The organism is Deinococcus peraridilitoris DSM 19664, assembly GCF_000317835.1.
Classification (GTDB): Bacteria; Deinococcota; Deinococci; order Deinococcales; family Deinococcaceae; genus Deinococcus_A; species Deinococcus_A peraridilitoris.
Genome location: NC_019793.1, coordinates 3179275 through 3236945, shown reverse-complemented (window position 1 = coordinate 3236945; position 57671 = coordinate 3179275). Strand labels below are relative to the sequence as shown.

Genomic DNA, 57671 nt, shown 5'->3' with positions numbered 1-57671 from the left:
TGAGCCTCACGTTCCCGTGGCACTGCGGGCGCTAGACAACGTGGTATTGGCGCCGCACGCGGGGACCCGGACGGTCGAGGCACGCCGGGAGATGGCGGAACTGGTGCTGGCTAACATTGAAGCGTTCCTGGCCGGTAAGGTGCTGGTCAGCCCGATCTCACCCTGAAGGACTGGGGCGCCGTGCGTGTTCCACGGGCAGCGGAAAGGCGCAGTCAGACTTTTCTAAAGGTCAGACTGCGCCCTCCATCCTCTCGAATCTTGACACTCAGGCCTTGCGTCTTTTGGTGCGCTTCGTCTGCCTGATGATTTTTGCTTCACATTTGCGTCAAGTGAAGTTGCTAACCTGCTCGGAATGAAGCTCGCGGCTTTACTTTCCCTCATGCTCCTCACGACAGCCGCCGCGCAGGGTTCGGGGCCCGGCGAACGCCGCATCGCCCACCCGCTGGGTGACGCCTACCTGCTGCAACCCGAGCGCTGCAATCCCAGCTGTCCGCTGCTGATCGTGTCACACTCACGTGGAATGAGCGCGAGCGAGAGCATGACCCGGCCCCACCTGCAGCGCATGTTCGAACGCTTTACCAGGGCGGGTTTTGCGGTTCTGGTCAGCAATGACGCGGGCGCGCGGTCGTGGGGACAGCCGGCGAGCCTGATGTACCTCTCACAGATTCGTGAGCGCGCCATTCGGAAGTTTCTCTTCAACGGCAACACTTACACCTTCGGTTACTCGATGGGCGGATTGCCGGCGACGCTCAGCGCGTTCAGAAGGGTCTTTCCGGTGATGGGCGTCGTGCTGCTCGACGCGCGTGTCAACCTGCTCGACGCCTGGCAGGGCAGCGACCCCGGCCGGCGGCACGAGATTGCCGAAGCCTACGGTGTCCCGGTGTCGGGCGCCCTGCCTTTCGGCGCGGATCCGTACCATGATTATCATGCGCCGGAATACCACGCCCTGCCGGTGTTCGTGGCCGGCAGTCCGGACGACCGCACCGTGGTCTTTGCCCAGAATGGCGAAGCGCTCTTCTTGCGCAGCAGTACGCCCGACAGTCAGTTGCTGCGTCTGAAAGGACCACACCTCGGTGGATCACATTTCGATGACGAGGTGACGAGCTCGATGGTCACTTTTCTGGAGCGTCTGGAGCAAAACGGGGCAAGAACCCAGCCACCGTTCGAGGCTGTACGTGCAGCTCCCAACGTTCGCCGCTGACGCTTCGCCAAATTCATGACCGCCTTCGGGCGGTTTTTTGTTGCAGCAATCTTATCCTTGCAGCGCCCGCAAGAAATTTGACATCATCTGACTCAAGTTAGTACACTTGTATCAGTGAAGGTCGAACGTCCCGAAGTCGAGTGACACCACACCAGAACGGACGTTTTCAGGAGCGATACCATGAACCCGGACCGTTTTACTGAAGCTGCACTCCAGGCGTTTACGGATGCCCAGGCCAGCGCACAGGGACGCGGGCACCAGCAACTGATGCCCGCCCACCTGCTGCTCGCTTCGCTGACCGTAAATTCTCCTGCCGCGCGTGCACTTGCCCTGGCAGGCGGTGAACTGGGCGCTGCCCGCTCGGCGCTCGAAGCGGAGCTTGCCAAACTTCCGCGCGTGCAGGGCTCCGACAACATGTATGTTGACGCCAGCGTTATGCGCGCCGTGAATGCTGCCGAGGAACTCGCCAGGCAGTTCGGCGACAGTTTCGTAGGGCTCGACACGCTGTTTCTGGCGATCCGGCAGGTCTACAAAGGCCCCGGTCTGCCAGATGAACGGGCCTTCAGACAGGCAATCGAGCAACAACGAGGAGGCAAGAAAGTGGACAGCAAGACCGCTGAACAATCTTTTGACGCCCTGCAGAAATTCGGGCTGGACCTGACCGAGCGCGCCCGCGAAGGCAAACTCGACCCGGTCATCGGTCGTGACGAGGAAATCCGCCGGACCATGCAGATTCTGCTGCGGCGCACCAAGAACAACCCGGTCCTGATCGGCGAGCCGGGCGTCGGCAAAACCGCCATCGCCGAAGGTCTGGCAGCCCGCATCGTCAAAGGGGATGTTCCTGAAGGCCTCAGGAACAAGCGCATCGTCACGCTGCAGATGGGCAGCCTGCTTGCCGGCGCAAAATATCGCGGTGAATTCGAGGAACGTCTCAAGGGCGTCATTCAGGAAGTCGTCGACAGCGCCGGCGAGGTGATTCTGTTCATCGACGAGATTCATACCATCGTCGGTGCCGGCAAGGCAGAAGGCGCCGTCGACGCCGGGAACATGCTCAAGCCCGCCCTGGCGCGCGGTGAGCTGCACCTGATCGGCGCAACCACCCTCGACGAGTACCGCGAAATTGAAAAGGACGCCGCACTGGAGCGCCGTTTTCAGCCCGTAATGGTCGAGGAGCCCTCCGTCGAGGACACCATCTCGATTCTGCGCGGCATCAAAGAGCGCTACCAGTTGCACCACAACGTCGAGATCACCGATCCCGCCTTGGTCGCCGCCGCGACGCTCAGCCAGCGTTATATCGCCGACCGTCAGCTTCCCGACAAGGCCATCGACCTGATCGACGAGGCCGCCGCGCGCCTGCGCATGGCGCTGGAATCGAGCCCCGAACAGATTGACGCGCTGGAGCGGCGCAAACTACAGCTGGAAATCGAACGGCAGGCCCTGTCCAAGGAAAAAGACGAAGATAGCCAGCAACGCCTGATCGACATCGAGGACAGCCTGCGGGCCGTGACCGACGAGCTGGGCAGTTTGCGCGGCAAGTGGGAAGCCGAACGTCATGAGTTGCACGATTTGCGAACCAAGCGCGAACAGCTTGACTCAGTGCGGACCCAGATCGAGCAGGCCGAACGCGACTACGACCTCAGCAAGGCTGCCGAACTGCGCTACGGGCAACTGCCACAGCTCGAGCGCGAAGTGCAGGACTTGGAAGCTCGGCTCAAGAACGCCGAATTCGCCCATCAGGAAGTCACCGATGAGGACATCGCCGCCATCGTGGCGCGCTGGACCGGCATTCCGGTCAGCCGCCTGATGGAAGGCGAGCGCGAGAAACTGCTGCGCCTGGAGCAGGAACTGCATCGCCGGGTCATCGGTCAGCACCGCGCCATCGTGTCGGTGGCGGACGCCATTCGCCGCTCACGCGCCGGCCTGAGCGATCCACGCCGCCCCATCGGGTCGTTCATGTTCCTGGGGCCCACCGGCGTCGGCAAGACCGAGTTGGCCAAGGCGCTCGCCGCGTTTCTGTTCGATACCGAGGACGCCATGGTGCGTCTTGACATGAGCGAGTACATGGAGAAACACACCGTCGCACGCCTGATCGGGGCACCTCCCGGATACGTCGGGTACGAGGAGGGCGGTCAGCTGACCGAAGCCGTGCGGCGCCGACCCTACAGCGTCATTCTGCTGGATGAGATCGAAAAGGCGCACCCTGACGTCTTCAACGTGCTGCTGCAGGTACTCGATGATGGACGCCTCACCGACGGCCAGGGTCGCACGGTGGATTTCCGCAACAGCCTGGTCATCATGACGAGCAACATCGGCTCACCTCTCATCCTAGAAGCGCAGGCGCGTGGTGACGACGCCGAGACAATTCGGAGCGCCGTGATGGGCGCCCTGTCACAGGCGTTCCGGCCCGAGTTTCTCAACCGGGTGGACGACATCATCGTCTTCGACGCCCTGACCAGCGCTGACCTGCACCAGATCGTCGACATCCAGCTGCGTGGGCTGCGTGAGCGCCTCGCCGAGCGCCGCGTGACGCTCCACCTGACGGACGCTGCGGTCAATCACCTGGCCGCCGTCGGTTACGATCCCAACTTTGGTGCCCGGCCCCTCAAGCGCGCCATCGGCCGCGAGATCGAAACGCCACTCGCGCGTGAGATCCTGAGCGGCAAGCTGCCCGACGGCAGCGCCCTCACGCTCGATTATCAGGGCGGTCACCTCGTGTTCGAGAGCGCGCTCGTCAACTGAGCTTTGTCACACTCCAGGCTTCTCATGCGGTGGCCGCCTAACGGGGCGGCCACCGCGTGTTGTTCTGAGCGCCCCGTCATAGCGTAAGCGTTGACGCCCAGTGATCTGCCAGAGGCCGGGCAGACTGCCGGTCGAACACACACCAGCGAACACATGACCCGCGAAGACGCTCCATCGCCAAAGTTGCCGGGTGCATCCATGTCAACTTGCCCTGGTCAATGCGGTACAGTGATCGGGTGATTTCTGCTGAGGCCCTGGCCGAAGCGATCAATGACGGCTTCGTCAACGTGGACGGCGAATGGCGCGTGACGTACCTGAGTCGTCGTGCGCGCCTGATGCTGCGACAACTGGAAAACGCTGCACCGCTGCAGTTGCAAGACCTGATTCCGAACGAGCCGACCAGCCCCGCCTGGCGGGAGTTGTGCCGTGCCATGCAGCAACGTGTCCAGGTCGAGTTTGATGTGTTCTACCCGGCCTTTTTTACCTGGCACGAGGTACGCGCCGTTCCCAGCGGTGATGGCCTCAGTCTGATCCTGCGCGATATTACCGACCGGCAATGGCTGCTACGCAAGGAAGCAGAGCGTGCGTACCTGCGCGATCTCTTCACGGCCGTTCCCGTGGCCCTGTCCATCACACGTGGACCTGAGCATCGATTCGAATTTGTCAATGAGTTCGCGCGAAGCCTGATTGGCGGAAGGGACGTTGAAGGCTTCGCGCTGCGCGAGGCCTTTCCGGATCTGCACGGCCAAGGTTTCTTTGAGATTTTCGATCACGTGTACAACACCGGAGAAGCCGTGCACTTCAGCGAAAGGCCGGCGTTGCTGACCGACCCGACCACGGGAGAAACACGTCAGCTGTACGTCAATGCCTCCTACCAGGCGCTGCGCGGTTTCGATGCGCAGGTGTCGGGCATTCTGAGCATGTCAGTGGACGTCACCGCCTATGTCGAGGCGCGCCAACGCAGCGATGAGTTGGCGCAGGAGCGCACGGCGGTGCTCGATCACCTGCAGGAGGGAGTCATCGTCGCTGACAGCGCCGGACGGATCATTTTCATCAACGAGGTCGCTGCCCGTCTGCACGGCCTCTCGCAGCTCGATGTGACTCCAGCGGAATACACACAGACGTACAATCGGCTGACGATTGATGGCGAGCCACACCCCATTGATCGGTTGCCGATGGTGCGTGCGGTGCAATACGACGAGGTTGTTCGGGGCGCACGCTGGCGCGTGAGACGGCCCGACGGCGACGTTGTGCTCCTCGAGGGCGACGCCAACCCGGTGTACGGCCCCGAGGGAACCAAGACCGGCGCCGTACTGACCATGCGGGAAGTGCGGCGCTGACGAGACCACGGCCAAGGCAGGCAGTTAACACCACGGACAACGAAGACAGCCTCAGCATTTGCTGAGGCTGTCGCACGATCAGCAGGTTACTGCTGGCTTTCGCGCCGCGCTTCTTGCAGGGACTCCTTGAGTTCCTGCAAGGCATTTTTCTCTTCACTGCCGGGCGCCTGTTCAAGGTGTTCGCTGCCCTGAGCGTCACCGCCTTGTTGCTGCACGCTCTCCCGTACGTTGGCAACGGTACCTTGCAGGCTGCCCAGCACAGGAGCCGCCGTATCCTGCAGGCGTTTGACGCTTTCGGATGTGGCTTGGGCGACCCGGTCCGTCACGCCGGACAAACCGATTTCATCCAGCTTCTGGCGGGCAACGTCGCGGTTGGCCGGTTTGCTGAGATAGTAAGCCAGCGCGCCAACGGCGGCCAGAATCCACAGCAGGCTTCCACCAGAACGGCGCCCGCTTCGAACTTCGATGTGTTTTACCCGACTTGATCTGGACATGCCTGACCTCCTCTGGGCGGCCAGCACGCCCAATGCCGCCGATCGAATGGCAAAAAGCGCGAGCAGGCCGCTGTTTGCCTACTTTAGGTCGCATGGGTCAGAAAGTCGTGAACAGGTCCTCACAAAACGTTGGGGGTCGGGTACCATGAGGACGGCAGCGGTCCGGAGGCCACCTCAGGCAGGAGTCGGCAACCCCAGGCGGCGGGCCAGATCCTCGGCCAGCACGTACTCGTCAGGACCGACGCGCAACAGCACACAGCCACGCGCTGCGTAAAAGGCTTTAATGCGCTCCCAGGCCTCGTCCTCGTCAGGGGCCTGAAGCTCGAGATCGTCGAGCGTACCCCAGACATCGCCGTCGATGCCCTCGCTGCGCAGCGCCTCGACATGTGCCGAGAACGTATACTCGTCCACCACTTCGTCAGAAACAGCGGTCATCCCAGCAGGCAGGATCGCGAGGCGCTCGTCACGTTCATAGAGTCCACCCAGAAACTGTGCGAATTCATCCGGGGTCAGGTCAATGGCGTTCATAGGCGCAGTCTACCGGGGCGAACGCATCGTTTTGCCTGCCCGGCGCGTATGAAAGGCATGACGGCTCACTCAAAGGACATTCGGCAGCCCCGGTCTACACTGATGAAAGCATGAATACAGCACGCACGACCCTGCTCACGCTCTTTCTTGCCCTGATCGGGTTCGCCATGACGCAGTCGGGTGGCGGTTTCGGAGGAGGCGCTCCGTCGTCCCCACCGTCAGGAGGAGGTGGCGACTTCGGTGGTGGATATGGTGGAGGGCTTGGCGGTGGGTATGGTGGCTTCGGATACGTGCCTTTCGGATACGGCGGAGCCGGCGGTGGCAGCCTGCTTGGCGTTCTGATTGTCTTTGGCGTAATGTTTTTCATCCTGCAGTACATGAGGCGTTCGCTCTCGGTCGGCAGCTCCCCAGCCGGAGGCACGCACGGCTCCCAGGGTCTCAAGGTGCAGCTGCTGCTGAGTGAAGGTGATGAAGTGAAGCGTGCCTTGCAGGACGTGGCCCGCCGTGGAGACCCCGACACCAACGAAGGCCTGGCGCGCATGCTCACTGAAGCGGCTCTGGTCGCGTTGCGCCACCCTGAGCGCTGGACTTACGGACATGTCGAGCGGACCAGCGGTGCCGGACCACGCGTGGACGCCCAGGTGGGCAGCTGGGCCACCGAAGCCCGCGCAGCGTTTACTGTGCAGACCACCAGTCACTATCAGAACCAGAGTTCCAGCAGTGCCTTCGAGCAACGCAGTGACTACCGCTATCAGCGCGGCGGCCTCTATCTCGCACTGACCATTGCTGTGGCCGCGTGGGAGCTGGCACCCACAGCTGACACCGGCAATAATGCCGGCGCGGTACGGGCGGCACTGCTGGCCCTTGCAGGTATACAGGCTCATCAGCTGATCCGTGCCGAAGTGGTCTGGAGCCCGGACGCCGAGGGGGAGTTTCTCAGCGAGGACGAGGCGATCATGAAGTACCCCAACCTCACCAAAATCTAGGGTTGCCCGGTTTGCACCGACAGCAAACTTGTTGCACGAGCGGAGCGCTGTCAGGCCTGTTCGAGAATCTCCGAGACTTGCGCTTCCGGAACGTCAGAGTGATCGTGACGCGACAGGTAATACGCCTCGTAGATGACCTTGACGATGATCAGGAGGGGAACAGTCAGAAAAGCGCCGATCAGCCCAAAGGCGGTACCGAGCAGCACGATACCGCTGATGATCGACACCGGGTGCAGTTGGATGGTACGGCTGAACAGGTACGGGGAAAAGAGCCCCTGGATGACCTGCACCCCGATCAGCCACAGGGCCACCCACAGGGCTTTCTGAGGATCGCCCGCGAAGGTGATCAGTACAGGCACCCCGTTGGCGATGAGCGGTCCCAGGTTGGGAATCAACTCACCCAGCGCTGACAGGAAAGCGAAGGCCAGCGCGTTCGGAACGCCCAGCAGCGTCAGACCGGTCCAGACGAGCACGCCCCCAGTCAGCATGATGAACAGCATGCTCGATCCCCACACCCGCAGCTGTGCCACGATTTCTTCGGTGATGTGTGCAACCCGTGCCCGCTGCCTGTCCGGAACAGCGCCCAGCAATCCCCGCAACAACGGTTCGGGGCGGCCCAGGGTATACAGCAACAACAGCAGCACCACGAAGGAATACCCGACCAGCGCGATGACATTGGCCGAGATCTGCATGAGTGCGCTGGTAAACGGTTTGGGAGCGCCCTGCAGACTTTTGCCTAATTCTTGCGGACTTTCGCTGTTCAGAAGACGCCCCACCCAGGTATTGTTGGACGCCAGGCCGCTCAGTTCCTGCGACAGGCGCCCACCTTGCGACAGGGTTTTCCAGGTCTCCTGCAGCTCGCTCACCAATGTCGGTACCAGCAGCACCACAAAGGCACCCAGCGCGACCAACGCCCCGATGACCGTAAGAAAGACCGCTACTGCGGAAGGCAGTCGCAGCCGCTCATGGAGAAAGCGAACGATGGGAAACAGGGCCGCTGACAGCACCATGCTGAGCACGATCAGCATGATTCCTACCTGAACGACCGCCAGAAAACGCCACAGGATCAACAGGCCCAACAGCAGCAAGGCTGTTGGTAGCAAATTAACGATCACTACTCGTGAGTTCATGAGATCGTTTCAATTGTTGCACCTCTGTTTCTCACACGCGGCTGTGTGAAGAAAGACTTATGAAGCGCCGCAATGTTCGTTCGGTGCTCTGCCTCACCCGGTGGTGCCCGCGCACAAAAACCCCCTGAGGGCACACTTCCTGGCGATCAGCTTCATCCGGACCCGTTTTTGCCTGCCTGTTGCCGCTTCAAAAGGACGGACCCTCCAGGAGCGGCCCCAGACTCTATTTGTCATGTTAAAAACCTAATCTTATTTATCTTTCACCTTCACGTGCCTTTTATAAGGACAAACAAATGTTCTATTGCACTTTATAAGAGTTATTGCAAAGGAAAATGATCAGACGAAAAATACTACTTAAATGTTGCGCTCAAGACAAATCAGGCAAAAAAAGCCACATTAACTGGAGCGAGTCAGGCGACACTGCACGCCTGAAGTTGGCGTTGTTCAAAATTTCGGTCTATATGTTTCATTGCAGTGATTGACGCAACTATTCTTGGAGGAAAACTATTATGACTTCACTTGGCATCCGTTCTGCCCGTGCAATGCTCACGGTTACCCTCGTGGTTGGTCTGGTGGCCTGTGGTGGCGCCAATTCCGGGCAGGGTGTCAGCCCTTCGCCCAATGCTCCCGGGTCAAGGCAACCGCCCATCAATAACAGCCCCAACACCCCGCCCCCGCCCAGCACCAAAACGCCTGACCCGACACCGCCGACCACCTCACCGCCGCCACCCGTCACGCCACCACCTCCCGGTGGGAACACCCAGCAGCCTCAGGTGACCAGTGTGACCTTCACCTCGGAGGAAAGTCGCGAGGTGTACAGGGCGAATGCCACGAACGTCGCCCGCGACGTTGCGGTGACGGCAAACGTGTACCTCCCCACAGCGGGAGTCGGCGTCGCCGAAAATTCGCTGAAGGGCAACGTCAGGCTGTACGAAGCTGCCGCGACCACGAGCCTCGTCGCCGGATCGGCCAGCACCGACGGTGCGGGAGGCAACATCACCTTCACCCCGACCGAAGTGCTGAAAAGCAACACCAAGTACACTTTTGAAGTGACCACCGGCGTCAAGGACGAAAGTGGTAAAGCATTTGCGGCTTTCAAGGCGTCATTTACGACCGGCACGCGCGAACCTCAGGGTCCGCTGGTAACCTTCGCGGAGCGCACCGTGTACAGCGGCTCGCCCATCGCCAGTGTGCGCGTCGGAAACGACGGTCGTCTGTACGCAGTCACCCTGGACGGCAAGATCCTGCGCTGGGCCATTGACAGCGACGGTGGCCTGAGCGCCCTGCAGACCCTGGCCATTCCCGAGCTGGCGGGCCGCGCCTTGATCGGCCTGGCGCACGATCCGCGCGATCCCAACGTGCTGTGGATTTCCAACAACGCGCCCATTCCTTACGCGCCGGGCCAGGTGCCACCTGACTTCTCCGGCAAGGTTTCCAAAGTGACCATCACGGACGCGGCGGCCTTCACGGGCACCGTGCAGGATTACGTCGTGGGTCTGCCCCGCTCGATCAAGGATCACCTGACCAACAGCCTGGTCTTCGGTCCTGACGGCGCGCTGTACGTCTCGCAGGGCAGCAACTCCTCGACGGGCGCGCCCGACGGCACCTGGGTACGCAGCGAACACCGCCTCACCGCGACAGTACTTCGCATCGACCCCACCTATGATGTCAGCGGCGGCCCGATTGACGTGCAGACCGAGAAATACGAGGGTAGCGCGAGCCTCGGCAACTACGATCCGAACGGCGAACGCGCCCCGGTGACCATTTTCGCCGACGGCGTTCGCAACGCCTATGACCTGGTCTGGCACACCGACGGCGCCCTGTATGTCCCCACCAACGGTGGCGCGGCCGGGGGGAACACGCCTGCCGGGGACGGCGCCCCTGCACTGAACAACGTGTCCAATCAGGATGATTACCTGTTCCGGGTGACCGGGTCGGGTGGTTACTATGGCCATCCGGTGGCGCTGCGTGGTCATTACGTGCTCAACGGTGGAAACCCGACGGCTGGCCGTGATCCCTTCGAGGTGGTGCCCGACGGTCAGGGGCGCGCGGGCTACCCGGAAGGCACCCGACCGGACGCGAATTACCGTCCTCCGGTGCATACCTTCGGTGCCAACCGTTCGCCCAACGGGGCCATCGAGTACAAGAGCAACAGCTTCGGCGGAGCGCTCAAGAACCGCCTGCTGGTCGTCGAGTACTCCAACGGCAAGGATGTCGTGGCCCTCAAACTGGAGGGTGGCAAGGTGACCGACGTGGGCCGGATCGGCACCACGGTGAACGGCAGGATCAAACGCTTCCAGAACCCGCTCGACCTGGCTGAAGACGGACGCAACGGTAACCTGTACGTCGTCGAGCTGGGATCTTCAGGAGGTCGCATTCAGCTGCTCACGCCGTCGCCCTGAGCGCAGCGGGACGCACAAGGCAACAAGACGAGGGGCTGTCGATGACAGCCCCTCGTCTTGTTGCCTTGTGCCGCCGTGATCTGCGCGGTTCTTGCAGCGCGACCACCGACGCTTGCTGACGAATCGCGCTTTATGGAACGTATCAGGCCTCAAACTGGCCCCACGAAACGGCGTCCTCACAGGACTCATGGTTTTCTGAAACAAAGCTCAAAAACAAATTGATCTTCGCACAAACGTAAATGAAGCCCTGTTGAACACCACTTGTCGCAGAAAAAGTCACACTGAAGCCAGAAACCCACGCAAGATCAGACGGGCCAGACACAACACTTCTACACCGTCCGACTCCATGATTCATGCCAACAGGTTCAGGTTGATCGGTTTACCCATTCTCTCGAATACGACCAATTTTCGTCTTTTGGAGTCATACATGCACACGCACGCCCCATTGAAACGGACATTATTGGGAATTTCGCTGGCGCTGACCCTGATGGGCTGTGGCGGCGGTCCACAGCAGGATTCCACCCAGAATCCTCCCCCAGGCAACTCCGGGCCGCCCCTCGTGATTGGCGGTCGGCCTCTTGTCACTGACATCGTAACCTCCAACGGGAAACTGACAAATGTTCCACGCAACACCGTCATCACGGCCAACATTTCCCTTCCTACGCCCGGCGTGGGCGTGGACGCCAACACGCTGACGGGTAACGTGAGGCTCTACCGCGCCGACAATCAGCAACTCGTGCCGGGCGTGGCCAACACCGATGGGGCGGGCGGAACCATCACTTTCACGCCCCAGCCGGCAGGCGACGGTCTGCTGGACGCGGAAACCGACTATGTTTTCGAAATCAGGGAAGGACTCAAAGACGAGAACGGGGCCGCCTTCGTGACGTTCACCGCCCGATTCCGGACCGGCACCGAACCGCAGGCAGTCGCTCCGCCGGTGTCCTTTACGGCACAGCAGGTCTATCCGCCCCGCAGCTACTCCAATGCCGACGCGCCAATTGCCAGCCTGAGCATGAGCCCTTACGGCACCCAACTGTACGGAGTAACCCTCGGCGGACAGGTAATGCGCTGGAAGGTCGACGCTGTCACCGGAACCCTCAGCGAGCGGCAGGTGCTCAACCTCGGAGACCTTCGCCCTGATCTGGCCGGTCGGGCCATTATCGGTCTGGCCTTTGAACCACCCAAAGAAAATCAGCCCCAAGTGCTGTGGATTTCCCATAACGACCCGGTGTACTCTCCCGACGGCTCGCTGCCACGTGACTTCTCGGGCGCCGTCTCTCGCCTGCTCATCCGCTCCGGCAGCGAGTTCGGGCCGGAGAACGTAACTTTCGAGGACTACGTCGTCGGACTGCCCCGCTCCATCAAGGACCATCTGACCAATAGCCTGGCATTCGGTCCCGACAAGAAACTCTACGTCAGCCAGAGCAGCAACACCTCGACTGGTGCGCCCGACACCACCTGGAATCCGGGAGGCATTCACCCTGAGCGCCTGCTGAACGCCGCCGTACTGCAGATTGACACGACGCGTGATGTGAGCGGCGGACCCATCGACGTACAGACCGAGCCGTACGACCAGAACCTGGCCAGTCCCGGCAATTACAATCCCTACGCGGCAGGCAGTCCGGTCAAGATCTTCGCCGACGGTGTGCGCAATGCCTACGACCTGGTGTGGCATTCCAACGGATCGCTGTACCTGCCCACCAACGGCGGAGCCTCGGGCGGTTCCACCCCTGGCAAAGCAGGCGTCCCGGCGCTCAGCAGCGCCCCGACCCAGAAAGACTTTCTGTTTCGCACGACGCTAGACGCGCAAGACCGCAACCTGTATTTCGGGCACCCGGTCGAGAAGCGCGGACACTTCGTCCTCAACGGCGGCAATCCCACAGCTGTCGAGGACCCTGCCGAGGTCGTCGACGACGCACATGGCCGCAAAGGCTACCCGGTCGGCACGCTGCCCGACCCCAACTACCGCCTTCCGGCCTACGAATTTGGCTACAACCGCTCACCCAACGGGGTTGTCGAGTACAAAAGCGATGTCTTCAACGGTCGACTGAAGGGCAAACTGCTGGTGGTGGAGTACTCGGGCGGGCAGGACATTGTGGTGCTGACAGTCGATGAACGGACCAAGAACATCCGCAAGGCCGAGCAGATCGGGATCGAACTGGAACACGAAGGCGACAGCAGGCTTACGAGGCCGCTTGATCTGGTCGAAGATCCCCGCAACGGCAACCTCTACGTGGCCGAACTGGTCGTGCAGCCCGGCCAGAACCAGGCACCCAAAGCGCGCATCCGTCTGCTCAGGCCCCTGAAATAAACACGCTGGTGATGCCCACGAGCAAGGGACGCGTGAATGCGTCCCTTGCTCCTTCAACGACCTGAAATTCAGTCGGCGGCGGCAAACTGCGCCGCTTCGGTGCTGCCCTTCATGGCCACCGTGCTGCTCCTGCCGCCTGAAACGGCCAGGCTGACCGCATCAAAATAGCCGGTGCCCACCTCGCGCTGGTGCTTGACGGCCGTGAAACCGCGTTCCTGAGCAGCGAACTCACGCTCCTGCAGCTCCACGAAGGCGCTCATCTGGCGCCGATGGTAGCCGTGCGCCAATTCGAACATCGACAGGTTGAGCGAATGAAAACCGGCCAGCGTGATGAACTGGAACTTGTACCCCATGGCGCCCAGTTCACGCTGGAATCGGGCAATGGTCTCGTCGTCGAGATTCTTTTTCCAGTTGAAACTCGGCGAGCAGTTGTAGGCCAGCAGCTTTCCGGGAAACTCGGCGTGAATGGCCTCGGCAAAACGTCGGGCTTCTTCCAGGGTCGGAGTGCTGGTTTCGCACCAGATCAGATCGGCATAGGGGGCGTAGGCCAGCCCGCGCGCGATGGCCTGGTCGATGCCGGGCCGGACGCGGAAAAAACCCTCCGGTGTGCGTTCACCCTGCACGATGAACTGGTGGTCGCGCTCGTCCACGTCGCTGGTCAGCAGGTCTGCTGCGTCGGCGTCGGTGCGGGCCACCAGCAGGGTCGGTACCCCCAGTACGTCCGCCGCGAGGCGTGCCGCGTTGAGGGTGCGGATGAAGTGCTGGGTGGGCACCAGCACCTTGCCGCCCAGGTGACCGCATTTCTTCTCGCTCGCCAACTGGTCCTCGAAGTGCACACCGGCCGCGCCGGCCTCGATCATCGACTTCATCAGCTCGAAGGCATTGAGCGGTCCACCAAAGCCGGCTTCGGCGTCGGCGACGATCGGCGCGAAGTAGTCGACGCTGGTGTCCCCTTCCAGGTGCGCAATCTGGTCGGCGCGCTGCAGGGTGCGGTTGATGCGGCGCACGACGTCGGGCACGCTGCTGGCCGGGTACAGGCTCTGGTCGGGGTACATCTGGCCGGCATTGTTGGCGTCAGCGGCGACCTGCCATCCTGACAGGTAGACGGCCTTGAGACCCGCCTTGACCTGCTGCATCGCCTGATTGCCCGTTAGGGCCCCGAGTGCGTTCACGAAAGGCTCATCGTGCAACAGTTTCCAGAGCTTCTCGGCGCCCACTTTGGCGAGGGTGTGTTCAATCAGCAGGCTGCCGCGCAGCTTCACGACGTCGGCACCGGTGTAGTCCCGTTGAATGCCTTGCCAGCGGGGATCGCCCTGCCAGGTTTTCTCGAGAATCTGGTCGTAGGTCATGGGGTTCGTCATGGTGTGCTCCTTTACAAAGAAGAGGGGGGCGAGAGAGGGTCAGTCGGCAGCGCTGCTGGCAGTGCTCTTGTGGTCGTGCAGGCGGTTGAGGCGTTCATAGGCGGCGAGCGTCAGGAACTCGGGAAACGCCTCGGCCTCGGTGAGTTCGCGCAGCAGTTCGGCCGCTTCTTGGTAGAACGCCGAGAAGTGTGGGTGCCGGACGGTCAGTCCCGCGCGTTCTTCGTCAATGAGGCGCTGCACGCGCGCGCCGGTCACGCGCTCGCGGTCGTCGGTACAGGCACGGTGACGCGCCCACTGCCACAGCTGTGCACGCGAAATCTCGGCGGTGGCGGCGTCTTCCATCAGGTTGTTGATGGGCACGGCACCCTGCCCGCCCAGCCACGCGGCGAGGTACTGCAGCGCCACCGAAACGTTGCTGTGCACCCCGCGCGCGGTGACGTACCCGTCGGGCACACGCAGCAGCTCGCCCGGCTGAATGCGGTAGTCACTGCAGCGGTCAATCTGGTTGGGGGTGGGCATCAGCCGGTCAAAGACCTCACGTGCCACGGGCACCAGGGCGGGGTGGGCAACCCAGGTGCCGTCGTGCCCGTCGCTCGCTTCGCGTTCCTTGTCGGCGCGCACCTGCGCGAAGGCACGGTCGTTGGCGGCCTCGTCGTTCTTGACCGGAATGAAGGCGCTCATGCCGCCCATCGCGTGGGCCCCTCGCCTGTGGCAGGTCTGGATGGCCAGACGTGAGTACGAGCGCATCATGCCGTCGGTCATGGTGACCTGGGAGCGGTCGGGCAGCACGAAGCGGGGGTCGGCGCGCAGCTTCTTGATGACGCTGAAGATGTAGTCCCAGCGACCGCAGTTGAGTCCGGCGGAATGCTCGCGCAGCTCGTAGAGAATTTCGTCCATCTCGAAGGCGGCCAGGATCGTTTCGATCAGCACGGTGGCGCGGATGGTGCCACGGGGAAGCTGCAGGGCGTCTTCGGCAAAATTGAAGATGTCATTCCACAAGCGCGCTTCCAGGTGGCTTTCGAGCTTGGGCAGGTAAAAGTAAGGCCCACTGCCACGCTCAAGCAGTTCCTGGGCGTTGTGAAAGAAGTACAGCCCGAAGTCGAACAGGCTGGCGGAAATACGCTGACCGCGCAACGTGGCGTGGGCCTCCTCCAGATGCCAGCCGCGCGGGCGCACGAACAGCGTGGCCGTCCTATCGTTCAGACGGTAACTCTTGCTGCCGGTCTCCAGGGTGAGGGTCCGGCGCACGGCGTCCATCAGGTTGGCCTGTCCGGCCATCACGTTCTCCCAGGTGGGGCTGGTGGCGTCCTCGAAATCGGCCATGAACACCTGTGCGCTGCTGTTGAGCGCGTTGATGATCATCTTGCGGTCCACGGGTCCAGTGATTTCCACCCGCCGGTCGAGCAGGTCTGTGGGCGGCGGGACGACGCGCCAGTTGCCTTCGCGCACGTGCCGGGTTTCCGCCAGGAAATTCGGGCGTTCACCCCGGTCAAGGCGGATCTGGCGATCCTGGCGGGCGCGCAGCAGCATCCGGCGCCGCTCACCGAACTGCTTTTCGAGTTCGGCCACGAAACGCAGGGCGGGCGGTGTCAGTACCTGCTGTGCACCGCAAACGCTTTGATCGCTGATGTCGAGTGTGGTCATGTCCTACCTCCTGGAGTGAGCACTCCGGTGAAGCCGAGCGAAAGGCTGGGCGCCCGATGTGCGCCCTGCGGGCCTGCTTCACGGACAGGAACGGGTGTTGGCCCTCGCTTGTGAGGTATGGTGCCAGCCTGACCGAGCGAAGTGGGTCGGTGTCAGCGGAACACCACACCATCAGCCGCCGTGTCAGCGAAACCAGGGGTGGTGTACCAAAATCACTCCTGGTACACCACGCAGCGCGAGAATGGACCATGCCGAACTCCGACCTGAATTGCCCGGCCGGCAGACACGGGCAGGCAGCGAACGCGCCTCTGGACGCCTGCGTGTACTTCTACGAATGTGAACCCTGCCAGGAGGTGCACAAGCCACTCACCGGCAACTGCTGTGTCTTTTGTTCTTACGGCTCGAGTACCCCGCCCTCCCGGGCAAGGCGCAGCCAGTACCACCCGTGAATGCTGGTGAGACAGTCAATCCTCAAAATACCTTCGAAGCGCTCTGGGCGCCGAAAATAGCGAGAAACGACAGTGCCTCACTGGCTTGGGCCTCTTTCAAAGGAAGGCGGGACAAGTCCTCGACCTGAACGCGTGGGATCGACGCCTACACCCTCGTTTCAGGAACCGAAGGAAAGCTGGCGCAGGGCGTCTGCGGGACGCAGATCATCCAGGTACCGGGGAAGTCCGACTTCGCGCAACAGTTCGCGCGAGGCGGCCAGTCCCAGCCCCTCCAGAGCCTCGCCCGCCTCGCGCAGGACCCCTTCCCGGAAGGGCGTCAAGAGCGGCTCACGCAGCGCTTCACGCAACCAGCGCAGGGTAGGGCCCGCGGGTGCGCCGTCGAGCAGGCTCGCGCGGGTCTCCAGGGCCAGCAGCGCAGCCCACAATCCCGGATCGGGCTCGGTGCCCAAAGCCACACGACGCAGCAGCGTGTGGGCGCGGTTGACCTCGCCCAGTGCGCGCTCGGCGTTTCCGGCGCGCAGCCACACCTCCGCCCGGGCGGCACGTACCTGCGCCTCGGCATACGGATGATCGACCAGTTCGAGTGCGCGGGTGATGTCGTCGGCGGCCTTGCCCGGATCACACTCGGCAAGCGCACGGCTGAGATAGGCGTCGAAGCGCAGTGTCCAGTCCCGGTCCGCACCCTCACCCAACACGGCCAGGGTGTTGTCGAGCAACTCACGGGCGCGCTGCAGATCTGCATTGTCCCACCGCGCACCGGGCAGGGGTGGCAGGTAGGGACGCCCCAAACCGCGCGTCAGGTAGGAGAGCGCAATGCGGTACCGGGCGCGCCGCGCCCGATATGCGGCTTCTGCGCTGCGTTCCGAAGGGCGCTCCAGCCACGCCAGCGCCGCCGTGGCGCCTCTCAGGCCGGCGTCGGGGCGGTTCAGGGCCAGATCGACTGGCACCGCCTCACTCAGCACCCGCGCGGTCACGACGGGCTCCAGGTCAGGCAGCAAGCCAGCCGCTTCGGACAAGTGCGCCCGCGCTTCCCCGACCCGCCCCAGCCGGCGAAGCGCAGTGCCAAGTCGTGCCTGCACGCGGGCACGTTCGTCTGCCGGGGCGCCTTCACGGGTCAGGGCCGCAAGCGCCTGCGAAAGGGCCGCCTCGGCCGTGACCGGCTGACCGAGCCGCAGGCGCAGATCACCTTCCTGGTAACGGGCCCGGGCGCGCAGCAACGGATCGCTGGTGTGGCCTGATCCCTCGCCCTGTGAGACCGCCGAGAGGTCTCTCAGCGCCTCGTTCCAGTCACCGCGGTCCTTGGCAATCAGACCTCGCCATAAGCGCACCCGGTCAAGCGACGCGGCAGGTGCAGCGGCGAGCGCTTCGTCGCAGGCGCCCGCCGCGCCGCTGACGTCGCCACGCCAGCGTGCAATGGCCGCCCGAACGAGGGCGGCGTCGGCACGCAGTTCGCTCGCGCCCGCCTCACTTCCACCACAGGACAGGGCGTCCTGAACATCAGACGTATCGAGTTGTGCACCTGCGGCATCGAATGCCCCACGGTCCACCGCGCTTTCGGCCAGCTTGAGCCGCGCCCAGGCGCGCACCAGGGCGTCAGGTGCCTCCAGCAGCACGCTGAGCGCGTCTCGCGCGTCAGGATGATCGTACCGGCCCAGCGAAGCGTAGTGCCGCACGGTGGTCTGCGCGAGCGTCAGACGGGCGTCTCCTCGCAGTTGTCGACGAACCCGGGGCCATACGCCCGCGATGAGGTCACCCCGGCTCCCGGCGCCAGTGGCCATGGCCACCACGTCATTCCAGGCGCCGGCCTCGGTCAGGTGCCACAGACGCCGCGCTTCCAGGACACGCCGCGCCCCCGCGTCATGGCGTGCCGCTTCTCCGTAGGCACGCGCCGCGCGTTCGTGTGCGGCGCGCAGGGCTGTTTCGTCCAGCCGGTCACGTACGGCGGGCACGAGCGCCCTGGAGACAGGCCTGGGCTCTTGCGCGTTGATTTCTTCCAGCAACGCGCGGGCATGCGGCGGAAGCCGCGTCAGCGGACGCCCCAGCGCAGCTTCCAGTACGTCTCGCCGGACGCTGGTTTCGCCGTCCGGCAAGCTGGCGCACAGGGCGACGATCAGGTCGAGAACGTCCGGATCGGCCAGAATGCGCTGCGCAAGTTGCTGATCGCGCGCGGCGTCCTCGGTCGCCGCGCGCTTGCCCGGGAGCGGCTTGAGACCGTGAACCGCAGCCAGCAGCGCCAGACGGTCCAGGTTGCGCCCCGCAGCGCGCAAGACCTCGTCGGCTTCCTGCGGCGCGAGGGCCGCGCGTGACAGCAGAAAACGCCGTGATTCCTCGGTGGTGGGTGGCTTGAGGACGATCACCTCCGCCGTGTGCTCACCGGAAAGATCATCTGCGTCCTGCAGGGCCAGCAGCGCCGCGACGCCGGGCGGCAGTTCTTGAAACAGGTAACGCAGAGCCCAGTCGGGCAGCGTGGTCTGGGTGCCGTCGGGCAGGCGAGGCGGCGTGCCCTTCAACACCCCGCTCACTACCCGCAACAGCAGCACGCCTTGCAGTTTCTGGCAGACTTCGCGCGCACCCTGGGCCTGCAGTTCGGCCTGCACGCTGTAGGGCAGCCCGGCGTGCAGGCCACGTAGGCTCTCGGCGCCATGCTCGATCAGGGCTGGGGCGGCCTCGTCACCGAGCAGCAGCCGCGTGACACCCGGCACCAGATCACCGCGCAGCAGTTCACGCTCCAAATGCTCGATCAGCAGGGTCTTGCCGGTTCCGGCGCGGCCCGTCACGATCAATCGGGGCGCGCGCCCGGCGCGCACTCCGGCCAGAAACTGCCGGTAGGCCCGGCGCTTTTCGCGTCCCAGCAGGGACAGTTCTGCCGGCGCCTGAGAATGCACGGCCTGTGGTGGGGCGAGCCCGATTTCCTGATGGAGTTCCCGCAGGATGGAAAACAGCGCCAGACGGTCACCCTCCGCGCCCACTCCCCGGTACACGAGGTTGCGCACCGCATGCGGGCTCGCCCCACGAGCCCGCATGGCCTGCTCCAGCGAACGCAGGCTCCCCTTTCCGCGGGCCCGCAAGGGGGCCAGCAGCGAAAGCCAGTCGGGCTGCGACACACTTCTTTATAGCGCGTTCACATTCAGGGTCACGCCAGGTCGTCTCGATTGATGGTGTTTCCGTGCCTTGCCCGCCACCGGTTCCGCATGGCTGGAAAGAGCAATACGGTATACTTCCCATAAGTTGTCTTCACAGCGCAAACGACGGAACCTCAGGCCATGCCTCGTTCTGACCGCCATCCTGGCCGGGCAGGGCTCGTGTTGGGCGGGCCTTTTGGAAGACGGACAGAGTTTGCTCGACAAAGGCGACGTGAAAGGCGCAGTCGACGCTGCACTGGCACACGCCGGCCCGGAAGGTTTCGTGCTGGCCGCCAAAGCCACCACCCTTGGTGCCGCGCTGGTATCCGAGGAACAACAGAAAGCCCTGCTCGAAAAGTCGCTCATGTACGCCCAGAAAGCCATCGAGCTCAATGCGAATTCGGCGGAGGCCTACTTCGAGCGGGCGCGCGCCGGTGCGCAGCTGATGCCGTTCAAAGGTATCTTTGACGGGCTGGCCCTCGCCAGCGAGGTCAAAAGCGACCTCGGCCGGACCATTGAACTCAATCCACGTCATGCCGCGGCGTACGTGGCGCTGGGACAGTGGAACGCCGAGGTCTCCCTGTTTGCCGGAGGCAATAAGGCGCAGGTTCAGCCGAACTTCGAGAAGGCCATCCAGCTCGAGCCGCAGATGGTCAAGCACCGTCTGGAATACGCCCAGGCCCTCATGAAGGTCAACCGGCGCAACAAACCCAGTGCGGTTGCCGTACTGGAGCGGGCAGTGGTGCTGCCCGCGCGTACCTTCTGGGAGCAGCGCGATCTGGAAGCGGCCCGTCGTCTGCTCGCCGAGCTCAAGCGGTGACAAAAGAAGCCTGTCGTCATCGTTCGCTGCCCCTTTCTGGTGTCTTGCGTGAGCGGTGCACCCAAGGCCGCGCCCATGCGGCCAACTCAGCGGCGCTTGAGCGTTCCTTGAAACGGTAAGGCAATCAGCGGGACCACCTGGCATGAGACCGCAAGGTAAAACCATGATTCGGTTTCCTGTCACCTGCCCGGTGTCCTGCCTTTGGCTGCTCACCGCACCATCCACCGCCCCACGCGTCACACCGGAGCAGGGAACGCGATGAGTACGCCACTTCCCCCACAGGAGCGGGTCGGCTACGCGGTCATCGGCGTGGGAGAGTTGACCACTGCCGAACTGCTGCCGGCCTTTGCGCTTTCACGCTTCTCGCGCCTGGCCGCCCTGGTCAGCGGTGACCGTGCGGAAACCGAGCGCATCGCCGCCGGTTATGGATTGACCTCACAGGACGTCTTCACTTACGACCAGCTCGACGAACTGGCCCAGCGGCAGGACATCGGCGCGGTGTACATCGTCACGCCCAACAGCCTGCACCGCGAGCAGACCGAGCGTGCCGCCCAGGCCGGCAAGCACGTTCTGTGCGAGAAACCCATGGCCACCACCGTGGAGGACGCCGAAGCGATGGTGCAGGCCTGCCGCGTCGCGGGGGTCAAACTGATGATCGCCTACCGCTGTCAGTACACCCCACAACACTGGCAGGCACGGCGCCTGGTGCAGGAGGGCGACCTCGGTGACATCCGGGTGATGGACAGCGTGCATGGCCAGATGGAGGACGACGCCGGTGCCTGGCGCCTCAAACGCGATCTCGCCGGAGGCGGACCTCTTCCGGACATCGGTCTGTACTGCCTCAATACCCTGCGCTTCCTGCTGGGCCGCGAACCTCAGGAAGTCAGCGCCACGCTGTACCAGCCCCAGGGAGAGGAGCGCTTTCAGGAGGTCGAGGAAAGCCTCGCCTGGACCATGCGCTTTCCCGGCGGGATCCTGGCGAGCTGCCTCACGTCGTACAACGTGCAGACCATTCGCTACCTGCGGGTGTTCGGCAAGGAAGGCTGGCTCAGCATGGACCCGGCCTACGCGTACCAGGGCCTGCGGCTGGAAGTCGAGCGCGCCTCCGGACGCGAGGAACTCAACATGGACGAAGAAGACCAGTTCACGCTGGAAATCGACCATTTCTCGCAGTGCATTCTGCAGAACAAGACGCCTTTCACGCCGGGCGAGGAAGGTCTGCAAGACCAGCGCATCATGGCCGCGATTTATCAAAGCGCGCAGGAACAACGTCCGGTCGCTCTCGAACAGATCGACGGACTCGACGTCTTTCGTGGAGAGTTGCCCGACTCGGCCAGATCAGGCGGCGAGCAGTGATGGTCGAACCGACCTTCGTGCTGCTGCACGGCTTTGGCACGTCCAGCCGTGAGTGGGTTCACGTGGCCGAGCAGCTCGCAGGCGTGCGCTCGCTGCACCCCGATCTGCCGGGCTTCGGAACCTGCGCCGCGCAGGGCGCGTGCAGCGTGAGCGAGATGGCCGAGGTGATCGCTGGGGCCATCGGGCACGCCGGGCATCGGGATTTCGTGCTGGTGGGCCGTGAGCTGGGCGCGCTCGTGGCGCTCGAACTGGCCGCACGCCAGCCGCCCGGTCTGCTGGGCGTGGCACTCGTCCATCCTGCCTGGCGGGCAGACCCGGAGACCGTGGCACGTCTGCGCACCGCGCACGGCAACCCCGACGCCTTGCGTGCCCATTACGCCGCCGTCCTTGGCTCAGCGCCCGACGAGCGAGACCTGGAAAATCTGATACTCGACGGCCTGCGCGCTTCGAAAGAGGCCTGGAACGCCTGGCTGGACCAGGCCGAGGAACCACCCAGGCTTCCCGACGTGCCCGTCTCGCTGCCCGTGCTGATCGTCTCGGATAACGATTCCCCCGTACCGAGTCTTCCTCAGGCGAGCATCCAGACTCTGGCGCCCGAAAGCCCGCTGTTGCCGCTGCAGGCCCCGGGCCCACTTACGCGCCAGCTGTTGCACTGGAGCAACAATCTGGTGAAGGAGGCCCGCGCGTAAATCATCCCAAAGTCGGCACTCGGGTGAAGTGGCGCAGCCACAGCGGCACGGCGCACGGAAAAGGCTTGTGAATCGCCCATCAGGACGGCGGGGTCAGCAGATTTCACTTTCGGGTGAACACTTCCCGGCGAACACTCTCGGGCGAACAAAGTGGCCCCACTTCACCGCCGAAACCGTCGACCTCCAGCAGGAAGCGCACCGGGCCGAAGCCCTGCACCCCGCCTGAGTTGCGATCGCCGGAATAGACCGCCGGGTCCAGGACAACAAGTTCAGTACAGCAGCACCGCGCCCGGCTGCACACCGGCGCTGACACTCGACACTTCACCGCCCACATCACCATCAAGGTGCAGGTGGGTGGGAACACTCCACGAAACGCGCACCTCACGTCCCCGGCCACAGCGGACCCGGGGATCGTCGAGGTGGGCGCCACGCAACACGCTGCCCATCAGCAAGGTCAGCTGACCCCGGCTGAGACGCGACGCCAGCACGACATCGAGCCGACCATCACGCGCGTCGGATTCCGGCGAAATCTGGAACCCTCCTCCGTAGCGGGTGCCGTTCATGACGGCCACCAACGGCGAGGGACCACGGTACATCAGTGCGCTGTCCAGGGTCACTTCCACCTGGTGGTGATAGAGCGAGCGCACTCCTCGCAGGGCACCCCAGGCGTAGCGCGAGAAACCGTTCAGACGGGCGGGAGTCTGAAGCATCAGCGACGCAACCAGCGCGTCAAATCCCATGCCGAAACCATTGAGCACAAACGTACGCCCCTGCCCGGCGTCGACCCATAAGGCGTCCACTGCCCGAGGCGCTGCTGCCAGACGGTCGAGCGCCTGCCGGAAATTCCCGGACCGCAAGCCCAGCATTCCGGCAAAATCGTTGCCGCTGCCCAGCGGCACGATCCCGAGCGCCCGGCCCGTACCGACCAGTGCCGGCAGCAGCGCCCGGACGGTACCGTCACCGCCCACGGCCAGCACGCTCTGGCAGAAGGGCAGTCTGGCCACCCGCAGCAGCGCGTCTTCCGGCGTGGTCGCCAGGATCAGGTCGAAGCGGAGTCCACGCGCCTGAAGCTCGCGCTCCAGACGGGGCCAGGCCCGCAAGGCCACACCGCGACCGGCGTGCGGATTGAGTACCACGGCAAACGAGGGGGGCGCCTGGCCTTCGGTCATCGACATGCGTCCTCCAAAATGACACCAATGCAGGCAAATGCCTTCATCAATCGCGTGGGTTCCAGGCGGCGCCCTGACGGGCAGGCCGCACAGTCAGATCTTCACGACGGATGGACTGCCGCGCTGGCAACCTGCCAATCCCCGGGACGCTTCCCCAATCCGAAATGCCAGGCGACTGCCCGGGCGATGCGCTCGCTGGCCTGTCCGTCACCGTATGGATTCGGCCGACCGCGCATGTGTGCCAGTTCACCTTCATTCGAGAGCAAGGCTTCCAGCACCCGGCTCACCTGGGCGCGCTCGGTGCCGGCCAGCCGGAGCACACCGGCCTCGACGCCTTCCGGACGCTCGGTGACGTTGCGCAGCACCACCACCGGCACACCGAGGCTGGCACCTTCCTCCTGCAGGCCGCCCGAATCGGTGGCGAGCAGGTCGGAAGCCGCCATGAGTGCGCTCATCTCGTCATACGCGAGCGGTTCGGTCAGCTCAAAATTCGCCAGACCGGACAGCACGGGCGTTACGGCTTCACGCACGGCCGGATTGAGGTGCACCGGGTACACGAAGTGGCGCTCGGGGTGATTCAGGGCCACGTCACGCAAGGCCAGGGCCAACTCGCGCATCACGGGTAAATTCTCGCGCCGGTGCATGGTGACGGCCACCAGCCGCTTGCCACGCCACGAGGCGCGCAACTCGGCGCGTGCCGCCACGGCGCGCACTGCGTCGACGGCCGTCTGGCCCGTCACGAAAATGCCGCCTGGCGTCTTGCCTTCGCGCAGCAGGTTATCGCGGCTCAGTGAAGTGGGGGCAAAGTCGAGGGTGGTCAGTACGCTTGTCAGCTTGCGGTTGGCTTCCTCAGGAAAGGGCTCGGTCATGCTGCCGCTGCGCAGGCCCGCTTCCACGTGCCCGACGGCCACGCCCTCGACAAAGGCCGCGTAGGCCATGCAGAAGGTCGTGGTGGTGTCGCCGTGCACCAGCACCATGTCCGCCTGCAGCTCGCGCAGTTTGCGCGCCGCCTGCGGAACGATGCGCCCGGTCAGGTCGCTGAGGGTCTGACGCTCGGTCATGACGTTCAGGTCCGCGTGTGGAGTCAGGCCGAACACCGCGAGCGCCGAGTCCAGCTGTTCGCGCTGCTGACCGGTCACCAGCACCGTCACCCGCAGACCTTCCTGACGATCCAGCGCCTCGATCACCGGCGCCATCTTGGTGGCTTCGGGCCGCGTACCAAAGGCCACCACAACATTTTTCACAGTGTGGTCAGCGGTCATTTCACGGCCTCCTTGACGGTCACGTGCGACTCTTCGAGACGCAGCGCACGCACGCGGCGCAGCGCAACCCAGGTCAGACAGCCCCCCACGCCAAGGGTCACGAAGAAGATCACCTGCGCCGGAATGCCCTGGGCCAGCATGCCGACGATGTTGAATCCCAGCGTGATGGCCCAGATGATCACGGCGGCGCCCCGCGCTCCGTAACGCGCGAAGAGGCGGTGGTGAATGTGGGTCTTGTCGGGAGTGCTGAGGGGATTCTGACCCCGCAGCAGGCGCCCGACGATCACCTGGGTGGTATCGATGATCGGCAGTGCCAGAAACAGCAGCGGCGCCAGCAACGACGTACCGGCGCTGACTTTCAGTGTGCCCAGCAGGCTGATGGCGGCCAGGGTATACCCGAACAGGTAAGCGCCGCCGTCGCCCATGATGATGCGGCTGGGATTGAAGTTGTGCCGCAGAAATCCGAGCGCTGCGCCGGCAAGACCGGCCAGCAGCACCACCGCGCTGCCGCGGTCCGGGAACTGTGCAGCGACTGCCAGCATCACCACGCTGGCGATAAAGCCGATCCCGCCCACCACCCCGTCCACGCCGTCGAGCAGGTTGAAGGCGTTGGTGATCCCGACGATCCACAGCAGCGTGAAGAAGATATTGAATGGCTCGAGCAGACCTACTGGAATGACAGGCAAAAACGGCAGCGCGAGCAGTTCGATGCTCAGCCCGTTGAGGACCAGCAGCAGGGCCGCCACGGTCTGCATGCCCAGGCGGAACAGCGGAGGCAACGTAAACTGGTCATCGATAAATCCCAGCATGACCATCAGGGTTGCGCCCAGCAGGATCGCCAGCACCTGCACCTGCACCTCGGTGACTCCGATGGGACGCAGCGCCCACACGATCACGACCGGAATGATGAACCCGGCGAAAATCGCCAGCCCGCCGGCATTCGGCAGGGGCGCCTTGTTAAGACGCCGTTCGTTGGGCAAATCGGCCCAACCGACCTTGATCGCGTAATCACGCACGCGGGGCACGAAGCGGTGCGTGAACACCCACGCACTCACGAAGGTGAGCACCACGCTGAGGAAACCGATTCCCAGCGGATCGGCGATACCCAGCGAACGAAGAAACGGAAAAACGTCCATGAATCAACTCTCTCTTGTGCCCAGGGTGTGCTGGCGTTTCACTTCGTGCCGTAAATCCGGTCGCCCGCGTCACCCAGGCCGGGAACAATGTATCCGTGATCGTTGAGCCGCTCATCCACGGCGGCGGTAACGATCTCAACGTCGGGGTGCGACGCGTGAACCCGCGCAATGCCTTCGGGCACCGCCAGCACCGAGAGCAGCTTGACGCTCAGGGCGCCCGCTGCCTTGAGGGTATCAATGGCCGCCACCGCGCTGCCCCCCGTGGCCAGCATCGGGTCAAGCAGGAACACCCGGCGCTCGGCGATGTCCTGTGGCAACTTGTTGTAGTAGGCAACGGGCCGCAGCGTCTCGGGGTCACGGTACAACCCGATGTGCCCGACGCGCGCCGCCGGTACGAGACGCAGGATCGAGTCACTCATGATGAGCCCGGCACGCAAGATGGCCACCACGGCCAGTTTCTTGCCGGCCAGCATGGGAAATTCGCCTTTCTGAATGGGCGTCTCCAGCGTCACGGCTTCGGTTTCGAGGTCACGCATCGCTTCGTAGGCCAGCAGCAAGGTCACCTCGGCGGCCAGCTCCCGGAATTCCTTCGGACCCGTGTGAATGTCGCGCATCAGGGAAAGCTTGTGCTGTACGAGTGGATGGCTTACGACGGTCACCAGGTGCTGGGGTCCAGAACTCTGGGAGGTGGTGTCTTGTGCATGGAGGCCGGACATCGACCGTATGTTAGAGCAAAGTGCCCGGTGCTTGCCGCTCATCAGCAGGGTGGCACTTCAGCTCAGGAATTCCAGGGCGTGCCGCGCGCGCGGCACCTTCACGGCGCGCTGCGCTTCGAAATCGTAGGGTTCACGCATCAAAAACCAGTACAGATCGTGCAGGTAGGTATGGGCAAGGTAGGCGCGCAAGCGCACCAGCGCGCGCTCTTCGTCAGGCAGCAGGCGCAGCGCCAGCTCCATGCTCTGCGCGGGCGTGCACAAATCGAGGGTGCCGGTTTTGAACAGTGAAATGTCGCGGATGGGATCGTCGAAGGCCGCGCGGGTCCAGTCGATCACCAGCACTTCGCCGCGCTCTGAGACCAGGACGTTGTCCGACCACAGATCCAAATGGCAGTAGCTGGCCGGCGCGGCGAGCTCACCGCGCCGCAGTGGCGTTTCCACCGCCTCGAAGAGATCGTCGAGCTGGTAGGCGCTCAGTGCGCCCCGGAAACGCTGCAAGCGCTCGTTGAGGCGCGCAAGGTTGACAACCCCTTCCTTTGGTGCGTGCAGGTTCTGCAGGAAATGCTGGATGTACGGCAGCGCACCGGGAATGTCTTCGGCCCTCACCGGGCGCCCGGGAAAACGCCGCATGATCAGAATTTGGGCACCGTCAGCTTCCAGTGTCTTGACGACCCACTCACCGAGACCCGCGCGGCGCATGTTGGCTGCTTCCAGGGCGTGCCAGCCCAGAAAATTGCGGTAGACCTTCACAACGTACTCGCCCGCCTGGTACACCCGGCTGTGAGCACCTCCACCCAGGCGCTCCAGCGGCCCGCAGAGCCGTTCTACGGTTGGAAGGTGGGCCACGCCGTTGGTCACACGCTTCATCATAGTGGGTTTGGGGTGCTTGGGCGTCGTCTTGTTCGCGCCGGTCCCAGCTGACCGGCCTCCGGCTCACCCGGGCGACCACGTAGGGTGAAACCACACAGCGCGAAAAACCTCTGGCGCCTCGCCAGAGGTTCATGTGACCGGACCTGCCGCTCAGACCTCGGCGCGCACCAAAGTTTCGAAGGCCGTGACCAGTCGGGGGTCCAGGGTCTTTCCACCCTCGCTGGCAAACGAGGCGCTCTCGCCCTTGCGCACGAAGGTATCGGCCACGGCCACGATGCGCGCGATTAGCGGGATTTCCTCGCCGGCCAGGCGGTCGGGTTCGCCAAAACCGTCCCAGCGCTCGTGATGGTGGCGCACGCCGAGCTGTGCGCCGGCAAGTTGTGGTACGTCATGCAGCAGATTGGCCCCGATGAGCGCATGTCCTTCGCTGCCATGCAGCTTGCCCAGGTCGTGCAGCATCGCCGCGTACCAGAGTTCATCCAGTTCACGCTCGGTCAGGCCGACGGCGCGCCCCAGCTTCCCTGCGACCTCGGTCACCCGGCGGGCATGGCCGACCGTATCGAAGTCGAGCGACTCGACGGACTCAACGAAGACGGTGGTCAGCTGGCGCGAAAGGGCTCTGGCTTCCTCTTGGCCTTCCAACAGCGCCACGAGGGGCGTGATACTGCCGGCCCAGCGGGACACCGCATCAAGCTGCACCGAAGTAAATGTGTCTGCCGAATAACGGTCGAGCACCACAGCGCCCAGAAAGCGGTTGCGGTCGCGCAGCGGCGCGATCAGGCTCGCTTTGGCCTCGCGCATGCCGAGCACGTCGAGTTTGGCACGCACCTCTGGCGGATTGGTCGCGAACAGTTCGGCAGCTCCGTCGGCCACGACGCGCGAGCGGCCGGCCGACCACGGTCCGGCGAGGGACAGACCGACCAGTTCGTAATCGTACTGGTACACCGCCGCTACCCGGTCTTCTCCAGGACGCACGACGGCGTAGGCCTTGACGTTGCCGCCCACCAGTTCTGCCGCCTGCGCCAACGCACTTTCCAGAACCCCCTCCAGGGTCGGTTTCGCCAGGAGTTCGTTGAGAAGGCGCCCAGGCTCCATGCCAGCGGACACGGCAGAAGAGGCGGCAGGTTGTTTGGCGGGTTTCCTGAACACGTCTGCTCCAGTATACGCGGGCCCGCACGTCCTGGCGGTGAGGTTTCACGTGCACGCCATTTCCGCGCAGGCACGCGCAGCGGAACCTGACCTCGCTCACCGCGCGGGGTGGTGTGCCTGCTTATAGTGGGAGGCTGTGAACGCTCAGGACACCGCGCGTGAAGTTCGAAAACAATACGCCCGTTACGACGAACGCGCCCGGTCCTGGCTGAGCGCCTACACCGGACGTGGCGGCCGGGTGTACTGTGCCAGCGGCTGCTTTCGCTGTTGCGACATGCCCATTCGCCTCAGCTGGCCTGAAGCCCTCACCATTGCGCAAAGCATGAGCGAAGACCAGCACCGCGACATGCACGCCCACGCCCGGAAAGTCTGGGCCAATGCCCACTGCGCGAAGAACCTCGACGAGTACGTGCGGGGTCACCGCTCGCAGGTGGGCTTCTGCCCGCTACTCGACCGCGCCACCGGAAGCTGCTCGCAGTATGCCGACCGTCCCACGCGCTGCCGTGACACCTACTCGGGCCTGCCGGCACAGTTGTGCGCTCCGGGTGGTGTGGAAGGGCTGAAGGGTCAGGCGCGGCGCGACTATCAGCGCGAAGTGCGCACAAACCCCGCGATGGACGGTCACTCGCATTACCTCGCTCCGCTGGAGGATCTCTCCTTGCCGGCCTGGGACAGGTTCGGCGCCATGATGCGCCGCGAGCTGGGCTTCGAGTTGTGGGGTGACTTCGCGTTTCTGGTCTGCATGACCCGCGAGGAGGATTTCGTGAAGGCGTTGCAGGAGCGTGATCCGGGCAAGGTCATCCGGGCCTTACGCAAGGCCGGGCTGTACCACCCTGAAATCGTGCAGATCGAGTAAGGAACGTTCCAACGGAACGCACCGGGCGGCCTGGGGCCGCCCGGTGCGTTTGTTCCTGCTTACCTGTTTCGGGCCTGCTCGATCAGGGCCGGGATAATCTCGTTGACGTCCCCGACGATGCCGTAGTCGGCCACCTTAAAAATGGGCGCGTCGGCGTCCTTGTTGATTGCCACGATGTATTTGCTCTTGCCCATCCCCGAGAGGTGCTGTACGGCGCCCGAGACGCCCAGAGCAATGTACGCCTTGGGTTGCACGGTCTTGCCGGTCTGCCCCACTTGCTCCGAGTACGGACGCCAGCCGGCGTCTACTACGGCGCGCGTCGCCCCCACGCCCGCACCGATCTGGTCGGCGAGGCCTTCGACCAGCTTGGAGAAGTTCTCCGAGCTGCCCACCCCACGTCCGCCCGTGACGATCACGTCCGCTTCGGCGAGCGCCACGCGGCTGCTTTTCTCGACCGATTTGCCCGTCACGCTGACGCGCACGGCAGGCAGCTCGAGTTCCACATCGTACTGCTCGCCGGGCTGGGCTGCGGGCGCCGCGGGCGCGAAGATACCGATTTTTACCGTGACGACGGTGACGGGTGCCTCGGCTTCGACGGTTTCGGTGACGCGCGCGAGGTAGGTGTAGCGCTGCGCCTGCAACGCCGCACCAGTGGATTTGAGTGAGATCACGTCTTCCAGCAGGGGTGCGTCGAGCTTCACGGCGACGCGCGGACTGAATTCGCGCCCCGAGCGGCTGCCACCGATCAGAACCGTGTGCGCCTCGCCTTCCTGGGCAATCTGGGCGGTCGCGGCGGCCCAGGTCTCGGCGTTGTACTGCGCCAGGACCGGCGCGTCGCCGACCAGCACCTGATCGGCAAGCATGGCAGCTTCGTTGGCAATGCTGGCGACATTGCTCCCCAGTACCAGAATGGTGACCGGGCCTTCGCGGCCCGACTCGCGGGCGGCCGTGACCATTTCGGCGGTGCTCTTGCTGAGCTTGCCGTTCGTGTATTCAGCGACGATCAGAATCATGCGGGCACCTTCCAGGGTGATGAAGACATCTTGATCAGCTTCCCGATCAAAAGCGAAAGTTGGAAAACCGTCTCGGCAGCGTCAGGCGAGAACTTTGGCTTCGTTGCGCAGCAGTTCGAGCAGTTGTGCCGCTGCCGCCTGGGGGTCCTTGCCGTCGATGACCCGATTCATGCGTGCGCGGGCCTGAATTTCCGCGCCCACCACACGCACTTTGGGCGAGACGCCGTACTGGTCGAGGGCATCCTTGCGCAGCTCTTTTTTCTTGGCCTTCATGATGTTCGGCAAAGTGGGGTAACGCGGTTCGTTGAGGCCCTGCTGGGTGGTGACCACGGCGGGCAGCGCCACCTCGAAGGTCTCGTTGCCCTCGTCCACGTCGTGCCGTCCGCTCAGTTTACCCTCCGCCACCGTCAGGCCGTTGGTCCAGGTCAGCTGCGGCCAGCCGAGGCGCTCGGCTGTGGCCGCGCCGAGCGCCTGACTGTCCCAGTCGGCCTGCTGTCCGCCGGCCAGGATCAGGTCAGCGCCCTCGTTCTCGGCAATCTGCGCGACCACCCGACTGAGCGAGATGGCATCGAGCTTTTCATCGGTTTCGACGTGAACGGCGCGGTCAGCACCCATGGCCAGCGCCGTGCGCAGGGCGTCCTCGACCCGCCTGGGTCCGATGGCGACGGCAATGACCTCGGTCGCCGCCCCGCTTTCGCGCACCCGCAGCGCTTCTTCCACCCCGTACTCGTCCATGCCGTCCATCACCAGGGTGGCGCCTTCCAGATCGACACTGCCACCGTTCACCCGTACGCGCGCTTCAGCGTCGGGAACCTGCCTTATGAGGGTCAGTATTTTCATAGGTCCTCCCATATTATACCGAGTTCAAAATTATACCGCAGGGTGCGCAAACACCTGCTGGCAATTCCTCCAACGATGCTAGCGCGCAAAACCTGGCGTGACATCGTTGGAGTGCAACTTCAGCGCAGCAGGGCGCGCGCGATCACCACACGCTGAATCTCGTTGGTTCCTTCGTAGATCTGGTTGAGCTTCACGTCGCGCAGCAGCTTCTCGACGGGGTACTCGCCGACGTAGCCGTAGCCGCCGTGCACCTGAATGGCCTCATTGGCCGCGTTGAAGGCCATTTCGGAGCAGTAAGCCTTGGCAATGGCGCTCTCGGTGCCGTGTGGCAGACCCTGGTCCACCAGCCAGGCAGCGCGCAGGGACATCAGGCGCCCGGTCTCGATGCCCATCGCCATCTCGGCCAGCTTGAACTGAATGGCCTGAAAGTCCGAGATGGGCTTGCCGAAGGCCTGACGCTCCTTGGCGTACTTGATGCTTTCCTCCAGGGCGCGCCGGGCAATGCCCACCGAACCCGCCGCCACCGGAATGCGGGTCTTGTCGAGGGTTTTCATGGCAATCTTGAAGCCGTCGCCGACTCCTCCCAGGATGTTCTCTTTCGGCACCCGGACATTCTCGAATACCAGCTCCGAGGTGAGGCTGGCGCGCTGACCCATCTTGTGCCGAATCTTGTTGTAGGACTGGCCGGGCGCGTCCTTGGGCACCACGACGGCCACGGTCGCCCGGTGACCTCCGCCGCGTTCGGTGGTCGCAAACACCACCGTGATCTCGGCCACGCCGCCGTTGCTGATCCACATCTTGCTGCCATTGATGACCCACGTGTCACCGTCGAGCACCGCCGTGGTGTGCATGGCCGCCGCGTCCGAGCCGTTGTTGGGCTCGCTGAGGGCGAAGGCCGCCAGAGAAGGCTTTTCGAGCAACGGTGACAGGAAGCGCTTCTGCTGCTCCTGACTGCCGCCCACCACGATGGGAGTGATGCCCAGCTCGGAGGCCATCAGCACGGTGTAGATCCCCATGCAGCCGTAGGCGAGCTCCTCGGCGATCAACACTTCGTCGATCATGCCCAAACCCAGGCCTCCGGCATGCTCGGGCACCGAGGTGTTGAGCAGCCCGACCTCGTGCGCAGCTTCCACGACCTGCCAGGGGAGTTCCTCTTTCTGGTCGTACTCGCTGGCAATGGGCATGATCTCGTTTTTGGCAAAGTCACGGGCGAGGGCCTGAAGCTGTTTTTGTTCGTCAGTCAGCGAGAAATCGATCATACGGCTCCTTGGGCAGACCAAACGGTCGTTTGGTTTGAACTTTGCTCAAAATACCAGATTCGGCGCTTCGGCAGTCCACACCCGGCCAACAAAGAGGTGAGTTGGCGTCATGCCAACTCACCCCTGGGACACCGCTATTACTGCAGCTTGGTGATGCGGTCCTGTGCACTCGGCGCGACGGGCGCATTTGACTTGATAAACGCCTGGAATGCGTCCACATCGAGTTCACCGCCCAGGCGACTCTGGCCTTCACGCAGCACCGTGAAACCGTCGCCTCCGTCAGCGAGAAAGCTGTTTACCGTCACACGGTAACTGGCCGTTGGGTTGAGCGGCTGACCGTTCAGGGTGATGTCGCTGACACGCTGGTCCTTGGGTTTGGTGGTGTCAAACTTGTACGCGAAACCGTTCGAAACCTGCAGGATGCGGGTCTGTCCGGTCACGCCACTGTTGTCGAACTGTTGCTCCAGCAGGGTCTTGATCTGGGCGCCCGTGAGGGTCAGCACGACCAGGCTGTTCCCGAAAGGCTGCACCGTGAACACATCACCAAAGGTCACGCCGTTGTCCGCTTTGGGAGCCACCGGCAGGTCAGCCCGAATTCCGCCGGGGTTCATAAAGGCCACCACGGCTCCACCCTTGGCCGCGTCTCTCGTGGCCGCGAGTTGTGAATCGGCAATGAGCTTGCCCAGCGGAGACTCCCCCGCAGCGTTCGCCGTACGGGACACCTGCGGGACCGCCAGCTTCGCGACTTGCTGGTTGGCGATGGGGTCAGTCAAGGCCTTGGCCTTGGTGATCAGCGCGGTCATGGCAGGGTCCTTGGCAACTTTCGTCGAGTCGACCACCACGGTGCTCGCCTTGACGCCCAGCACCGTATGCCGGGCTTTGTCGATGCGCAGGTCCACCCGTTGCAACAGGTGGCCGTATGCGTCGCCCTGAATGATCGTGCGTCCATTCACGAGGCAGTTGTAACCGCGGTGCGTGTGAGCGCTCATGACCACTTTCACCGCCGGGTCGAGCTTGTTGGAAATGTTCACGATAGGCCCCGCGAGCGTCGCGCACTCGGGCGTCGAGAAGGCTTCCTTCGTCGTGTCGATCACGCCGCCGTGGTGAATCAGCGCGATGATGGCGTCCACGTTCCGTGACTTGAGCTCGGGAATGACCTTGTTGATGGCCTCGGCTTCGTCGGTGAACGTCAGGCCGGCCACGCCTTCGGGCGAAACGATGGTGGGGGTTTCCTTGAGGACCGCGCCCACAAAGGCGATATTGGCTCCACCGACGTTCTGAATGGAGTACGCCGGGAAAATGGACTTGCCGGTGGCATCCTCGATGACGTTCGCCGCGAGGTACTGGAACTTGGCGCCCGTGAAGGTCGGGTTGAACTTGCAGGCTTTGGCCGGATCGTTGCTGTCACAACCGCCGTTTTGCATGCGGCGCAGTTCCTTGAGACCGTAATCGAACTCGTGGTTGCCGACGACGCTGAGCTTCATGTCGAGGGCGTTCATCGCCGCGATGGTGGGCTCGTCACGCAGCAGGCTCGACGCCAGTGGGCTGGCACCGATCAGGTCACCTACCCCAACGAAAATGGTATTGCTGTTCTGACGGCGCGCCTCCGCGAGCACACCGCCGATGGCCTCGATCCCACCCGCTGGCAGGCTGATCTGTTTGGTGGGGTCTGCCGGGTCCGGAATCCGTACGCCCGAAAACGAGGTCGGAGCGAGGTTGCCGTGAAAATCGTTCACGCCGAGCACGGCCACGTCCACGACGTTGCCTTGTCCGCGCATGTTCGGTGCGCACGCCGCGAGGCCCAGGGTGAGCAGCCCGCCCATCAACAGTGGTTTTTTCATATCGTCCTCCGAACTCCAGAAAGCACGGGATGGTCTGTCAGCATTCAGCTCAAAGTACGACCGGGCAAAGCGTAACATGTGACCGGCCAGAGGTGAACGCGTCCATCACTCCGAAAACTCGGAAAAGACACTGCGGGCGATGACCAGTTTCTGAATCTCACTGGTGCCCTCGTAGATCTCGGTGACCTTGGCGTCACGGTACAGGCGCTCGACTGGGTATTCACGGCTGTAGCCGTTGCCGCCGAAAACCTGAATGGCGTCGCGGGTCACGTCGACGGCCGCGTCACTGGCAAGCAGCTTGGCGATACTGGCTTCACGGCTGTATTTCAGGCCCTGGTCCTTGAGCCAGGCTGCCTTGAGGGCCACCAGACGGGCCGCCTCGATCCGCGCGGCCATCTCGGCGATCTTGAAGCTCACACCCTGATGTTCGGCAATCTTCTTGCCGAACTGCTCGCGCTCCAGGGCGTAACGGGCAGCATGCTGGTAAGCGGCGCGGGCGATTCCCAGGGCCTGCATGGCAATGCCGATGCGGCCTGCGTCGAGGCTGGCAAGCGCGATGATCAGGCCCTGACCTTCGTCGCCCACGCGCTGGTCGTCGCCGACATGCACGCCATCAAACTGCACGGTGGTGGTGTGAGCAGCGTGCAGGCCCATCTTTTCTTCGGGCTTGCCAAAGGACAGTCCTTCGGTCTGCCTGTCCACCACAAAGCAGGTCACACCCCGCGCGCCGGCGCCTCCGGTGCGGGCCATCACCAGGTAGGTGTCGGCCTGCCCACCGCTAGTGATCCAGGCTTTGCTGCCGTTCAGCACCCACCCTGCCCCATCGCGCTCAGCTTTCAGGCGCAGACTGGCCGCGTCCGATCCCGCGCTGCTCTCCGTGAGGCAGAAGGCGCCGAGTTTCGCACCCGAAGCGAGCGGCCTCAGGTACTGATCTTTTTGGGCGTCGGTGCCGTAGCGAAACAGCATCTGTTCGGGCAGCCCGTTCTGCACGCTGACAATCACGGCCACCGAGGCGTCGGCGGCAGCGACTTCCTCCAGACATAAAGCGTACGTCACGCTGTCCAGGCCCGCCCCCCCCCATTCCTCGGGGACCGTGGCGCCCAGCAGGCCCAGGCCGGCCAGGCCGCGCAGCTGTGGCCAGGGAAACTCGCCGCTTTTGTCGTACTCGCCGGCGAGTGGCGCGATGTGGTCGCGCACGAAGTCGCGAACGCTCTGCACGATCAGGCGCTGCTCGTCCGAGAGCGCAAAACTCAGGCCAGCCGAAGAGGCCGAATCAAGCACGTGGGTCATCCCGACCAGTGTAGCGAACAAACGCCCGTTCGAAAGAAGTGGGATGCCTGATCGTGGGGCCCGAAGGAAGCCACCTGACGCTGCAGAGGCTTTCTCCGGGCAGGCGTTTTATGGAGCGGGTTTGAGCAGCACGATGCGGCTGCTGGACGTCGGATTGACCAGCTCAGCGACGTACAAGTTGCCGTTTCGTCCGTCCTCGGCCAGGTCGAGCGGGTTGACCAGCGCCGTGTCCGAAGCGATGCCGATGGTTTCGGAGCGCGAGACGTTGCCTTCGGCGTTCACCGTGAGGGCCAGGATATTGTTGCCGTTGGCGTACTCGACGACCAGCAGCCGGTTCTTGAGCGCTCCGCCAAAGGTATTGCTGCGGTACTCGATCGCTCCGTTGGGTGAGCGGTTAAAGCCGAAAGTCCAGGACGGCGCGCGGTAGTTGGAATCGGGTCTCACGCCCACGGGATATCCCTGGTAGGGAGACTGCGTGACCACCTCGGCAACGTCCTGGGCGCTCGTCGGGTTCCCGCCGTTGAGCACGTAGTGGCCCAGCCGTGGATTAGGGTGCCCGAAGTACGCGCCCGCCGTTTTGGTCTTGTACAGGAAATCCGGCTGTGTCGGCACGCCGGTCAGTGCGGGCACGCTGCCGTCCGGCGAGGCCGGGGCGTTCCCGCCCGCCGCGGTTCCGTTGGTGGGCAGGTACAGAAATCCGTTGGTGTGCCACACCAGGTCGTAGGCGTTTCGCACACCGCTTGCGAAGACCTTGACAGGCGCGCCCTCCGCCAGTGGATTGTAGGTGCCAGGCGTTCCCTCATAGTCTTCCGTCTGCACATCGATGGGCAGATTCGCCGTGCGGCGGGCATCGATCTGCAGCACCGCGCCCGACAGCAGATGCTCGGCGCGGACCCAGTAGCCGTCAGCATCACCCGCGGCGCTCATGCTGCCCTGCGTCAGGTACAGTTTGCCGTCGGGCCCGAACGCCAGGCTGTTGCTCATGTGGTCCTTGATCGAGCGCGGCAGGCCGACGACGTAATCCTCAAGGGTTCCTGCGAACGTTACACCGGTATCCACACGCAGGCGCGAGATTTTGCCGGTGAAGTCCCGCGCCGGCTCGGGATACAGCGAGTCGTTGTGTGACAGCCACAGGACCTGCGCGTCGAGCGGATCGAAACGCATCCCGATGATCGCGCGCCGCGAAAGCGCGGGCAGCTCGAGGGTCTGCGTCGCGCCCAGGCGGCCGTCTGAAAGAATCGGCCAGCGCAGGATCTTGCCGTCGAGCCGTACCCCGTACAGGTACGCGCCCGTACGGTCCACGGTGATGCTGGCAATCGGTCCGCCCGTACCCGAGGTCGTCGCGGGGTCGGGGTACACCTGCTGGCGACTGAAGTTCACCGCAGACGTGGTCGAGGAAGGCAAGGTGCCGGTCGTGAAACGCAACCGGTGCGCGATGAACGGGGCGCCGGTCTGATCCTTGACACTGTTGGTCACCTCGAAGGTGTATTCGGTAGATCCGTCGAGCAGCACGGTCGGCTGGAAGGTGATGTTGCCGTCTGCGCCGTCGGTGCCGGGCATTCCGGGAACGGCGCTGCGACTGGGATCGCTGCTGCGGTACAGCCGCACTCCCCCTTCCAGCGTTGCGCGATCCACGCCCGCGCCGGGCGTCGGAAAGTACAGGCTGGCACTGATGGCGCTGTCACGCCGGACGCCAGTTGCGCCGCCGTTGGGGATGGTGCTGGTCACGCTGGGTCGGGCGGGAAAGAGGGCGGTGCGCGGAATGACTTCGCGGGGCTGGCTGGGACTGGACCACAGCAGACGGGCCGTCGCGTCTCCGGAAAAATCAGCGTATTCGAGCGTCAGGTCGTACTTCTGCCCGGCACTCAGGGTCACGCGGGCACTCTGCTCACCCGGCGCTCGGCCGGTCCAGGAATCGATCAGCTTCTGGCCGTTCACCCACAGACGCACCCCATCGTCACCAATGACAGTGAAGGTGTAGGTTTCGCTGTATTTGGATTGCACCCTGCCGCTCCAGCGCACGCTGAAGCCATCCGCGGGCAGACCGCCGAAGGGTGCGCCTTTCAGCCAGTCATAGTTGACAGTAGCGTCCACCTGCTCCTGAGCGCTGCCGCTCAGGTCCGGCGTCGCGAAATACTGGGCACCGAGACCGATGCCCAGCTGGTCTTCGGCGCCGCAATTCACCCGGGCGACCGCCCAGTCGGCATGGTCGTTGGTTCGGCCATCGCCCGCGTCGGTCGTCACCAGCCGCAAGGTGTTGATGCCACGTACGCTCAGGTCCACGTATCTGGCCGGACTGTTGCCCCGCATGAGCCCGCTGTCGTACACCTTGGTCCCGTCCAGATAGACCTGAAAGACCACCGAACCACTCGACCCGAGGGCGTCCTGAAGCTTGAAGTCGTTCAGGCCGATGGTGGCATTGAAGGTCGTGCAGGTGCCGCCCAGGGGAAAGACGACTTCGGAGTTGCTGTGCACGCCCAGCCCCTTGCTGAAACGCTGGCCCTCGATGATGAGTGGTCCGCCGTCGTCAGGCGCTTCGGTGCCGTTGGCCCGGTCGCGCTCGACGGGGCCGAAGCCGCTCGAGGCGCGCGTCCAGCTGAGATCGCTCAGGTACAGTTCACCCTTGTAGAGCCGCTGGGGCTGCAAGGACCGCGAGGGGCTGTCCGTCCAGGGACCGTGTTCGGACGAAGGGTCGGGGATGCTCGCCTGCGGAGAACTGCTGCAGGCCGACAGCGCCGAGCAAAGAAGGGCGGCCACCCAGGCCAGACGAAACGGCTGCGCGTGGTGCATGGTCAGGCTCCTGGTTGGGTCGGTCCTGTTGTCAGGATGTGATTGCTGCGGGCTACTCGGGCCGCACGTTGGAAATCAGGTAGACGTTGTCGTTGTAGTCGTAGTTGACTCCCAGCGAGTCCATCAGCATCAGGTAGGTGTTCGGCACGGCGTTTCCCGCACGGTCACGCACGGGGAAAAAGCGGATGTGATGCCCGCAGTTGCTGGTACAGCCTGCCCGCCGGTCGTACGTGGTGTCGTTTTTGGTGGGATCACTCCAGGTGCCCTCGACTTTCAAACCAAAAAGTTCGCCGGGCGTGAACGACGCGCCGGCCGGCAGGCTGTCCGAGCCGTACCGACGCGGCAGGACCGACTGCGCGTCACCTTCCTTGTGGGTCAGGATGAAGTTCAGGCTGTCCGACCCCTTGGCGTGCCAGCGCAGGGTGTTCGCCTGGTTCTGGGTGTGGAAGGCGGCCAGCTGACGCACCTGTACGGGCGCGGCCGTATTCGCGCGGCGCCAGTAGGCCGAGAGCACCTCATCCCCGACTGCCTCGACCTTACCTTTGTTCGACAAGGTCTGCCCGGAGTTCACCAGCACGGTCTTGTACCCGAACACGCTCAGCAGTTCGGGCATTTCGGGCTCCTGCCCGCCTTCCGAGACGCTCTGCCAGAATCCGGCGAGCTGTACGGTCCTGCTCGGCTCGTCCGCATCATTCGAGGAGATCGTCAGGCTGCCGCTGTGCACGTCTCCGCTCGTGGCCGTGAAGCGCACACGCACATCGAGCAACTGGCCCGGCGCGATGGTGCGGGGCAGCGAGACGGCGTCGGCCAGCGCCCACGGCCCCGAAATGCCAAGCCCGCGCAGTTGCAGCTCTCCGGTGCCACTGTTGCGCACACGCAAAGTCGCCAGGTTGTGAACGCCATAGCCGGGGTAGTTGGTGGTGGAGATGCGGTTGAACGACATTCGGTCTGCGAAGGGCACACCGTCGAGGTTCTCTACTTCGATGTTGCCCCCCGAAGCGGCCGTGACCGGCGAGAAGGTGAGGGAGTTGAGCTTGGTGTTGCTGCCTCCGCGGGCGTCGATGGTCAGACGCCCGTCGGTGACGTCCACCAGCACGGAGCCCGAACGGTACTCTTGCGCGGCAGAAGGCACGAAACGGTCAATGACCCGCGTTCCTTCGATGTTCACGGTGTGTGCGCTGTCGTAGGGCTTGTCGCCCACGCTGACGGTCACGCAGTAGCGGCCACTCGGCACCACGTACTCCCAGGCGCCTGCAGGACTGCCGGACAGTTGCAGGTGAATCAGGGTGTCGAGCGTCTGGTCAATGCCGCTGCGGTTGCGGTCGCGCGAGGCGCTTCGCAGATCAAGACCCGTGGGGGCGCCCCCCAAGCTGTCTTCACGAATCCAGCCGTATCCGCGCGCCGCGCTGAACGCCGAACCGTCATCGGCCATAAAGCCGCTCGGCACGGCTGCGCCGGACGGCTGGAAATTGATACGCGTGCCAGGGGTGGGACAGCCCGAGGTGACTTCTCCCAAAGCGGAAGCGGAAGGGCCAGCAGGCGAGCGATTTCCGGGTGCGTTGGAACCGCAGGCGGCCAAGGCGCCCAACAGGGGCACGGTGAGCAAAAGGAGGGCCGGACGCTTGAATGGTCTGTTCATAAGACTCCCCCGCCGCGCCTGGCAGACGCGACCATCTGGTGTACTTTTCAAGTGAATGGTCAGGAGACGGCGGCGCCGACCATGAACGAGAAACGAGAAACGTGCCGGCAAATCAAAAGCGCAAGGGATACGGGCAAAGACGTGAAAACGTGCTTCTTTGCCTGATACAACTTCTCATCAATGAAGTCGGGCTCTGTAACAAATATAACCTTTCACGAAGCACATGAAAATTCGCCGTCGCGTAATGAGATTCACATGCGAGGCGCCAACTCCCGGACGCGTGGCGCGCCAGGGCACACCTTTTGCTGCCCGCGTCCTCGCTAGACTGGGCGTATGGTTGAACGTGTCTTCCTCGCCAAACCGCGCGGCTTTTGCGCCGGGGTCGTGATGGCCATCAAAGCCGTCGAGAAAGCTGCACAGAGCGAGGACCGCCCCGTCACCGTCTATCACAGCATCGTGCACAACCACACCGTGGTCGAGCGCCTGGAACAGCGGCACGGCGTGCATTTCGTAGAGGACCTCGAAAGCATCGAGGCGCTTCCGCAGGCTTCGGACACCGTGGTCTTCAGTGCCCACGGTGTCAGTCCCCGCGTTCGTGCCCGCGCCCGCGAACTGGGCCTCGCGACCATCGACGCGACCTGCCCCCTCGTGACGAAAGTGCATTCCGAGGCCAAGAAGTACGCGCGTGAGGGCTACACCATCCTGCTGATCGGTGACAGCGCGTCCCACCAGGAAGTGCTCGGCACGCGCGGTGAGGCACCGGACGCGACCATCATCGTCGGCGTGCTGGGCAAGAACGGCCCTGGCCTGCACGATCCGCACACCGTTCAGGTCCCCGATCCCGACAAGGTGGTGGTCCTCACCCAGACCACCCTGAGCGTCGACGACACCCGCAGGACGGTGGCGATTCTCAAGGAACGCTTTCCGGCGCTGGTCATTCCACCCAGCGAGGACTTGTGTTACGCCACCAAGAACCGTCAGGACGCCGTCAAGAGCATTGCACCCCAGGTGGACGCCTTTCTGGTGCTGACCAGCACGCACTCCAGCAACGGCATGCGGCTGCTGGAACTCGCCGAGCAGCAATGCGGACGGGCGTACCGTCTGGAAACCGTGCGCGACCTCAGCAGCATCGACCTCGGTGACGTACGCTCACTGGGCATCACCAGTGCGGCCAGCACACCCGATGACCTCGTGCAGGCCGTCTTGCAGAACTTCGTGGCCCTGAATCCACAGCTTGCCGTGATCGAGGAAGGTGAGTGGGAGAACATCGAGTTTCGCGAACCCAAGAAAATACTGCCCGGCGCGCCCATCCCGAAGATCCTGCAGTGACGCGTCACCGTTCCTGACAAAACCCCGCCCCAGCTCTCGCAAGGCGTATTCGCAGAGCGTTCACCCGCCCTGCACGCAGAAGCGAACATCATCGAAAGATGCCCAGCGATCTCCCCTATGCCAGCTTTCACCATCCGGACGGCAGTTGGTACCGTCTGTGGATCACGCACACGACGCCGAAAACCGCGCGCGGGCACGCCTGGCACCTGCACGCGTCCTACGACAAGACCGGCACCGTCGCGCCCCTCGCGGGCACCTTGTGGTGGGAGCTGCCCTACGGCATGTCCAACTGGGACTTCGACTCCGAAGCAGAAACCCTGGCAGCCTTCAGGGACCGCGCCGGAGAGCGCCTGCACAAAGGCTATGTGATGCGCGAGGGTAACTCGCCCGCCGAGCTCGTCCACAGCGCCCTGACAGAGCCTGAAACGCACGGGTAAGCGGTCAGGACCCAGCAGGATTCCAGCGGGCTAAGCCATTTTGCCTGTCTGCGGGTGCGGTAGGCTTCGGCATGCCCGCAGACGATCAAGCGCCTCAAGAAACCAAGCCGACGCCTGCCCCTACCGACCGCGTCACCGAAACAAGGCACACGGTGCGCATTGGCGATCAGGACGTGGCGTATACCGTCAAAACCGGAACGCTGGTGCTGAAAGAAGAGCGCCACGACCCGGAAGGCAAGCACGAAGGCGAAAAGGCGCATGCAGAGGTGTTCTTCATCGCCTATCTAAAAGACGTACATGACGCTTCCGAGCGGCACCCCATCACCTTCTCCTTCAACGGCGGGCCGGGCTCCAGCAGCGTCTGGCTGCACCTCGGGGTGCTGGGGCCGCGCCGGATCGACATGGGCGACGCGGGTGAGCTCAAACCACCACCCTACGGGATGGTGGACAACGAATTCTCGCTGCTGGACGAAACCGATCTGGTGTTCATCGATCCGGTCAGCACCGGCTTCAGCCGCGCCGTTTCCGGCGAGAAAACCAAGGATTTCCTGGGGTTCAAGAAGGACATCGAGTCGGTGGGTGACTTCATCCGCCTGTTCGTGACGCGCGAGCAGCGCTGGCTTGCGCCCAAGTTTCTGATCGGCGAAAGCTATGGCACCACCCGCGCAGCCGGGCTGAGCGGCTACCTGCAAGAGCGGCATGGCCTCTTTCTGAACGGCGTGATGCTGGTGTCGAGCATTCTGGACTTCCAGACCGTGCGTGACGCACCCGGCAATGACCTGCCGCCGATCCTGCATCTGCCCACCTACACGGCCACCGCCTGGTATCACGGCAAGCTCGAAGGCGGCCAGTCCCGCCCGCTCGCCGAGTGGCTGCATGAAGCGGAAGCCTTCGCTTCGGGCCCGTACCTGCACGCCCTGTTCGTGGGCGATCAGCTCGGCCAGGACGAGTACTCGGAGATCAAGCGACAACTCGCTCGCCTGACCGGCCTGAGCGAGCAGTTCGTGGAACGCAGCCGCCTGCGAATCAGCCTGGGGCGATTTTGCAAGGAACTGCTGCGTGAGCAGGGGCACACCGTGGGGCGTCTGGACAGCCGCTTTACCGGCATCGACCGCGACTCGGGCGGCGAGGGTCCCGAGTACGACCCGAGCTACAGCGCCATTCAGGGTCCTTACAGCGCCGCACTCAATCACTACGTGCGCGCAGAGCTGGGCTACACGAGCGATCTGCCGTACGAAATTCTGAGCTTTCCCACCAACACCTCGTGGAGCTACAAGGAATTCGAGGGCCGTTACGTCAACGTCAGCGAAACCTTACGCAAGGCCATGACCCTCAATCCTGCCCTCAAAGTGCTGGTGGCCAGCGGCTATTACGATTTCGCAACGCCGTACTACGCCACCGAACACACCCTGTCGCACCTGGGCCTCGATGCATCCCTGCAGGGCAACCTCGTCAAGACTTACTACGAAGCGGGGCACATGATGTACGTGCATCCCGCGAGTTTGGAGCGACTCAAACGCGATCTGGCGTCGTTCGTGCGCGCGGCCTGGCAGTGAGGCCTGACGCGTGAAGCAAGACCTGCATCAGCTTCCTGCCGCCTTGAGGAAGCCGTTCTTCACCAGTTCGGAGAGCAGTGGTTCCATCTCATGCAGGGCCGCGTCGGAACGCAGTGCGTACTCGGCCGGCGTCAGCCCTTCGGAGAGCGCTTTCATCAGGGACGTCCCGCCCACGCCGTACTGCTGGCGAAAGTGCAGGTGGGTGGGCGTGATGGGGTTGAGCGCGTCCCTGCCACGCAGCGTCAGGGCGTAATTGTGGTGCGCCCAGCCCGCGAGACTTTTGGGCAGGATCAGGGTCTGGGGGCGCAGGGGAGCCGGGAACGCACCCTCGTACGGCATCGTCACCGGCATGCTCGCGACGACCTGGCCTCCGACATAAAACGACGCACCGTCGGATCCGGCGTGCAGGCCGGTAAAGTCCTCGGTCAGGTTGAACTTCCAGGCTCGGCTGCCCACCCCGCTCAGGGCGTGCGCGATGTCGTGCTCCAGTGAGTAGGCGCACAGCGGAGCGCCCGCCACGAACAAATTGAGCAGGTCGCCCAGGGCCAGTTCACCCGTATGCTGTCCGGAACAGGCAGCGACGGCCCGGCCCTCGAAAATCAGGACGTGGGCGTCCTGCTCGTGCAGCTGGGCGTGCAGGTAGCCGTACCAGCCGGTGTCATGCAGGTGGCGCAAAAAAGCGTGCAGATCGCAGAAGCTGGCGTTCAGCCCCCAGTAGGCGGCCTTGGAACGCGGCAGAAAGCGCGCCAGAAAAGGCGCGGCCTTGGGAAAGCGGGGGGTCAGTTCGGTCACGGTGGTCAAGGGCGCTCCTCCAGGCGAAGCGGCGACATTTCCATTTCCTGGGTCGACACGTCAGGAACCGGTTGCAGTTCACGGCGGTACCTCTGCGCAAGCTGCGCGTAACGCTCGGCGTTCCCTGTCTGTTCCACAGGGCGAACCACCTTGGCCGGCACGCCCAGCGCCAGCATGCCGGGCGGCACATGCTGCCCCCCGGCAAGGAGCGCTCCGGCACCCAGCACGGCGCCCTCACCGAGCGAGCTGCCCGTGAGCATGGTGGCATTCATGCCGACCAGGCTGCCGCGCGCGAGGTGGGCACCGTGCACGATGGCGCGGTGCCCGACAGTCACGTTCTCTTCAAGCACGCAGGGATACCCGGCGTCCGTGTGAAGCACCGCGCCGTCCTGTACGTTGCTGCCCGCGCCAATGGAAATGGCTTCGATGTCGCCGCGCAGCACCGCACCGAACCACACGCTTGCCCGCTGCGCCACACGCACCTGACCGACCAGAACAGCACCAGGCGCGACAAAGGCCGTGTCGGCCACGTCGGGTACCTGATCGCCGATTGCATAGATGGCCGCCGTTTGCTTCAGATGAATCGCTCTCCTTGACCGGACGACTCTTGATTCGAGCAGCGCGGCTGCCCGACAGCACCAGGGTGAGTCAGCGGACGATGTGTCCCAGTGCTTCTTGTAGTAAGTCCCGGTCTTCCGGGTAGCTTAGCAGCTTCACTGCCTGCGCTGGCGGATAAAAGCCGCCCTCATCGAAGATCGCTTCGAGAACCGCCTCGCTCGAAAGTGCGCGCATCAGAAACCAGTGAATTTCTCGTGGGGTGCCACGGTCGTTGGTGTAACGGGTCACGGAAAGACGTGCCGTGATGCGCGCGGATACGCCGGTCTCCTCGAGCACTTCCCGGACGGCAGCATCCTCGTCGCGCTCACCCGCGTCAATGTGGCCCTTGGGAAAGGTCCAGCCGCCTCGTTTGTAACGCAGCAGCAACACCTCCCCTTTGTCATTCAAGACCACGCCACCCGCCCCCAGTTCTGCTGCCTGCCGCATGCAGGGAGTGTATTACGAAGCCGACCGGTTCGCCAGCAACACGCCTGCAAAGAACCACACCCCGAACTGAGCTGAGGTCGCCCGCGCGGCATATTTGTAAACCTTCCTATGAGAATCGGATTAGTCTTGAGTCATATGGACACTTCCCCGTCGATTGTGCCGCTCGGTGCACCCGAAGCCACCCTTCCTGGCACGCGCTACGTACCGATGCGCTTCAGCGGCTCCGCCGGCGAATACTTTCGCCTGTGGATCGTCAACGTGGCGCTGACCATCCTGACGCTGGGCATTTACGGTGCCTGGGCCAAGGTTCGCACGCGCCGCTACTTCTACGGGCATACCTGGCTTGAGCGGCACAACTTTGAATACACGGCCAGCCCGGTGGCGATCCTGATGGGCCATCTGATCGTAGGTTTACTGTTCGCGGTGTACCTCATCACCTCGAATTTCGGCGCCAATCCCGACACCGGCATCAGCCTGATCGGCGTGTCACTCCTGTTGCTGTTCTTCCTTCTCACACCCTGGCTGATCTATAAATCTTTGCGCTTTACGGCCCGCAACACGATTTACCGTGGTCTGCGCTTTCATTTCCACGGTTCGGTCGCCGAAGCCTATGGCAAGTATCTCGGCTGGCCCCTGCTGGTCCCTTTCACGCTCGGGCTGCTGCACCCGTATGTCGTCGCCCTGCAGCGCCAGTTCATGGCGGAAAATGCCGCGTACGGCTCGGCCCGTGTGCGTTTCGAGGGCCGCACAGGCGATGTCTACATCATCTTCCTGATCGGGGTCGCGCTGGGCATCGGTGCCTATACGGTGTTTGGCGTGCTGTTCGCCGCGTCACTCGTGCCGCTTTTTGCTGCCGGGCTGACCGACGCCAGTGACCTTCTCGCCAAGCTAGGCAGTTCCATCGGCTTTGCGATTCTCGCAGTGCTGGCCTATCTGATACTGATTCTGGGCCTCACGGCAGTCACGCAATTCATCAAGGCCAGCCTGATGAACTACACCCTCAACAACGCCGAGATTCCTGGCCGGATTCGCTTTCAGTCGAAGGTGAATCCCTGGCGGCTCACCTGGATTCAGGTGACCAACACGCTCGCGCAGTTTCTGACGCTGGGACTGGCCACCCCTTGGGCTGCCGTGCGGCGTGCCAGGTACATCCTGGGCTGCATCGCCGTACTCGCCACCGGCCAGCTCGACGACTTCACCGCCGAAGCGTCGGTGGGCGAGAACGCGCTGGGCGAAGTGGCCACCGACTTCTTCGACATCGATCTGGGCTTCTGAGCGAAAGATGACCGTGGACACCCCCATCACCGTGCAGGGCCTGTACTTCGACGGCCACTCATCACGCTCGCGCGAGGCCGAGCTGACCCTGCACGGCCAGGTCCTGAGCGTGCAGTGTGAGGGGATTCATTTTGAGCTGCCCGTACGCAGTGTGCACATCGAGGCCGGGATTGGGGCCATGAGGCGGGTATTCAAGTTTCCCGGTGGCCAGCGTTTCGAGAGTGACGACCATACGGCAGTGACGCAGCTTGAACAGGCGATAGGACGCAACCGGGGCCTCAACTTCGTGAACACCCTGGAGGCGCGCTGGCCGCTGGTGGTCGGTTGCCTGCTTGGGTTGCTGCTCGCCAGCGTGGCCTTCTGGCAGTGGGGCCTGCCGCTGGCGGCGCGGGCGGCAGCCAGCGTGACTCCCCGAGCGATGCTCGCCGCACTGGACTCACAAACGCTCGCGCTGCTCGACCGGCAACTTCTGGAACCGTCCCAGCTGCCGGCAATCACGCGTCAGCGGCTGTCCGCCGCGTTTTCCCCGCTCGCGCGTGAGATTGACGCTGACACCCGCTACCAGTTGGTGTTCCGCTCCGGCGAGGCGCTGGGCGCCAATGCCTTTGCGCTGCCCAACGGCACCATCGTGCTGACCGACGACCTGGTCAGGCTCGCACGCAACGACCGGGAAATTATCGGGGTGCTGGCGCATGAGGTGGGCCACGTGATTGAGCGGCACGGCGCCCGCAGCATCTACCAGAGTGCCGGGCTGCTGTTGTTCGTTTCGGTACTGACGGGCGACGTGGCCGCCGCGTCGACCGTGGCCGGAGCCCTGTCACTCTCGCTGGTCCAGAATGGCTATTCGCGCGGCATGGAACGTGAAGCCGACGACGTGGCCGCCAGGTACCTGCGGCGGAAGTACGGCACCACCGCTCCCCTGCGCGATATGCTCTCGCGCCTAGAACGCGCCCACCAGGACGTCAAGGTGCCCGATCTGCTTTCAACCCATCCAGGAGTCGACGAACGGCTGCGGCGGCTTGAAGACGCCGACCGACAGCCGCAGAATGCCCGGCCCTGAGCCAGCCACCTGATGTCAAACAGCGCGGGTCGGTGAGGACCATTTCTCACCAACCCGCGCTGCCGTGAAAATCTTCTATTCGCCCAGTGCTGCTTCCAGATCGCCCAGCAGGTCGCCCACATCCTCGATTCCCACCGACAGGCGCAGCAGGTCGGGCGTGATGCCCTGTTCCAGGCGGCGCGCCTCGGGCAGGGCGCGGTGGCTGGTCCCCCACGGATAACTGAGGGTCGTGGCGACGTCAGCGAGGCTGGGGGCCAGAGGAATCTTGCCTTGCAGACGTTTCACGAAGCCAGGAGCGTCCTCGACTTCGAGCGACATCATGCCGCCGAAACCGTGCGGAAACAGGTCGGCAGCAAGCTTGAACTGCGGATGGCTGGACAATCCCGGAAAGTGCACCCGCCGCACCCGCGGGTGGTTTTCCAGTACGTCCGCCACGGCCTGCGCGTTCCCGCTGTGCGCGCGCATGCGCAGCCCCAGCGTTTTGAGGCCCTGCACGGTCAGCCAGGCATCGAATCCCGAGATGGTCCCGCCAAGCCGCACCGCCCGCGTACGAGCGAGTGCCATCAGCTCACGGGAGCCCGCCAGCACGCCACCCATGGCCGTCGCGTGCCCGTTCAGGTATTTGGCCAGGGAGTGCGATACCAGGTCGGCACCGTGCACGGCCGGACGAAAGACGGCCGGGCTGGCGAAGGTGTTGTCCACGCTCACCAGTCCCCCACGCGCATGCGCGAGTTCGGCCAGGCGGGGCACGTCGGCAACGGTCAGGAGCGGGTTGGTCAGGGACTCGAGGTGCAGCAGGCGGGTGTTCGGCTGCCAGGCGGCCTCAACGGCGTTAAGGTCGCTTACGTCAGTCCAACCGACCTGAATTCCCAGACGGGGCAACTCCTCGGTGAGCAGCGCGTAGGTGCCACCGTACACGCGCGCGTCGGCAAGCACGTGATCTCCCGCCTGCAGTACCGCCAGAAATCCCGCCAAAATGGCAGACATGCCGCTGGAGGTGGCCACGGCATCCTCGGTTCCCTCAAGCGCCGCGATGGCCCGTTCGAGGGTGCTGCGATTTGGGGTGCCGTTGCGGTAGTAAAAGGCCGCACCGGACTCGCCACTCATGGCGCGCTCAAGGTCGTCGAGGTCGGAAAAGGCGTAGACGGTGCTTTGATAGATGGGCTGCACGAGCGAACGGCTGGAGTTCTCCTGCGCGTTTTCATCGGCCCGGGCGGCGAGCGTGGTGAGATCGTACGGCATGAAGAAAGTGTACGGGAAAGCACACCACCGTCCTGGTCTGCGCGTCCAGGGTACGGTGGACCCGTGAGACAGCAACATCAGCACCGCATCACGCGAGTTCGTTTTGAACTGGCAAAGGAACGTCCTGAAAATCGAGAAAAAATACGCTCAGGGTGCAGGCAGGCCCAGACGGTGCCCCCGTACCCGAGACGGCGGCACCCTGCCCAGGACAAGGCAATGCTGTCCAGGTGGATGGTCGGCACCTGGTCGTGCGCTGGCCCGGTCGTATGACAGACCTGTGGCAGCGCCTGAAAGTCCGCTTTCCGATCATCCAGGCGCCCATGGCCGGCGGACCCAGCACGCCACAGCTGGCCGCTGCCGTCGGCCAGGCCGGAGGGCTCGGTTTTCTGGGCGCAGCGTACCTGACAGGAGAGCAGATCACCCGGCAGGTGGAGCAGGCTCGGGCCCTGCACGGCGGACCGGTCGGCCTCAATTTGTTCATCGAAAGCAACGCCATCCCACCAGACAGCGGTCAGGTCGAGCGGGCCGCCGCGGCCCTCTGGCCCTTTCACGCGGAGCTGGGCCTGCCGCCGGCGACACTGCCGATTCGGGTGTCCGTCCCCTTCGAAGAGCAGTGGGAGGCGGTCCTGAACGCGCGGCCCGAGGTATTCAGTTTCACCTTCGGTCAGTTGAGTGCCGAGCGCGTTCGGAGGCTGCAAGCCCAGGGAACGGTCGTGATGGGCACCGCGACCACGGTGGCCGAAGCGCGAGCGCTGGAGACGACAGGAGTCGACGCGGTGATCGCACAGGGCAGCGAAGCCGGAGGGCACCGAGGGACGTTTCTGCATCCCGCCGAGGAGGCACTGGTGGGCACACTGGCGCTCGTTGCGCAACTGGTGGACGCCGTTCGCATTCCGGTGATTGCGTCAGGGGGCATCATGGATGGACGGGGCATTCGCGCCGTGCTGACACTGGGCGCACACGGTGTGCAGCTCGGAACGGCCTTTCTGCTCACTCCCGAGGCGGGCACCTCGGCGCCTTACCGTGCGGCGCTGGGGCGGGCGCAGGACCACGTCACCACGCTGACCCGGGCTTTTTCCGGCCGCCTGGCAAGGGGGCTGAGCAACAGGGTGACGCGGGAGTTCCCCCAAGAAGCCTTGCTGCCTTATCCGTACCAGAACGCCCTCACCCGGTCCATGCGCAGCGAAGCCAGCCTGCAGGGCCGCGCTGAATTTCTGTCGCTGTGGGCCGGCCAGGGCGCCCACCTCGCGCGCGACCTGCCCGCGGGCGCGCTGGTGTCGACCCTCGCCCAGGAAGCGGGACTGTCGCCTGTGCCGGGTGAGCTTCGGTGAACGTTCGCCTGCGCCCCATCACCTCTGACGATTTCTCCACCATCGTGCGCTGGAGTGAAGACCGGGAGTTCTGTCTGGCCATCGACTGGAGCGTGGACCTCAGCCGGGCACAGGTCGAAGAATGGTGGACGCGAATCCTGAGCGACCCGGGCGACGACTTTCTACGCCTGGGCGTGGAACGCGGTGGACAGCTTGTGGGCTATGTGGATCTGGCGCAGCAGGACCGGCAGGTGGGACGCGCCGAATTCGGCATCGCCATCGGCGAGCGCAGGCTGTGGGCCCAGGGTCTGGGCATCGAGGCAGGCCAGTTGATGCTGCACCACGGCTTTCACCACCTGGGCCTCACGCGGGTGACGGCCCAGGTGCACCGTCCGAACGTGCGTTCACTGGCGCTGATGCGGCGACTCGGCTTTCGGGAAGAGGGCCTGCTTCGCCGGCACGCCCTGTATCAGGGTGGCGTGTGCGACGTGGTGATTTTTGGATTGCTGCAAAATGAATTTGATGCGGATCGCTGTAAGTAGCGCTATCCGGGTACTACGCGAGTGGCTCAGCTCTGACCGGACCCCAGACTGGATGCAAAAATAACCTCACGCGAAAGGACCGTTCCGATACGGAACGGTCCTTTCGCGTGAAACCCCATGAGCCTCATCCATACCGAAAGCTCAGCGTCTCCCCTTGCGCGTCCACGGTGACCGTTCCACCCTGCTGCAGCTGACCGAAGAGCAACTCGTCGGCCAGCGGACGTTTGACGCGCTCCTCGATCACCCGTCCCAGCGGTCGGGCACCCATGGCGGGATCGTACCCCAACTGGGCCAGCAAGACGCGCGCCGCCGGGGTGACCGTCAGCGTCACCCGCTTCTCGCGCAATTGGCCTTCCAGCTCTCGCAGGAACTTGTCTACCACGCGGCCCATCACGTCGCGGGACAGCGGCGCAAAAGACAGTACCGCGTCGAGCCGGTTGCGGAATTCAGGTGTAAAGGTCCGCTCGATGGCTTCGCGTTCCTCGCCGATCCGCATGGTCCGCCCGAAACCCAGCGCGGGGCGCGAGGCGTCCGCCGCGCCAGCGTTGCTGGTCATGATCAGAATCGCGCCGCGAAAATTCACCTGTTTGCCGGTGTGGTCGGTCAGCGTTCCGTGGTCCATCACCTGCAGCAGCAGATTGTAGATGTCCGGGTGCGCCTTTTCGACTTCGTCGAGCAGGATCACGGCGTGCGGATTCTTGCTGAGCGCCTCGGTGAGCAGCCCTCCCTGATCGAAGCCCACGTAACCCGGGGGCGCCCCGATCAAGCGCGCGACAGTGTGGGCTTCCTGATACTCGCTCATGTCGAAACGAATCAGCTCGACTCCCAGCACGCGCGCCAGGGTACGGGCGAGTTCGGTCTTGCCGACCCCGGTCGGTCCGGCGAACAGGAAGTTGCCTTGCGGTTTCTGCGGATCGCGCAGACCGGCGCGGGCCAGTTTCACGGCGGAAGCGAGGGTCTTGACGGCGCCCTCCTGCCCGAACACGCCGGCGCGCAGATCGTCTTCCAGGGTGGCCAGCGAAGCCACTTCCTGCCCTTTCACGCTGCCCACCGGAATGCGGGCCATACGGGCCACGGTTGCTTCCATGTCGGCCACCGTGACCGTCGCGGCCTTCTTGCGCCGCCCGGTCTTGGCGGGACGCGCGCGAACGGCGTGCGCCGCACCAGCTTCGTCCATCACGTCGATGGCCTTGTCGGGCAGAAACCGGTCACGCAGGTAGCGGCTGGAGAGCGCGACTGCCGTCTGCAGCGCGTCTTGCGGGTATTTGACGCCGTGGTGGGCTTCGTAGACGGGTGCCAGACCACGCAGAATCTCCAGGGCTTCGTCCTCGCTGGGCTCGGCGATATCCACCGTCTGAAAGCGGCGCCACAGTGCGCGGTCTCCCTGCAGGTGGCGCACCTCGCTGGGGGTGGTCGCGCCGACCACGCGCAGCTCACCTCGCGCCAGGGCCGGTTTGAGCAGGTTGGCCGCGTCCATCGCGCCGCCCTGCACGGCCCCGGCGCCCACGATGGTGTGCAGTTCGTCGATGAACAACAGGGCTTTCTGACCGCTCAGGGCACTGAGCACCTGCTTGATGCGCTCCTCGAAATCACCACGGAAACGCGTGCCGGCCAGCAGGGCGCCCATGTCGAGCGCGTAGACCTGCGCGCCTTGCAGGACCTCAGGCACCTCGTCTTGGGCAATGCGCTGGGCCAGACCCTCGACCACTGCCGTCTTGCCCACGCCTGGTTCGCCGACCAGCACGGGGTTGTGCTTGGCCCGCCGCGCCAGGATGTGCACCATGCGCTCCAGTTCGGCGCTGCGTCCGATCATGCGGTCGAGCTTGCCATCCCGCGCCGCCTGCGTGAGGTTTTCACAGTAGGCGTCGAGGGGATTCTGTACTGCCTCTCCTGACAAACCGTCATCCTCATGGTTGTCCACGCCCTTCGTGCGGCGCGGCGCACCGGACGCGCCGTGCGAAATGAAGCTCAGCACGCTCAGCCGCGTTACGCCCTGCGCTTCCAGAACGTACCGGGCAAAGGAATCTTCCTCGTCCAGCACCTCGGCCAGCACGCGGGCGCCATCGGCACTCTCCCCGGTCTTTCCGGCGGCGCGCAGTTGCAACGCCGCGCGTTGCACGGCCCGCTGGGTGCCGAGGGTGAACTCGGGCTCCTCGTCACCGGTCTCGAAGTCGGCGATAAAGGCCGTCAGCTCGTTTCGCAGGCGGCCCAGGTCGGCACCGAGTGCCCGCAGGGCAGCGCCCGCTTCCGGATCGTCGACGAGCGCCAGCAGCAGGTGCTCGAGCGTCACGAAGTCATGTGCGTGCTCCCGGGCAAGTTCAAGGGCACGCTTGAGGGAGCTTTGCAGATTCTCGGACAGCATTGCCTCAGGCTAGAGCAAACAAAGCTCTTACCTCGCGGTGTTGAGCACGATTCAGCCGCACGGAGACCGGATTAATCGTTACTTTCCGGTTCGAGGGTCACCTGCAGGGGGTAACCTTCACTCCGCGCGAGCCCGATGACCTGCGTGACCTTCGTTTCGGCCACTTCACGGGTGTAGACACCCGCCACCCCCTGACCCTGATGGTGAACGGCCAGCATGATCCGCTGAGCCTCCGCTTCGCTTTTGCGGAAAAAACGCGTCAGGACGTACACCACGAACTCCATCGGAGTGTAATCGTCGTTGATCAGCAGCACGCGGTAGAGCGGGGGTCGCTTGAGCGCCTGCCGTTCCTGCAGTTGGGTTGCACCGTCTCTTTTCGTCACGCTTCACCGCCGCGCGCCCCAAAGGCGCAGTCACAAGCGGCAGTCTAGCGTGCCGGTCAGGGAGGCACCAGCGCTTGCGCGGTCAGATCACACGGTGACCCGCAACCGGGCGTACAGCAGGATGGCTTACTGACCGATGCCAGGGGTGATGTCGAGCGCGAACGCTTCCTGACCGTTCAGTCGCAGATCACTCGGTCGGCGCAAGACCACCTGTCCCTGGACGTCGAGTGAAAGACGCAGCAACTCCTCGAGCGAATTCAGTTCGATTTTCCAGCCTTCAACGCGATTCTCACCGAGGTGCTCGTTCACGCCGACACCCTCGACCGCGGGCAGCCCGACCAGGGCGGGCACGGCGCCCGGCAGCATGGGCTCCTCGTGAATGACCTGACCGGCGCGCAGTACGATGAATTCCATACGGGCAGTGTAGGGACGGCCGCCATGAGCTGCGCTTAGGCTTTGTTAAACGTACCGGCCAGAACCCCGCCTCCGCTCAGGCCGGTCCGTGCAGATTCGGGCGTGCCCAGCCTTTCCGGGACGTTCAGGCAATCAAAGGTTGTTCGCTTTTGCCTGCGCCCTCTCAGTGACCGCGTGGCCTGGCACGCCGGGTCGGTTCGGCACTCCAGGGGTCGTCCGGCCAGGGGTGTTTGGGATAGCGTCCCTTGAGTTCCTTTTTGACTTCAAGGTACCCACGTGCCCAGAAGCTGCGCAGATCCTGGGTGACCTGCACGGGCCGTCCGGCAGGTGACAGCAGGTGCAGCACCACCGCCGTGCGCCCGTCATTCACGGTGGGCGTCTCGGCCAGCCCGAACAGCTCCTGCAGCTTGACGGCCAGCACGGGCGAGGCCCCGGAGGGAGCGTACTGCAGGCGGATGGCGCTCCCGCTTGGCACGGTCAGCCGGGCAGGCGCCAGTTCGTCGAGCCGGGCGCTTTCAGGCCAGGGCAGCAGCGCCCCGAGCAGCGCTTTCAGATCGATTCGGGCGAAGTCTTCTCGCTTGCGCACACTGCCCAGAAACGGGAGCAGCCACACATCCGCGCTCTCGAGGAGCGCCTCGTCACTCACGTCAGGCCAATTTTCGTTCGGGCGCCAGACGCGCAGGCTGAGCACGCGTGCCTGCCAGGAGCGGACCTCGGGGGTAAAGGAGAGCAGCGCCGCGCCTTCCCGGCGCAGCGCTTCCAGCAGCGCCTCCTGGCGAGGTGCTTCGGGAATGACGTTCAGGGCCTCGGCGTCCAGCACCAGTTCCCCCACACGCCGAGTGCGACGGGCGACCAGGGTGCCCGAGCGCGAATCCCAGCGCACCTCGTCCACGGCACGCGCGCGCGCTTCCAGAACACCGGCCGCCAGCTCGGCCGCCAGGAAGATCCGGCCCTCCCCCGCGCTTTGGGCATCACCGGGCGCCAGATGAGCGACCGCCAGGTACTCCGCCCCCGCGAGGTCGTCATCGGCGCTCAACCGGACGCCTTGCCCGCTGGACAGACGGTAGCGCAGGCGCTCACCGGGGCGCCGCTGCGCCACGCGTTCGGGATACGCGGACGCCACCAGCGCGCCCAATTCATGGGGTCCCACTTCATCGTTCACGCCAGTGAGGCGCAGCAACCGTCTCCACTGTGCCGAGAGCCGCTCGATTCGCTCAAGCACGCCCCGGTCTGCGCCCACGCGCCTCACGCCTGCCCGGAAAGCGCGCAGGGCCTCCACGCGAGTCGCCAGATCCGCTCCCGCTTCACGTCCCAGCGGATCGCGCTCTTCGAGCAGCGCGGCCACGTCGCACGCAAGAGCGGTGTTGCCGCTTTGGCAGCCTTCCAGCAGCAGGTGCGCGAGGCGCGGGTGGGTGGGAATGTCGAGCAGTTCCCCGCCCCGTCCGGTCAGGCGGCCGTCCTCGTCGAGTGCGTCGAGTTGTGACAGCAGGGCGCGCGCGGCCTGCAGGTGTCGCTCGGGGGGAGCGTCCGGCCAGGGCAGGCTCGCCGCGTCACGCACGCCCCAACGGGCCAGTTCCAGCACAGTGGGCGCGAGGTCGGCTTCGAGAATCTCGGGCTTGCGCTGCGCTGCCAGCAGGGCGTGGGTGCGCTCGCTCCACAACCGCAGGCACACTCCGGGCGCGGTGCGGCCCGCACGGCCCGCACGCTGATCGGCGGCGTCGCGGGTGACCCGCTCGGTCACGAGGCGTGTCAGGCCACTTGCGGCGTCAAAGCGTGACACGCGCGAAAATCCCGAGTCCACCACCACCCGCACCCCCTCCAGGGTCAGGCTCGTCTCAGCGATCGAGGTGGCCAGCACCACCCGTCGCGCGCCCTGCGGATCGGGCAAAATCGCGCGGCGCTGCTCGGCCGGGGGCAAGTCGCCGTACAGCGGCAATATGGGCACTTCGGGATGGCGCTCCTGCAGCGCTGCCTGCGCGCGGCGAATTTCACCGCTTCCCGGTAGGAAGGCCAGTACGTCACCTTCCAGGTCCTGCAACGCTTGCGTGACGGCCTGCGTCACCAGGTCAGCCAGCGGCCCACCCGGATCATTCGGGGCGTACCTCACCTCCACGGGAAAAGGCCGACCGGGCGCGCTCAGGACCGGGGCGTTCAGTTTGAGCGCGCGCGGCAGGTCCTCATTCAGGGTGGCGGACATGATCAGCACTTTCAGGTCATCACGCAGGGCGCCCTGCACCTCGCGGGTCAGGACGTAGGCGAGATCGGCGTTCAGGGAACGCTCGTGGAACTCGTCGAAGATCACCAGACCGACGCCGGGCAGTGACGGGTCCCGCTGCAGGAAACGTGTCAGAATGCCCTCGGTGACGACTTCGATGCGGGTCCGGGCGCTCACGCGCGATTCGAAGCGAACCCGGTAACCGACGCTCTCCCCAACCGCCTCTCCCAGCATTTCGGCCATGCGCACCGCGACTCCACGGGCCGCCAGGCGGCGCGGCTGCAGCATGATGATTTTTTGCCCTGCCAGCCAGTCCTCACCCAGCAGTTCCAGCGGCAGCAGCGTGCTCTTGCCCGCGCCGGGCGGCGCCTGGAAGAGGACGATTTCGCTGTTTTGCAAGGTTCGTTTCAGCTCGGGAAGCGCGTCACGCACCGGGAGATTCACGCCGTCATGCTAGAGCAAGCCGGCGTGCAAGGGCCGAGGAGCGCGAACAAATCCGGATCGCCCCAACGGCTCAGCCAGCTCCCACCGACAGCTGGAAGCCCCGCAGCTCGTAGCCGTGAATCAGCTCGTTGTACCCCAAGCGCGGGGGTGAGACTACCTTCAGATCGGGCAGCCACAACAGGCGCCGCAGAAAAACGTCGCTTTCCTGAATGGCCACGAAGGCGCCCGGGCAGCGGTGATGACCGTCACCGAAGCTCATCACGGGCGCCTGGACCCCACGCGGCAGCGGACGATGGGGGCACAGCGAGCGCGGCAACGGGCCGACGGTGTCCGCGTCGGCGTTGACATCCTGGAGATGCAGGACGATCAGGCTATGTTGGGGAATGTGGGTCTCACCAACCGACAAGTCCGCCGTCGCACGCCGGACGAGCCGGGCCACCACCGGTTCCAGCCGCAGAATTTCGTGCAGGATGGCGTGCCGTTCACTTTGGGAGGCGAACAGGTACTCGCGTCGTAAATCCGAATGTTCCAGCAGGTGCCAGGCCGCAGCGCAGATGAACTCGCGGGTGGTCACCATACCTGCCGTGCCGTACGTGAGACACTCGGTCAGCACCTCCAGGTCGGTGTAACCCTTGCTGATCACGTGCGAAATGACGTCATCCTGGGCCCGACGCTGTCGTTTGCGGATGGCAGGCTTCACGTCGAGCAGATAAAAGCTCAGCAGTTGCGCCCGATTGCGCAGGCCCGCCAGACGGCGCGAAAAGGCGCCGCCTGCCTGGGCACTCGCGCCACCCTGGACAAAGGCCTCTATCCGCCGTCCCATGCCGGGAAGCCGGCTGTCGGTCAGGCCGACCACCTGCGCCG

General features: G+C 64.2%; 47 protein-coding genes (2 of these 47 only partly in view). 19 read left to right on the top strand and 28 right to left on the bottom strand.

The features are described from left to right. From DEIPE_RS15760 to DEIPE_RS15745, 4 genes are all read left to right on the top strand, one after another. On the top strand, nucleotides 1–166 hold the 3' portion of the coding sequence (locus DEIPE_RS15760) for a 2-hydroxyacid dehydrogenase (protein ID WP_052326726.1). The gene continues 815 nt to the left of window position 1, outside the view; only the last 166 of its 981 coding nucleotides appear in the window; its start codon lies off the left edge, out of view; the stop codon is at nucleotides 164–166. Nucleotides 167–379: 213 nt separating this feature from the next. Beyond that, nucleotides 380–1201: an alpha/beta hydrolase family protein gene (locus DEIPE_RS15755; RefSeq protein WP_245557546.1), complete on the top strand. Its 822-nt coding sequence runs from the start codon at nucleotides 380–382 to the stop codon at nucleotides 1199–1201. Between the two features lie 180 nt (nucleotides 1202–1381). Then, nucleotides 1382–3940, top strand: coding sequence for an ATP-dependent chaperone ClpB (gene clpB / locus DEIPE_RS15750; RefSeq protein WP_015236964.1), 2559 nt, complete (start codon nucleotides 1382–1384; stop codon nucleotides 3938–3940). Between the two features lie 236 nt (nucleotides 3941–4176). After that, nucleotides 4177–5280 carry a PAS domain-containing protein gene (locus tag DEIPE_RS15745; protein WP_157448901.1) on the top strand — a complete coding sequence of 368 codons (1104 nt, stop codon included), beginning with the start codon at nucleotides 4177–4179 and terminating at the stop codon, nucleotides 5278–5280. A gap of 86 nt (nucleotides 5281–5366) precedes the next feature. Here the strand turns inward: DEIPE_RS15745 and DEIPE_RS15740 are convergent, their stop codons facing one another. Beyond that, nucleotides 5367–5774 (bottom strand): hypothetical protein, encoded by a 408-nt coding sequence (locus DEIPE_RS15740; protein ID WP_015236962.1) that lies wholly within the window; start codon nucleotides 5772–5774, stop codon nucleotides 5367–5369. Nucleotides 5775–5948: 174 nt separating this feature from the next. Beyond that, nucleotides 5949–6302: a hypothetical protein gene (locus tag DEIPE_RS15735; RefSeq protein ID WP_015236961.1), complete on the bottom strand. Its 354-nt coding sequence runs from the start codon at nucleotides 6300–6302 to the stop codon at nucleotides 5949–5951. Between the two features lie 110 nt (nucleotides 6303–6412). On the opposite strand from DEIPE_RS15735, the gene DEIPE_RS15730 reads away from it, so the two are divergent. Beyond that, the gene (locus DEIPE_RS15730; RefSeq protein WP_015236960.1) at nucleotides 6413–7288 is read left to right on the top strand and encodes a DUF1517 domain-containing protein; all 876 of its coding nucleotides are present in this window, start codon (nucleotides 6413–6415) and stop codon (nucleotides 7286–7288) included. Nucleotides 7289–7338: 50 nt separating this feature from the next. On the opposite strand, the gene DEIPE_RS15725 is transcribed toward DEIPE_RS15730, so the two are convergent. After that, nucleotides 7339–8418, bottom strand: a complete 1080-nt coding sequence (locus DEIPE_RS15725; protein ID WP_015236959.1) for an AI-2E family transporter — start codon at nucleotides 8416–8418, stop codon at nucleotides 7339–7341. Between the two features lie 509 nt (nucleotides 8419–8927). Between DEIPE_RS15725 and DEIPE_RS15720 the strand changes: the two genes are divergently transcribed. Both DEIPE_RS15720 and DEIPE_RS15715 read left to right on the top strand, forming a co-directional pair. Then, nucleotides 8928–10820, top strand: coding sequence for a PQQ-dependent sugar dehydrogenase (locus DEIPE_RS15720; RefSeq protein WP_015236958.1), 1893 nt, complete (start codon nucleotides 8928–8930; stop codon nucleotides 10818–10820). A gap of 427 nt (nucleotides 10821–11247) precedes the next feature. Next, nucleotides 11248–13131: a PQQ-dependent sugar dehydrogenase gene (locus DEIPE_RS15715; RefSeq protein ID WP_157448900.1), complete on the top strand. Its 1884-nt coding sequence runs from the start codon at nucleotides 11248–11250 to the stop codon at nucleotides 13129–13131. A gap of 68 nt (nucleotides 13132–13199) precedes the next feature. Here DEIPE_RS15715 and aceA read toward each other — a convergent pair whose 3' ends face one another. Together aceA and aceB are read right to left on the bottom strand one after the other, a co-directional pair. After that, nucleotides 13200–14492: an isocitrate lyase gene (aceA, locus tag DEIPE_RS15710; RefSeq protein WP_015236956.1), complete on the bottom strand. Its 1293-nt coding sequence runs from the start codon at nucleotides 14490–14492 to the stop codon at nucleotides 13200–13202. 39 nt (nucleotides 14493–14531) lie between these two features. Further along, complete coding sequence (gene aceB / locus DEIPE_RS15705) at nucleotides 14532–16136, bottom strand: malate synthase A (RefSeq protein WP_015236955.1); 1605 nt, start codon at nucleotides 16134–16136, stop codon at nucleotides 14532–14534. Nucleotides 16137–16192: 56 nt separating this feature from the next. On the opposite strand from aceB, the gene DEIPE_RS25410 reads away from it, so the two are divergent. Then, nucleotides 16193–16585, top strand: coding sequence for a GDCCVxC domain-containing (seleno)protein (locus DEIPE_RS25410; RefSeq protein ID WP_342663272.1), 393 nt, complete (start codon nucleotides 16193–16195; stop codon nucleotides 16583–16585). Between the two features lie 158 nt (nucleotides 16586–16743). Here the strand turns inward: DEIPE_RS25410 and DEIPE_RS15700 are convergent, their stop codons facing one another. Beyond that, nucleotides 16744–19689, bottom strand: coding sequence for a prenyltransferase/squalene oxidase repeat-containing protein (locus DEIPE_RS15700; RefSeq protein WP_015236953.1), 2946 nt, complete (start codon nucleotides 19687–19689; stop codon nucleotides 16744–16746). Nucleotides 19690–19903: 214 nt separating this feature from the next. Between DEIPE_RS15700 and DEIPE_RS15695 the strand changes: the two genes are divergently transcribed. The 3 genes from DEIPE_RS15695 to DEIPE_RS22450 all read left to right on the top strand — a co-directional run bounded on the left by DEIPE_RS15695 (nucleotide 19904) and on the right by DEIPE_RS22450 (nucleotide 22572). Continuing rightward, nucleotides 19904–20527: a tetratricopeptide repeat protein gene (locus tag DEIPE_RS15695; protein WP_015236952.1), complete on the top strand. Its 624-nt coding sequence runs from the start codon at nucleotides 19904–19906 to the stop codon at nucleotides 20525–20527. A gap of 258 nt (nucleotides 20528–20785) precedes the next feature. Next, a complete protein-coding gene (locus DEIPE_RS15690; RefSeq protein ID WP_015236951.1) occupies nucleotides 20786–21883 on the top strand; it encodes a Gfo/Idh/MocA family protein in 1098 nt (365 codons plus the stop codon). Beyond that, entirely contained in the window at nucleotides 21883–22572 is a 690-nt protein-coding gene (locus DEIPE_RS22450) for an alpha/beta fold hydrolase (RefSeq protein ID WP_015236950.1), read from the top strand. The genes DEIPE_RS15690 and DEIPE_RS22450 overlap by 1 nt, the downstream gene beginning before the upstream one ends. 269 nt (nucleotides 22573–22841) lie before the next feature. On the opposite strand, the gene DEIPE_RS15680 is transcribed toward DEIPE_RS22450, so the two are convergent. The 6 genes from DEIPE_RS15680 to DEIPE_RS15655 all read right to left on the bottom strand — a co-directional run bounded on the left by DEIPE_RS15680 (nucleotide 22842) and on the right by DEIPE_RS15655 (nucleotide 28874). Further along, nucleotides 22842–23747, bottom strand: a complete 906-nt coding sequence (locus tag DEIPE_RS15680) for a diacylglycerol/lipid kinase family protein (protein WP_015236949.1) — start codon at nucleotides 23745–23747, stop codon at nucleotides 22842–22844. A 95-nt stretch (nucleotides 23748–23842) separates the two neighbouring features. Further along, nucleotides 23843–25003: a non-hydrolyzing UDP-N-acetylglucosamine 2-epimerase gene (gene wecB, locus DEIPE_RS15675; RefSeq protein ID WP_015236948.1), complete on the bottom strand. Its 1161-nt coding sequence runs from the start codon at nucleotides 25001–25003 to the stop codon at nucleotides 23843–23845. Beyond that, nucleotides 25000–26139 (bottom strand): MraY family glycosyltransferase, encoded by a 1140-nt coding sequence (locus DEIPE_RS15670; RefSeq protein ID WP_015236947.1) that lies wholly within the window; start codon nucleotides 26137–26139, stop codon nucleotides 25000–25002. Before DEIPE_RS15670 ends, wecB begins: the two co-directional genes overlap by 4 nt. A 38-nt stretch (nucleotides 26140–26177) precedes the next feature. Beyond that, nucleotides 26178–26801, bottom strand: coding sequence for a uracil phosphoribosyltransferase (gene upp / locus DEIPE_RS15665; RefSeq protein ID WP_041231628.1), 624 nt, complete (start codon nucleotides 26799–26801; stop codon nucleotides 26178–26180). 111 nt (nucleotides 26802–26912) lie between these two features. Then, entirely contained in the window at nucleotides 26913–27722 is an 810-nt protein-coding gene (locus tag DEIPE_RS15660) for an aminoglycoside phosphotransferase family protein (RefSeq protein ID WP_015236945.1), read from the bottom strand. Nucleotides 27723–27875: 153 nt separating this feature from the next. Then, nucleotides 27876–28874, bottom strand: a complete 999-nt coding sequence (locus DEIPE_RS15655) for an HD-GYP domain-containing protein (protein WP_281167993.1) — start codon at nucleotides 28872–28874, stop codon at nucleotides 27876–27878. Nucleotides 28875–29010: 136 nt separating this feature from the next. Here DEIPE_RS15655 and DEIPE_RS15650 point away from each other — a divergent pair, with 136 nt between their 5' ends. Next, on the top strand, nucleotides 29011–29730 hold the full coding sequence (locus tag DEIPE_RS15650) for a YkgJ family cysteine cluster protein (protein WP_015236943.1): 720 nt from the start codon (nucleotides 29011–29013) through the stop codon (nucleotides 29728–29730). Between the two features lie 59 nt (nucleotides 29731–29789). Here the strand turns inward: DEIPE_RS15650 and DEIPE_RS15645 are convergent, their stop codons facing one another. The 7 genes from DEIPE_RS15645 to DEIPE_RS22440 all read right to left on the bottom strand — a co-directional run bounded on the left by DEIPE_RS15645 (nucleotide 29790) and on the right by DEIPE_RS22440 (nucleotide 40402). After that, nucleotides 29790–30743 carry an electron transfer flavoprotein subunit alpha/FixB family protein gene (locus tag DEIPE_RS15645; protein ID WP_015236942.1) on the bottom strand — a complete coding sequence of 318 codons (954 nt, stop codon included), beginning with the start codon at nucleotides 30741–30743 and terminating at the stop codon, nucleotides 29790–29792. Between the two features lie 81 nt (nucleotides 30744–30824). Continuing rightward, nucleotides 30825–31583, bottom strand: coding sequence for an electron transfer flavoprotein subunit beta/FixA family protein (locus DEIPE_RS15640; RefSeq protein WP_015236941.1), 759 nt, complete (start codon nucleotides 31581–31583; stop codon nucleotides 30825–30827). 119 nt (nucleotides 31584–31702) lie between these two features. Beyond that, nucleotides 31703–32842 carry an acyl-CoA dehydrogenase family protein gene (locus DEIPE_RS15635; protein WP_015236940.1) on the bottom strand — a complete coding sequence of 380 codons (1140 nt, stop codon included), beginning with the start codon at nucleotides 32840–32842 and terminating at the stop codon, nucleotides 31703–31705. Between the two features lie 137 nt (nucleotides 32843–32979). Next, nucleotides 32980–34683 carry a bifunctional metallophosphatase/5'-nucleotidase gene (locus tag DEIPE_RS15630; protein WP_015236939.1) on the bottom strand — a complete coding sequence of 568 codons (1704 nt, stop codon included), beginning with the start codon at nucleotides 34681–34683 and terminating at the stop codon, nucleotides 32980–32982. A 105-nt stretch (nucleotides 34684–34788) separates the two neighbouring features. Next, nucleotides 34789–35973: an acyl-CoA dehydrogenase family protein gene (locus tag DEIPE_RS15625; RefSeq protein WP_015236938.1), complete on the bottom strand. Its 1185-nt coding sequence runs from the start codon at nucleotides 35971–35973 to the stop codon at nucleotides 34789–34791. 108 nt (nucleotides 35974–36081) lie between these two features. Then, nucleotides 36082–38763 carry an NPCBM/NEW2 domain-containing protein gene (locus DEIPE_RS22445; RefSeq protein ID WP_015236937.1) on the bottom strand — a complete coding sequence of 894 codons (2682 nt, stop codon included), beginning with the start codon at nucleotides 38761–38763 and terminating at the stop codon, nucleotides 36082–36084. Between the two features lie 52 nt (nucleotides 38764–38815). Beyond that, entirely contained in the window at nucleotides 38816–40402 is a 1587-nt protein-coding gene (locus DEIPE_RS22440) for a hypothetical protein (protein ID WP_015236936.1), read from the bottom strand. A 333-nt stretch (nucleotides 40403–40735) separates the two neighbouring features. Here DEIPE_RS22440 and ispH point away from each other — a divergent pair, with 333 nt between their 5' ends. The 3 genes from ispH (at nucleotide 40736) to DEIPE_RS15600 (ending at nucleotide 43724) form a co-directional block, all read left to right on the top strand. Continuing rightward, nucleotides 40736–41731 carry a 4-hydroxy-3-methylbut-2-enyl diphosphate reductase gene (gene ispH, locus DEIPE_RS15610; protein ID WP_015236935.1) on the top strand — a complete coding sequence of 332 codons (996 nt, stop codon included), beginning with the start codon at nucleotides 40736–40738 and terminating at the stop codon, nucleotides 41729–41731. Nucleotides 41732–41829: 98 nt separating this feature from the next. Next, nucleotides 41830–42168: a hypothetical protein gene (locus DEIPE_RS15605; RefSeq protein WP_015236934.1), complete on the top strand. Its 339-nt coding sequence runs from the start codon at nucleotides 41830–41832 to the stop codon at nucleotides 42166–42168. 71 nt (nucleotides 42169–42239) lie between these two features. Beyond that, nucleotides 42240–43724: a S10 family peptidase gene (locus DEIPE_RS15600; RefSeq protein WP_015236933.1), complete on the top strand. Its 1485-nt coding sequence runs from the start codon at nucleotides 42240–42242 to the stop codon at nucleotides 43722–43724. Between the two features lie 27 nt (nucleotides 43725–43751). Here the strand turns inward: DEIPE_RS15600 and DEIPE_RS15595 are convergent, their stop codons facing one another. From DEIPE_RS15595 to DEIPE_RS15585, 3 genes are all read right to left on the bottom strand, one after another. Further along, on the bottom strand, nucleotides 43752–44516 hold the full coding sequence (locus DEIPE_RS15595) for a hypothetical protein (RefSeq protein WP_245557648.1): 765 nt from the start codon (nucleotides 44514–44516) through the stop codon (nucleotides 43752–43754). 5 nt (nucleotides 44517–44521) lie between these two features. Further along, the gene (locus DEIPE_RS15590; protein ID WP_245557545.1) at nucleotides 44522–45046 is read right to left on the bottom strand and encodes a gamma carbonic anhydrase family protein; all 525 of its coding nucleotides are present in this window, start codon (nucleotides 45044–45046) and stop codon (nucleotides 44522–44524) included. Between the two features lie 118 nt (nucleotides 45047–45164). After that, nucleotides 45165–45560 carry an NUDIX hydrolase gene (locus DEIPE_RS15585; protein WP_015236930.1) on the bottom strand — a complete coding sequence of 132 codons (396 nt, stop codon included), beginning with the start codon at nucleotides 45558–45560 and terminating at the stop codon, nucleotides 45165–45167. Nucleotides 45561–45695: 135 nt separating this feature from the next. Between DEIPE_RS15585 and DEIPE_RS15580 the strand changes: the two genes are divergently transcribed. Then, nucleotides 45696–46835 carry a YjgN family protein gene (locus DEIPE_RS15580; RefSeq protein ID WP_015236929.1) on the top strand — a complete coding sequence of 380 codons (1140 nt, stop codon included), beginning with the start codon at nucleotides 45696–45698 and terminating at the stop codon, nucleotides 46833–46835. A gap of 7 nt (nucleotides 46836–46842) precedes the next feature. After that, nucleotides 46843–47895, top strand: a complete 1053-nt coding sequence (locus DEIPE_RS15575) for a M48 family metallopeptidase (protein ID WP_015236928.1) — start codon at nucleotides 46843–46845, stop codon at nucleotides 47893–47895. Between the two features lie 75 nt (nucleotides 47896–47970). Here DEIPE_RS15575 and DEIPE_RS15570 read toward each other — a convergent pair whose 3' ends face one another. Next, complete coding sequence (locus tag DEIPE_RS15570; protein ID WP_015236927.1) at nucleotides 47971–49137, bottom strand: trans-sulfuration enzyme family protein; 1167 nt, start codon at nucleotides 49135–49137, stop codon at nucleotides 47971–47973. 266 nt (nucleotides 49138–49403) lie between these two features. On the opposite strand from DEIPE_RS15570, the gene DEIPE_RS15565 reads away from it, so the two are divergent. Beyond that, nucleotides 49404–50468 carry an NAD(P)H-dependent flavin oxidoreductase gene (locus tag DEIPE_RS15565; RefSeq protein WP_015236926.1) on the top strand — a complete coding sequence of 355 codons (1065 nt, stop codon included), beginning with the start codon at nucleotides 49404–49406 and terminating at the stop codon, nucleotides 50466–50468. Beyond that, nucleotides 50465–50989 carry a GNAT family N-acetyltransferase gene (locus DEIPE_RS15560; RefSeq protein ID WP_015236925.1) on the top strand — a complete coding sequence of 175 codons (525 nt, stop codon included), beginning with the start codon at nucleotides 50465–50467 and terminating at the stop codon, nucleotides 50987–50989. The genes DEIPE_RS15565 and DEIPE_RS15560 overlap by 4 nt, the downstream gene beginning before the upstream one ends. A gap of 124 nt (nucleotides 50990–51113) precedes the next feature. Here the strand turns inward: DEIPE_RS15560 and DEIPE_RS15555 are convergent, their stop codons facing one another. From DEIPE_RS15555 to DEIPE_RS15535, 5 genes are all read right to left on the bottom strand, one after another. After that, a complete protein-coding gene (locus tag DEIPE_RS15555; RefSeq protein ID WP_015236924.1) occupies nucleotides 51114–53351 on the bottom strand; it encodes an AAA family ATPase in 2238 nt (745 codons plus the stop codon). A 71-nt stretch (nucleotides 53352–53422) separates the two neighbouring features. Beyond that, nucleotides 53423–53734, bottom strand: coding sequence for an ATP-dependent Clp protease adapter ClpS (clpS, locus tag DEIPE_RS15550; protein WP_015236923.1), 312 nt, complete (start codon nucleotides 53732–53734; stop codon nucleotides 53423–53425). 126 nt (nucleotides 53735–53860) lie between these two features. Then, a complete protein-coding gene (locus DEIPE_RS15545) occupies nucleotides 53861–54148 on the bottom strand; it encodes a hypothetical protein (protein WP_015236922.1) in 288 nt (95 codons plus the stop codon). A gap of 163 nt (nucleotides 54149–54311) precedes the next feature. After that, complete coding sequence (gene hrpB, locus DEIPE_RS15540; RefSeq protein ID WP_015236921.1) at nucleotides 54312–56807, bottom strand: ATP-dependent helicase HrpB; 2496 nt, start codon at nucleotides 56805–56807, stop codon at nucleotides 54312–54314. Between the two features lie 70 nt (nucleotides 56808–56877). Continuing rightward, nucleotides 56878–57671 carry the 3' portion of a cytochrome P450 gene (locus DEIPE_RS15535; protein WP_015236920.1) on the bottom strand. It continues 433 nt past the right edge of the window, so the window shows 794 of its 1227 coding nt (coding positions 434–1227); the start codon falls outside the window, past its right edge; the stop codon is at nucleotides 56878–56880.

Coding starts and splice junctions, on each gene's coding strand:
- DEIPE_RS15755 (WP_245557546.1), top strand. CDS start 380: ATGCTCCTCACGACAGCCGCCGCGCAGGGTTCGGGGCCCGGCGAACGC.
- DEIPE_RS15645 (WP_015236942.1), bottom strand. CDS start 30,743: ATGATTCTGATCGTCGCTGAATACACGAACGGCAAGCTCAGCAAGAGC.
- DEIPE_RS15625 (WP_015236938.1), bottom strand. CDS start 35,973: ATGACCCACGTGCTTGATTCGGCCTCTTCGGCTGGCCTGAGTTTTGCG.
- DEIPE_RS15555 (WP_015236924.1), bottom strand. CDS start 53,351: ATGCTGTCCGAGAATCTGCAAAGCTCCCTCAAGCGTGCCCTTGAACTT.
- DEIPE_RS22440 (WP_015236936.1), bottom strand. CDS start 40,402: ATGAACAGACCATTCAAGCGTCCGGCCCTCCTTTTGCTCACCGTGCCC.
- DEIPE_RS15575 (WP_015236928.1), top strand. CDS start 46,843: ATGACCGTGGACACCCCCATCACCGTGCAGGGCCTGTACTTCGACGGC.
- DEIPE_RS15570 (WP_015236927.1), bottom strand. CDS start 49,137: ATGCCGTACGATCTCACCACGCTCGCCGCCCGGGCCGATGAAAACGCG.
- DEIPE_RS15585 (WP_015236930.1), bottom strand. CDS start 45,560: ATGCGGCAGGCAGCAGAACTGGGGGCGGGTGGCGTGGTCTTGAATGAC.
- DEIPE_RS15545 (WP_015236922.1), bottom strand. CDS start 54,148: ATGGAATTCATCGTACTGCGCGCCGGTCAGGTCATTCACGAGGAGCCC.
- aceB (WP_015236955.1), bottom strand. CDS start 16,136: ATGACCACACTCGACATCAGCGATCAAAGCGTTTGCGGTGCACAGCAG.
- DEIPE_RS15605 (WP_015236934.1), top strand. CDS start 41,830: ATGCCCAGCGATCTCCCCTATGCCAGCTTTCACCATCCGGACGGCAGT.
- DEIPE_RS15735 (WP_015236961.1), bottom strand. CDS start 6,302: ATGAACGCCATTGACCTGACCCCGGATGAATTCGCACAGTTTCTGGGT.
- clpB (WP_015236964.1), top strand. CDS start 1,382: ATGAACCCGGACCGTTTTACTGAAGCTGCACTCCAGGCGTTTACGGAT.
- DEIPE_RS15690 (WP_015236951.1), top strand. CDS start 20,786: ATGAGTACGCCACTTCCCCCACAGGAGCGGGTCGGCTACGCGGTCATC.
- DEIPE_RS15660 (WP_015236945.1), bottom strand. CDS start 27,722: ATGAAGCGTGTGACCAACGGCGTGGCCCACCTTCCAACCGTAGAACGG.
- DEIPE_RS15740 (WP_015236962.1), bottom strand. CDS start 5,774: ATGTCCAGATCAAGTCGGGTAAAACACATCGAAGTTCGAAGCGGGCGC.
- ispH (WP_015236935.1), top strand. CDS start 40,736: ATGGTTGAACGTGTCTTCCTCGCCAAACCGCGCGGCTTTTGCGCCGGG.
- DEIPE_RS15725 (WP_015236959.1), bottom strand. CDS start 8,418: ATGAACTCACGAGTAGTGATCGTTAATTTGCTACCAACAGCCTTGCTG.
- DEIPE_RS15600 (WP_015236933.1), top strand. CDS start 42,240: ATGCCCGCAGACGATCAAGCGCCTCAAGAAACCAAGCCGACGCCTGCC.
- aceA (WP_015236956.1), bottom strand. CDS start 14,492: ATGACGAACCCCATGACCTACGACCAGATTCTCGAGAAAACCTGGCAG.
- DEIPE_RS15630 (WP_015236939.1), bottom strand. CDS start 34,683: ATGAAAAAACCACTGTTGATGGGCGGGCTGCTCACCCTGGGCCTCGCG.
- DEIPE_RS15730 (WP_015236960.1), top strand. CDS start 6,413: ATGAATACAGCACGCACGACCCTGCTCACGCTCTTTCTTGCCCTGATC.
- DEIPE_RS15680 (WP_015236949.1), bottom strand. CDS start 23,747: ATGTCGATGACCGAAGGCCAGGCGCCCCCCTCGTTTGCCGTGGTACTC.
- DEIPE_RS15715 (WP_157448900.1), top strand. CDS start 11,248: ATGCACACGCACGCCCCATTGAAACGGACATTATTGGGAATTTCGCTG.
- wecB (WP_015236948.1), bottom strand. CDS start 25,003: ATGACCGCTGACCACACTGTGAAAAATGTTGTGGTGGCCTTTGGTACG.
- DEIPE_RS22445 (WP_015236937.1), bottom strand. CDS start 38,763: ATGCACCACGCGCAGCCGTTTCGTCTGGCCTGGGTGGCCGCCCTTCTT.
- DEIPE_RS15670 (WP_015236947.1), bottom strand. CDS start 26,139: ATGGACGTTTTTCCGTTTCTTCGTTCGCTGGGTATCGCCGATCCGCTG.
- DEIPE_RS15580 (WP_015236929.1), top strand. CDS start 45,696: ATGGACACTTCCCCGTCGATTGTGCCGCTCGGTGCACCCGAAGCCACC.
- DEIPE_RS25410 (WP_342663272.1), top strand. CDS start 16,193: ATGTGCGCCCTGCGGGCCTGCTTCACGGACAGGAACGGGTGTTGGCCC.
- DEIPE_RS15720 (WP_015236958.1), top strand. CDS start 8,928: ATGACTTCACTTGGCATCCGTTCTGCCCGTGCAATGCTCACGGTTACC.
- DEIPE_RS15635 (WP_015236940.1), bottom strand. CDS start 32,842: ATGATCGATTTCTCGCTGACTGACGAACAAAAACAGCTTCAGGCCCTC.
- DEIPE_RS22450 (WP_015236950.1), top strand. CDS start 21,883: ATGGTCGAACCGACCTTCGTGCTGCTGCACGGCTTTGGCACGTCCAGC.
- DEIPE_RS15565 (WP_015236926.1), top strand. CDS start 49,404: ATGACAGACCTGTGGCAGCGCCTGAAAGTCCGCTTTCCGATCATCCAG.
- DEIPE_RS15640 (WP_015236941.1), bottom strand. CDS start 31,583: ATGAAAATACTGACCCTCATAAGGCAGGTTCCCGACGCTGAAGCGCGC.